Origin of the sequence: Photobacterium minamisatsumaniensis, assembly GCF_050336695.1 — a bacterium.
GTDB classification, from domain to species: Bacteria; Pseudomonadota; Gammaproteobacteria; order Enterobacterales; family Vibrionaceae; genus Photobacterium; species Photobacterium minamisatsumaniensis.
In genome coordinates this window covers 1-57,671 of record NZ_JAKJSI010000042.1, presented here as the reverse complement: position 1 = coordinate 57,671, position 57,671 = coordinate 1, and the positions used below count along the sequence as shown (strand labels likewise).

Annotated in this window: 45 protein-coding genes and 1 pseudogene; 25 read left to right on the top strand and 21 right to left on the bottom strand. The window is 42.9% G+C overall.

Annotated elements, in window-relative coordinates; all coding sequences use genetic code 11:
* Window positions 1-118 precede the first annotated feature (118 nt).
* The 5 genes from L4D78_RS21395 (at window position 119) to L4D78_RS21375 (ending at window position 5,714) form a co-directional block, all read left to right on the top strand.
* Window positions 119-1,162, top strand: coding sequence for a succinylglutamate desuccinylase (locus tag L4D78_RS21395; protein ID WP_428468796.1), 1,044 nt, complete (start codon window positions 119-121; stop codon window positions 1,160-1,162).
* A 136-nt stretch (window positions 1,163-1,298) separates the two neighbouring features.
* Window positions 1,299-1,934 (top strand): sugar O-acetyltransferase, encoded by a 636-nt coding sequence (locus L4D78_RS21390; RefSeq protein ID WP_428468795.1) that lies wholly within the window; start codon window positions 1,299-1,301, stop codon window positions 1,932-1,934.
* A gap of 113 nt (window positions 1,935-2,047) precedes the next feature.
* Window positions 2,048-3,040: a vitamin B12 ABC transporter permease BtuC gene (gene btuC / locus L4D78_RS21385; protein ID WP_428468794.1), complete on the top strand. Its 993-nt coding sequence runs from the start codon at window positions 2,048-2,050 to the stop codon at window positions 3,038-3,040.
* Between the two features lie 13 nt (window positions 3,041-3,053).
* Entirely contained in the window at window positions 3,054-3,842 is a 789-nt protein-coding gene (gene btuD / locus L4D78_RS21380; RefSeq protein WP_428468793.1) for a vitamin B12 ABC transporter ATP-binding protein BtuD, read from the top strand.
* 81 nt (window positions 3,843-3,923) lie between these two features.
* On the top strand, window positions 3,924-5,714 hold the full coding sequence (locus L4D78_RS21375; protein ID WP_428468792.1) for a M3 family oligoendopeptidase: 1,791 nt from the start codon (window positions 3,924-3,926) through the stop codon (window positions 5,712-5,714).
* Window positions 5,715-5,801: 87 nt separating this feature from the next.
* On the opposite strand, the gene L4D78_RS21370 is transcribed toward L4D78_RS21375, so the two are convergent.
* Window positions 5,802-6,476, bottom strand: a complete 675-nt coding sequence (locus tag L4D78_RS21370) for an outer membrane beta-barrel protein (protein ID WP_428468791.1) — start codon at window positions 6,474-6,476, stop codon at window positions 5,802-5,804.
* Window positions 6,477-7,210: 734 nt separating this feature from the next.
* Between L4D78_RS21370 and L4D78_RS21365 the strand changes: the two genes are divergently transcribed.
* The 7 genes from L4D78_RS21365 to L4D78_RS21335 all read left to right on the top strand — a co-directional run bounded on the left by L4D78_RS21365 (window position 7,211) and on the right by L4D78_RS21335 (window position 15,679).
* Complete coding sequence (locus L4D78_RS21365) at window positions 7,211-7,972, top strand: DsbA family protein (protein WP_428468790.1); 762 nt, start codon at window positions 7,211-7,213, stop codon at window positions 7,970-7,972.
* A gap of 298 nt (window positions 7,973-8,270) precedes the next feature.
* Window positions 8,271-8,648: a hypothetical protein gene (locus L4D78_RS21360; RefSeq protein WP_428468789.1), complete on the top strand. Its 378-nt coding sequence runs from the start codon at window positions 8,271-8,273 to the stop codon at window positions 8,646-8,648.
* A 56-nt stretch (window positions 8,649-8,704) separates the two neighbouring features.
* Window positions 8,705-9,478, top strand: coding sequence for a DsbA family protein (locus L4D78_RS21355; protein ID WP_428468788.1), 774 nt, complete (start codon window positions 8,705-8,707; stop codon window positions 9,476-9,478).
* 203 nt (window positions 9,479-9,681) lie between these two features.
* Complete coding sequence (locus tag L4D78_RS21350) at window positions 9,682-11,199, top strand: DUF1800 domain-containing protein (RefSeq protein WP_428468787.1); 1,518 nt, start codon at window positions 9,682-9,684, stop codon at window positions 11,197-11,199.
* A 3-nt stretch (window positions 11,200-11,202) separates the two neighbouring features.
* On the top strand, window positions 11,203-12,519 hold the full coding sequence (locus L4D78_RS21345; protein ID WP_428468786.1) for a DUF1501 domain-containing protein: 1,317 nt from the start codon (window positions 11,203-11,205) through the stop codon (window positions 12,517-12,519).
* 298 nt (window positions 12,520-12,817) lie between these two features.
* Window positions 12,818-14,365: a DUF1800 domain-containing protein gene (locus tag L4D78_RS21340; protein WP_428468785.1), complete on the top strand. Its 1,548-nt coding sequence runs from the start codon at window positions 12,818-12,820 to the stop codon at window positions 14,363-14,365.
* A 3-nt stretch (window positions 14,366-14,368) separates the two neighbouring features.
* On the top strand, window positions 14,369-15,679 hold the full coding sequence (locus L4D78_RS21335) for a DUF1501 domain-containing protein (protein ID WP_428468784.1): 1,311 nt from the start codon (window positions 14,369-14,371) through the stop codon (window positions 15,677-15,679).
* 187 nt (window positions 15,680-15,866) lie between these two features.
* On the opposite strand, the gene L4D78_RS21330 is transcribed toward L4D78_RS21335, so the two are convergent.
* The 4 genes from L4D78_RS21330 to L4D78_RS21315 form a co-directional block, all read right to left on the bottom strand.
* Window positions 15,867-17,273 carry a YfcC family protein gene (locus tag L4D78_RS21330; RefSeq protein WP_428468783.1) on the bottom strand — a complete coding sequence of 469 codons (1,407 nt, stop codon included), beginning with the start codon at window positions 17,271-17,273 and terminating at the stop codon, window positions 15,867-15,869.
* 51 nt (window positions 17,274-17,324) lie between these two features.
* Window positions 17,325-18,434 (bottom strand): NAD/NADP octopine/nopaline dehydrogenase family protein, encoded by a 1,110-nt coding sequence (locus tag L4D78_RS21325; protein WP_428468782.1) that lies wholly within the window; start codon window positions 18,432-18,434, stop codon window positions 17,325-17,327.
* Between the two features lie 202 nt (window positions 18,435-18,636).
* Window positions 18,637-19,560, bottom strand: coding sequence for a LysR family transcriptional regulator (locus L4D78_RS21320; RefSeq protein ID WP_428468781.1), 924 nt, complete (start codon window positions 19,558-19,560; stop codon window positions 18,637-18,639).
* 282 nt (window positions 19,561-19,842) lie between these two features.
* Window positions 19,843-21,165 (bottom strand): amidohydrolase, encoded by a 1,323-nt coding sequence (locus tag L4D78_RS21315; protein WP_428468780.1) that lies wholly within the window; start codon window positions 21,163-21,165, stop codon window positions 19,843-19,845.
* 84 nt (window positions 21,166-21,249) lie between these two features.
* Between L4D78_RS21315 and L4D78_RS21310 the strand changes: the two genes are divergently transcribed.
* A complete protein-coding gene (locus L4D78_RS21310; protein WP_428468779.1) occupies window positions 21,250-22,161 on the top strand; it encodes a LysR family transcriptional regulator in 912 nt (303 codons plus the stop codon).
* A 40-nt stretch (window positions 22,162-22,201) separates the two neighbouring features.
* Here the strand turns inward: L4D78_RS21310 and L4D78_RS21305 are convergent, their stop codons facing one another.
* Window positions 22,202-23,509, bottom strand: coding sequence for a YjiH family protein (locus L4D78_RS21305; protein ID WP_428468778.1), 1,308 nt, complete (start codon window positions 23,507-23,509; stop codon window positions 22,202-22,204).
* 343 nt (window positions 23,510-23,852) lie between these two features.
* On the opposite strand from L4D78_RS21305, the gene L4D78_RS21300 reads away from it, so the two are divergent.
* Window positions 23,853-24,170, top strand: a complete 318-nt coding sequence (locus L4D78_RS21300) for an antibiotic biosynthesis monooxygenase family protein (protein WP_428468777.1) — start codon at window positions 23,853-23,855, stop codon at window positions 24,168-24,170.
* A 95-nt stretch (window positions 24,171-24,265) separates the two neighbouring features.
* On the opposite strand, the gene L4D78_RS21295 is transcribed toward L4D78_RS21300, so the two are convergent.
* From L4D78_RS21295 to L4D78_RS21250, 10 genes are all read right to left on the bottom strand, one after another.
* Window positions 24,266-25,438: a MalY/PatB family protein gene (locus tag L4D78_RS21295; protein ID WP_428468776.1), complete on the bottom strand. Its 1,173-nt coding sequence runs from the start codon at window positions 25,436-25,438 to the stop codon at window positions 24,266-24,268.
* A gap of 9 nt (window positions 25,439-25,447) precedes the next feature.
* On the bottom strand, window positions 25,448-26,926 hold the full coding sequence (gene nhaC / locus L4D78_RS21290; RefSeq protein ID WP_428468775.1) for a Na+/H+ antiporter NhaC: 1,479 nt from the start codon (window positions 26,924-26,926) through the stop codon (window positions 25,448-25,450).
* 134 nt (window positions 26,927-27,060) lie between these two features.
* Window positions 27,061-28,086 carry a LacI family DNA-binding transcriptional regulator gene (locus L4D78_RS21285; RefSeq protein ID WP_428468774.1) on the bottom strand — a complete coding sequence of 342 codons (1,026 nt, stop codon included), beginning with the start codon at window positions 28,084-28,086 and terminating at the stop codon, window positions 27,061-27,063.
* Between the two features lie 135 nt (window positions 28,087-28,221).
* The gene (locus L4D78_RS21280; RefSeq protein WP_428468773.1) at window positions 28,222-28,923 is read right to left on the bottom strand and encodes an SGNH/GDSL hydrolase family protein; all 702 of its coding nucleotides are present in this window, start codon (window positions 28,921-28,923) and stop codon (window positions 28,222-28,224) included.
* Between the two features lie 116 nt (window positions 28,924-29,039).
* Entirely contained in the window at window positions 29,040-29,585 is a 546-nt protein-coding gene (gene copI / locus L4D78_RS21275; protein ID WP_428468772.1) for a copper-resistant cuproprotein CopI, read from the bottom strand.
* Between the two features lie 66 nt (window positions 29,586-29,651).
* Complete coding sequence (locus tag L4D78_RS21270; protein ID WP_428468771.1) at window positions 29,652-32,789, bottom strand: efflux RND transporter permease subunit; 3,138 nt, start codon at window positions 32,787-32,789, stop codon at window positions 29,652-29,654.
* Complete coding sequence (locus L4D78_RS21265) at window positions 32,786-34,513, bottom strand: efflux RND transporter periplasmic adaptor subunit (protein WP_428468770.1); 1,728 nt, start codon at window positions 34,511-34,513, stop codon at window positions 32,786-32,788. The genes L4D78_RS21270 and L4D78_RS21265 overlap by 4 nt, the downstream gene beginning before the upstream one ends.
* 10 nt (window positions 34,514-34,523) lie before the next feature.
* Window positions 34,524-35,900 carry a TolC family protein gene (locus L4D78_RS21260; RefSeq protein ID WP_428468769.1) on the bottom strand — a complete coding sequence of 459 codons (1,377 nt, stop codon included), beginning with the start codon at window positions 35,898-35,900 and terminating at the stop codon, window positions 34,524-34,526.
* 104 nt (window positions 35,901-36,004) lie between these two features.
* Window positions 36,005-36,421, bottom strand: coding sequence for a hypothetical protein (locus tag L4D78_RS21255; protein WP_428468768.1), 417 nt, complete (start codon window positions 36,419-36,421; stop codon window positions 36,005-36,007).
* Window positions 36,422-36,815: 394 nt separating this feature from the next.
* Window positions 36,816-37,241: a septal ring lytic transglycosylase RlpA family protein gene (locus L4D78_RS21250; protein ID WP_428468805.1), complete on the bottom strand. Its 426-nt coding sequence runs from the start codon at window positions 37,239-37,241 to the stop codon at window positions 36,816-36,818.
* A gap of 518 nt (window positions 37,242-37,759) precedes the next feature.
* Here L4D78_RS21250 and L4D78_RS21245 point away from each other — a divergent pair.
* A pseudogene (locus tag L4D78_RS21245) lies at window positions 37,760-37,990 on the top strand (transposase); the annotation flags it as partial.
* Window positions 37,991-38,198: 208 nt separating this feature from the next.
* Here the strand turns inward: L4D78_RS21245 and L4D78_RS21240 are convergent.
* The gene (locus tag L4D78_RS21240; protein WP_428468767.1) at window positions 38,199-39,122 is read right to left on the bottom strand and encodes a sugar-binding transcriptional regulator; all 924 of its coding nucleotides are present in this window, start codon (window positions 39,120-39,122) and stop codon (window positions 38,199-38,201) included.
* 241 nt (window positions 39,123-39,363) lie between these two features.
* On the opposite strand from L4D78_RS21240, the gene dalD reads away from it, so the two are divergent.
* The 6 genes from dalD (at window position 39,364) to L4D78_RS21210 (ending at window position 47,511) form a co-directional block, all read left to right on the top strand.
* A complete protein-coding gene (dalD, locus tag L4D78_RS21235) occupies window positions 39,364-40,731 on the top strand; it encodes a D-arabinitol 4-dehydrogenase (protein ID WP_428468766.1) in 1,368 nt (455 codons plus the stop codon).
* Between the two features lie 9 nt (window positions 40,732-40,740).
* The gene (gene xylB, locus L4D78_RS21230; protein WP_428468765.1) at window positions 40,741-42,204 is read left to right on the top strand and encodes a xylulokinase; all 1,464 of its coding nucleotides are present in this window, start codon (window positions 40,741-40,743) and stop codon (window positions 42,202-42,204) included.
* 76 nt (window positions 42,205-42,280) lie between these two features.
* Entirely contained in the window at window positions 42,281-43,555 is a 1,275-nt protein-coding gene (locus L4D78_RS21225; protein WP_428468764.1) for an MFS transporter, read from the top strand.
* Between the two features lie 63 nt (window positions 43,556-43,618).
* The gene (locus tag L4D78_RS21220) at window positions 43,619-44,281 is read left to right on the top strand and encodes an HAD family hydrolase (RefSeq protein ID WP_428468763.1); all 663 of its coding nucleotides are present in this window, start codon (window positions 43,619-43,621) and stop codon (window positions 44,279-44,281) included.
* An 811-nt stretch (window positions 44,282-45,092) separates the two neighbouring features.
* The gene (locus tag L4D78_RS21215; protein ID WP_428468762.1) at window positions 45,093-45,839 is read left to right on the top strand and encodes a DUF2278 family protein; all 747 of its coding nucleotides are present in this window, start codon (window positions 45,093-45,095) and stop codon (window positions 45,837-45,839) included.
* 34 nt (window positions 45,840-45,873) lie between these two features.
* Window positions 45,874-47,511 (top strand): hypothetical protein, encoded by a 1,638-nt coding sequence (locus tag L4D78_RS21210; RefSeq protein WP_428468761.1) that lies wholly within the window; start codon window positions 45,874-45,876, stop codon window positions 47,509-47,511.
* A gap of 172 nt (window positions 47,512-47,683) precedes the next feature.
* On the opposite strand, the gene L4D78_RS21205 is transcribed toward L4D78_RS21210, so the two are convergent.
* Complete coding sequence (locus L4D78_RS21205; protein ID WP_428468760.1) at window positions 47,684-48,472, bottom strand: RecX family transcriptional regulator; 789 nt, start codon at window positions 48,470-48,472, stop codon at window positions 47,684-47,686.
* Window positions 48,473-49,343: 871 nt separating this feature from the next.
* On the opposite strand from L4D78_RS21205, the gene L4D78_RS21200 reads away from it, so the two are divergent.
* The 4 genes from L4D78_RS21200 to L4D78_RS21185 all read left to right on the top strand — a co-directional run bounded on the left by L4D78_RS21200 (window position 49,344) and on the right by L4D78_RS21185 (window position 53,078).
* Window positions 49,344-50,363 carry a DctP family TRAP transporter solute-binding subunit gene (locus tag L4D78_RS21200; protein WP_428468759.1) on the top strand — a complete coding sequence of 340 codons (1,020 nt, stop codon included), beginning with the start codon at window positions 49,344-49,346 and terminating at the stop codon, window positions 50,361-50,363.
* A gap of 104 nt (window positions 50,364-50,467) precedes the next feature.
* Window positions 50,468-50,941, top strand: coding sequence for a TRAP transporter small permease (locus L4D78_RS21195; protein ID WP_428468758.1), 474 nt, complete (start codon window positions 50,468-50,470; stop codon window positions 50,939-50,941).
* 25 nt (window positions 50,942-50,966) lie between these two features.
* On the top strand, window positions 50,967-52,271 hold the full coding sequence (locus L4D78_RS21190) for a TRAP transporter large permease (RefSeq protein ID WP_428468757.1): 1,305 nt from the start codon (window positions 50,967-50,969) through the stop codon (window positions 52,269-52,271).
* Window positions 52,272-52,919: 648 nt separating this feature from the next.
* A complete protein-coding gene (locus L4D78_RS21185) occupies window positions 52,920-53,078 on the top strand; it encodes a hypothetical protein (RefSeq protein WP_428460825.1) in 159 nt (52 codons plus the stop codon).
* A 99-nt stretch (window positions 53,079-53,177) separates the two neighbouring features.
* Here L4D78_RS21185 and L4D78_RS21180 read toward each other — a convergent pair whose 3' ends face one another.
* The 3 genes from L4D78_RS21180 to L4D78_RS21170 form a co-directional block, all read right to left on the bottom strand.
* Entirely contained in the window at window positions 53,178-53,864 is a 687-nt protein-coding gene (locus L4D78_RS21180) for a TSCPD domain-containing protein (RefSeq protein ID WP_428468756.1), read from the bottom strand.
* A gap of 13 nt (window positions 53,865-53,877) precedes the next feature.
* Entirely contained in the window at window positions 53,878-56,028 is a 2,151-nt protein-coding gene (locus tag L4D78_RS21175; protein WP_428468755.1) for an adenosylcobalamin-dependent ribonucleoside-diphosphate reductase, read from the bottom strand.
* Between the two features lie 407 nt (window positions 56,029-56,435).
* Window positions 56,436-57,479, bottom strand: coding sequence for a porin (locus tag L4D78_RS21170; RefSeq protein WP_428468754.1), 1,044 nt, complete (start codon window positions 57,477-57,479; stop codon window positions 56,436-56,438).
* Between the last annotated feature and the right edge of the window lie 192 nt (window positions 57,480-57,671).

Genomic DNA, 57,671 nt, shown 5'->3' with positions numbered 1-57,671 from the left:
TTATTTAACACTTCATATAACAATTAAGTTACAAATATTTGACTCTACGATATAGTGTTGATGGTGGAATCACCCAATATTTTGCTTTGGTGGTGCTAGATTAACAGGGAGACGTTAAATGAGCATGTTGCAGCAAGTGAAGGCAGGAAACTTTCTAGAAGCTACATTAAATTCAGAAATGGTATTTGAGTCAGGGCAGTGGATTACGGCATCAGGTGCTCAATGTGAATTGCTAGCCAGAGGTGTGTTACAAATAACGCCAGCACAGCCTCTAGAGCATGAAAAAAGTATTGTATTATCTTCGGGTGTACATGGTAATGAAACAAGTCCTATAGAGCTAATACAACGCCTTGCTCGATGTATCTTACAAAGTGACGTAACTCCTCGCCACCGGTTACTGCTGATTATCGCTCACCCTGAAGCAATAATTAATAAAACCCGTTTCATTGATGAAAACATGAATCGCTTATTTCAAACTCGAAATGAAGAACGAAACATTGATTGTATTACTGCCAATCACCTACAGGATGCAGTGGATCATTTCTATTTATCTTCACCAACGAACCGCCGGTGGCATTTAGACCTGCATTGTGCAATTCGAGGTTCAGCACATTACACGTTTGCGGTTAGTCCTTACACCGTTAATCCGACGAGAAATATTGATCTCTTTACCTATTTGCAGGTAGCAAATATAGAGGCTGCATTACTTTCTAATACACCGTCATCAACATTTAGTTGGTTCAGTGCAGAATTTTATAGCGCTCAGGCTTTAACGTTAGAGCTAGGCCGTGTAGCTGATTTTGGTGAAAATGACTTAGAAAAATTAGAAAGCTTCTATCAAGCGACGGTGAAATTGATCACCCAACCATCTGTTATCGATAAATGGACTGATGGCGCTGTAAGTATTTATAAAGTCACCCGAACGCTAATAAAGCATTCAGAGGCATTTAGATTTAACTTCCCTGATAACCAAGCGAACTTTTCTTTTTTTGAGCATGGCAAGCAGTTAGCCAGTGATGATAAAACCGAATACTTTGCACTAGAAGGGGGAGAGTCAGTTGTTTTTCCAAATGTAAATGTAGCTATAGGCCAACGCGCGTGTTTACTTGTCCAAGAAAGCAAGGTCAACGTCGTTGACCAAGTGACAATCATTCCTAATTAGGCTCGGATGTCAGGTAAATCAGAATAAAATATCCATCAATATCACAAAGCCCACACTTTATATGAGTGAACTACTTCTCAATAGACGCATTAGTCATGCATAGTAGCGAACAGCCGTAATAAATGAGAGCCTGAAAATGCCAACTAAAAATGATGAAGCGTCAAAGCAAATACTGTCGACAAAAGAGCGAATGCGAAGTCAAAAAATCTATATGTGTGATGATGAAGACTTGATGGCAGAACAAGAGCAGTGCTTAGAAATACTCTATGACTTTAATCATACCCGTCCGTCAGAAGGTAAAAAGCGTGCCGCGATTTTAAATGACTTGTTGGCTGAAGTTGGTGAAGGTTGTTATATCGAACCGCCTTTACGGGCGAATTGGGGCAAACATACCCATTTAGGTAATCATGTTTATGCCAATTTCAACTTAACCTTAGTGGACGATACCGATATTTATATTGGTGATCATGTCATGATTGCACCAAATGTAACCATTGCCACCGCTGGTCACCCAATAGACCCAGATCTTCGTCGGCAAGTTGCACAATTTAATATTCCTGTTCATATTGGCAATAATGTTTGGATTGGGGCGGGAAGTGTCATACTACCTGGCGTCACTATCGGTGAAAATACAGTAATAGGGGCGGGAAGTGTGGTAACAAAAAATATTCCAGCCAATGTTGTCGCGGTTGGTAACCCATGCCGTGTGTTGCGTGAAATCAATGAGCGAGATAAAGAATACTATTATAAAGACTTGAAAATAGATCTCTAACATCATTAAACAAAAGAAGTTGTTGATAATCAGCCGCATTCTTTGTCCTGCTGACTTTTCATTTGAGCAGTCAGACGGTATGGTAAGGCGTCTATTACTATTGTGCTTTTTCCATGCTGTTAAATGAACTTCTGTCACATCGAAAAGCGAGGTGGCGTATTGGCTTCACCTTTGCCAGCGTCGCTTTACTCATCGCTTGTTTCTTATCTCTATCCGTCGGTGAAATATTCATCTTGCCATGGATGCCTGAAGGTTTATTAGAACAACAGCTATTAGTCCAATTAAGGTTACCTCGCTTACTCGCAGCATTAGCTATTGGTGCGTCGCTCGCTGCTTCTGGAGCCGTATTACAAGTATTGCTGGGTAACCCCCTCGCGGAACCAGGCGTATTGGGCATTTCTGGTGGTGCCAGCTTGGCTTTGGTCATATTAATGTTTGCTCTGCCTTTTGTACCAAGCCCTATGCTAACCATGGCTGCAGCCATGATTGGTGCATTGTGTTTTACTTTGGTGTTGGTTGGGCTCTCGCGCCGTCGGAAAGTATCTACTGCTCGTTTATTACTGATAGGCGTAGCTTTGGGTATTCTTTCTGGTGCCGTAGTAACGTGGGCATTCTATTTTAGTGATGACCTAAGCTTACGCATGTTGATGTACTGGCTGATGGGCAGCGTTGCAGGGGTCAGTTGGGCACAGTTGATTCTATTACTCATTGTCACGCCAGTATTGATATGGCTTTGTTTGCAAGGCAAGAAGCTTGATTTGTTGATGCTAGGCGAGAACCAGGCGAAACAATTAGGGCTTAACGTGTCTTCGTTTCGTTGGCGTTTAATTTTAATCGTATCAGTATTAGTTGGGGCATCTGTTGCTCTCGGTGGCGTTATTGGTTTTATAGGGTTGGTTATCCCTCACTTACTGCGCTTAAGTCTAGGTACAGAAAACCGCTACTTACTACCACTGTCTGCAATGACTGGTGCATTGCTGTTAGCACTGGCCGATACACTTTCTCGAATTTTACTGCCGTCGGCTGAGTTACCTGTTGGGGTTGTTATCACCAGCATTGGGGCACCAGTATTTATTTGGATGCTACTCCGCTCGCATATTGATTAAATGAGGCTGAATAATGACCCAAAGTGAAGAAAGTAAGCCTGTTGTCATTTCGGCAAAAAATTTGTCAATGCCGCCACGTTTACTACCTGTTTCGTTTGAGGTTAAAGAAGGGGAAATTGTTCACCTAATTGGCCCAAACGGTAGCGGTAAAAGTACCGCTATTTCCATGCTGTCTGGGTTAGTTGAACCGGAAGGCGAAGTCATACTCGCAGGTATTCCGCTAAAAGAATACGACTTACAAATGCTGGCGCAATTTCGTTGTTATCTTGCCCAGCAGGATAAGCCTGCATTTTCAGTCGGTGTATATCATTTTTTGTCGTTATCATTATCAGCACTTGGCGAGCTAGATACCGATAAAATACAGCAAGCACTGGATGAGATATGCGGCGCGTTGAAGATATCAGATAAGCTAAACCGAAGCATTCAGCAGCTATCGGGTGGTGAATGGCAGAGAGTTCGGTTAGCGGCAGCGTGTCTGCAGGTTTGGCCAAGTTTAAACCCCCACGCTAAATTATTGTTACTGGATGAACCGGCTGCAGCACTCGATATCGGACAAGAAGCAACCATGTATAAGCTAATTCGGCAGATTGCGAACAAAGGTATTGCGGTTGTCATGGCAAACCATGATCTAAATCGAAGCTTAAAAGAAGCTGATAAAGTCCTATTATTAAATAATGGTTCATGTGTGGTAAAAGGAAAACCTGAAGTTGTAATGACAGTTGAGACATTAGAGAAAGTATTTGCGACCCAAATACAAAGAATTAACCATGATGGTCAAGCCTGTTTATTATTTACGGATTAATCTTCTACTGCCTTCACTAAGTATTTTATCGCTTGAGCAGTATTGTTTATATCAAGCTAGCTCAAGATTTAAGGAGAATAAATGCACATTCCTAGCTGGGATCTTTCAATTGCATATCAGGATCTGGATGATCCAAAAATAGACCTTAATCTAACAAACGTAGCGCAGCGACTTGTGCAGTTTAATAGTCTAACCACTGACTCTATACCAGATCTGGCGAATGCTCTATCATTGGAGCACGATCTCTCAATTATAGTCTCGACAGTTTCTAATTACGCCAATTGCATTCTTTCTGTTGATGCTACGAATGTTCCAGCTAAGCAACTTTCTGGGCGAGTAGATAAGCTTGCTTCTGAGCTTGAGCAAGCTTTCAATCCTTTCCTGCAAGCAGTAATTAATCTCGAGACAACAGCTTACGAAACGCTTTTAGCTGGTGAGGGTTTATCGCCATACCGCTTTCAGCTAGATCGCGAGCGCTTATTGAAAGATCAATTGCTATCAGTCGAAGAAGAGCAATTACTGTCAGCAATGAATATTGATGGCCGAAATGCCTGGGGGCGTTTATACGATAACTTAACAGGAAGCTTAAAAGTTACCTTGGCACTTCCTGATGGGAGTCGTGAAATAGTAGGGCTTTCTCAGGCGGCAAGTTTATTGTATGGGCCAGATTCACTACGTCGCGAACCGGCATGGAAAGCAATTTCTGAGGCGATGACGACACATCAAGAAAGCTTCGCGGCTATTTTGAATGCACTAGCTGGTGGGCGTTTGACTGAATATGAAAAGCGGAGCCATACAGCACCGGTACACTTTTTATCACCAGCGTTACACCAAGGGCGAATCGATAACGCAACGCTCGATGCAATGATGGCGACAGCAAAAGCGAATCGTTCGGTCGGTCAAAAAGCCGCTCTGCAAATGGCTAAGCTCTTTGGTACAAATAAACTGAAACCATGGGATGAAATGGCATCTATGCCTGCACCAAAAGGTACAGAAGGGCATTGTTATAGTTTTGAGCAAGGTATCGAGATTATTCGAGATGCATTCGCGGATGTTGACCCTGAGATGGCTGACTTTGTCGATATGATGGTTGCGAAAAAATTAATAGATGCTGCGCCTCAGCCCAATAAACGGTTAGGGGCATTTTGTACTAAATTTGCCGATAGCCGTACGCCGTTAGTGTTCATGACATGGGGCGGCAGTATGTCTGATGTTTTGACGCTAGCCCATGAATTAGGCCATGCATTCCATAATTGGGTGATGAAGTCGATCCCTCGCCAACAATCGAGCTATCCGATGACACTGGCTGAAACGGCCTCTATTTTTGCCGAGAACGTTGTACGTGACGCGTTAATGGAAAAAGCGCAAAGTGAGCAAGATAAATTACAAATGCTGTGGGAAGAAGCCCAGTCGGCACTTGCTCTATTAATCAATATTCCAGTACGTTATGAGTTTGAGAAAGCATTTTACGAACAGCGTCAGGAAGGGGAGTTGACGCCAGAGCAGCTTAAAGCATTAATGGCTGAAAAATGGCAAGCCTGGTATGGCGATGCGATGGAAGAAACCAATGACATGTTTTGGGCAAGTAAGCTGCATTTCAGCATTGCTGAAATTAGTTTCTACAATTACCCTTATTTGTTTGGATACCTTTTCAGCAAAGGTGTTTATGCCCAGCGAGAAGTTAAAGGTGATTCATTCTATGACGACTATAAAGCATTATTACGTGATACAGGCTCGATGACCGCGGAAGAGGTTGTGGAGAAACACTTAGGAATGGATATTAAGCAGCCTGAATTCTGGCAGCAAAGTATCGACATGGTTGCAAAGCAAATTGATGAATTTGAACAACGGTTAACTCAATTAAAAAACTAGCCTGAAAGTTAATGTTAATTGATGCAATAAAAACGGCCTGACTCATTTTTATAATTGTCAGGCCGTTTTTTATATTAGATTTAGCAATTAGAAGCTGTAACGAGCACCTAGTTGGAAGTTTGTTTCTTTCTCAACCATAGTATCTATACGAGAAGCGTTATTATTGAAATCCATATAAGATAAGTTCGCTTCAATGCTCATGTGCTCAGAGACTTTTACATTGTTGCCAAGGCGAAGCTCATACATTGTGTCGTCATACGCAGCCATACGAACAGCAGGTTCAATCATCCAGCGATCCATTACTTGGTAGCGAGCACCAATTTCAGCCGTCAGGCCTGAGTCATCATGACTCCCACCGATTGTACCTACTGGGGTATTTACGTCTAGGTCGTAGCGGTAGTTTGAGAAACCAGCAAGACCATAAACGGTTAGGTCATCATTGATTGGCATGAAGTAGCCAAGACCCATTAGGCCATTTGAAAAAACCATATCATCGGATGCTGCTGCATCACCACGGAATTCAAAGAAAAAGTTATCGGTAAAGTTCCAGCTACCACGTAGGTATAAACCTGCAGCACCATCAGTCGTGCTACCGCTAAAATTATTAAAATTAGCAGAGGAAACAACGTCATTACTGAACTTACTGATTTGAAGGCCACCAGAGATGTAATCAAAGTTCTGCGTCATGCTTGCTGGTGCTGCTTGTACAGCAAAAGTTGAGGCTAAAATGGTCGCAAGCGGTAGTAACATTAACTTTTTCATTCTATATCCTAATTGTATTTATAATGGTTATGTATGGGGTGTTATTATCACCCTGCTCGATATTGTGGAGCGATGGTACCCCCATTAAAAACACTGTGCAATAGGTAAATGTACAATGTTTTGTATTTTTGAGTTTGAGTGCTCGTTTTTTGAACGGAAGCGAAGTTATGCTTGTGAAGAAGCTGTTTGGTAGGCTAATAATACGAATTGAAAATTATATTCACTTTAATTGAACTTGTGCCTCCTTAAACTGACTAATCTTTGCTAGCAGTATTAATGTGTCCAAATCATGCCAAAACGATCGAACAAAAATAAATCACTATTACAACGTTCTAATTACTGTTTTGTATTAGTACTGTTCATTCTTGTCGCTTGTATTCAAGCGAATAGCAATGTTTCATTAAGCAACCTTGTATTTTCTCCGGTTTCTATAAGTACCGATTATCAACAATCAATTAGTGGTGAAGAACAAGTACAGTCAGGTGAGTGCCGAAGTACGGAGAATCTGGTTCGTATTAATGCCTCGGGTGAATGTGAAAAACCGATTGTCCAGTTTATTGGGATAATTACCCCTTTAGCCGTAGTGACCGGTTCATTATTACTATATATTAATAATCTTCCCTATATTAAATTCGCTATTAGGCGTTTGCACCTTCGGATATGTGTGTTTCTTGAATGAGTTATTGGTTGATTTGCTAAAAAATTAATCTTTATTTATTACAAGGAAATACACTGTGAAAAAATCATTTATTGCAGCGGCTGTTGCCGTCTCTTCACTTGTTGCAACACCAACTGCTTTTGCTTCAAATTTAACGACTCAACAGCAAGACAACCTGAGTCAAATTGAGGCTTTACTAGAGCAAAACCCTCAGATTATTGATGGTTTGCTGACGAGCTTAAATATGTATGTTGATCAGCAAAACAAACAAGGTGACATGCTGTCCCAATATCATGATTGGATATACAAAAACCCAAGCCATTCGACCATGGGTAACGATGATGCGACGCTCACAATCGTCAATGTAACTGACTATAACTGTCCGTTTTGTAAGCGCTTAAACCCAGTACTTGAGCAACTAGTAGAAGAGCAGCCGGATGATATCCGCGTGGTTAATATCTATGTCGATTTCCATGATGAAGATGTCGACGCTTTAGGTGGTACTTCATCTGCAGAGTTCGCTTTGAATGTCTGGGCTGAGCAACCAGAGAATTATGGGAAAGTTCATCAAATGTTATATCGACGACCACAGCAGCATGACTATAGTTCGCTAACACGTATTGCCGAGGCGACAGGGACAAAAGATAGTCTGAAAAGACAAAATGTCACTAATGAAATGGTCGAAAAAAATCATCAAATGTTTACTGATATTGGTATTAGTGGTACTCCTGGTATGATCATCGGTAACGAGGTTATTTCTGGTTATATGCCAATTGAGCAGTTGCGACCGATAGTTGAAGAACTACTTGCGCAGCATCAAAAGGAAAGCATAAATTAATATATGGTGCTTCTAATTACGTCATTATTGATTATCAGATGTAATTAACTCAATGATCTGCCGGTACTTAATTCGGCAGATCATTATTACTTATACCTGCGAAGAAATAGTGAATAATTGATTACGGACAGCCAATATTAAGCCATAACTCGTGGTGATTATTTGGGTTTATTTATTCCTCGTGGTAATGAATTTGGTGGTGCACGGGATAAACTGATGATTATATCGAGAAGTGCAAGGAACTATTTTCTCCAATACTTGACTAATTCTTGCTACTTATTTTTTTGACGTATAATACATGCCAACAATTTTCTATATTAACAAGCATTTAAGGCGAAAAGCGAGTTATTGCTTAGTGCTGGTTCTATGCGTCACAGCTTTATGCAGTCAGGTTAACCGCTCAATCACGTTAGTTGATAATGGACCGATTGCTGGATATCAAGAGGTTGTTAATACACCAGATGATCTCGTTTCTGGTTTATGTACAAGTGCAAAAAAATTACTGCGTTTTCATGTCTCATCTGACAGTGAAACGTCTAACATAGTTCTGTTTATTGGCAGCACGCTAATGTTAGCAGGGCTAGCGAAGTTAATTGTTCGCTTATTACAATTGTCACCATCAATAAGGGTGACAACCAAGCGTCTACACCTTCGGCTATGTGTGTTTCTGGAATGAGTAATCGGTTAGATCTTAATCAAATATAACTATTAATTATTACTAGGAAATACAAAGTGAAAAAAACTTTTATGGCTGCTGCTATTGCGGCCGCATCATTGCTTGCGACAACAGTGTTCACGACGACAACGGTTAATGCTGAATCATTAACGACACAACAGCAGGGTAACCTGAAAAAAATAGAAGCCTTGTTGACCGATAACCCACAGCTGATCGATGGCTTACTAACAAACCTGAACATGTATCTTGACCAGCAAAATCGTCAAGCAGACATAATGGCGAACTATCAGGACTGGATCTTCAGTAATCCAAGCCATACCACAATGGGTAATGATGATGCCACGCTGACAATTGTGAATGTGACGGATTATAACTGCCCTTACTGTAAGCGTCTTGATACTGTTCTCGAGAAACTGACAGAAGAAATGCCGAATGATTTGCGTGTTATTAATATCTACGTACCGTTGAAGCAGCAAAACGTTAAAGGGTTAGGAACAACGTCGGCAGAGTTTGCTCTTAATGTATGGCAAGAGCAACGTGACGCGTATGAGCAAGTACATCAACTGTTAATGCGCAAACCGCAAAAGCATGATAAGAACTCACTTACTCGTATTGCTGACGCAACAGGCACGCAAGTAAGCCTAGAGCGCCAGCAAGAAACCAGACAAATGGTTGATAAGAACTACAAGATGTTTACTGACTTAGGTTTGCGGGGAACACCTGCAATGATCATTGGTGATGAAATTATCGGTGGTTATTTGCCAATTGATCAATTAAGGCCAATGGTTAAAAATCAGATTAAGCAGCTGAAAGCTCAAAAAGAGAGCTAACCAGTAGGTCGAAATACTTCATGTTCTTTTAATGGGCCAGAGAGTGATCTCTGGCCCATTTTTTTTGGAATTAAGCTATCAAAAAATACCCATAAATATAGTGTATATATTTCTCTTCTCCATTATCTATACAAGTTTTTTAGACACTTATGCCTAGTAGGTATTGGTGTGCTAATGAAAATAGAGAAGGAGTTAAGTTGGCTATGTCTATATATGAGCCGGAACAGGCCGCAAAATTTTTATATCGTGCAACCTTTGGTCCTAAAAAAGGGGATGTGGAAGCGTTCCTCGAAATGGGCGTTGAATCTTGGTTGGATGATCAGTTTACCCGTAATCGACGTAAACACCGTCCGCTTGCGGAGTCGTTTGCGAATGCCAGTGGTGATACGATAAACGAAAATGCACGATTAAGTGCTTGGTGGGATCGAAGCCTGAATGCTGGCGATCAATTAAGACAGCGTGTAGCGTTTGCATTAAGCCAAGTATTAGTTGTTTCAAACAGTGGTGGGCCAAATTCCGAAGGTTTAGTTGAATACTATGACTTGCTGTTAAAACATGTTTTTGGAAATTACCGAGATTTGCTTGAAGCGGTAACACTAAGCCCTGCGATGGGGAAATATTTAACGTTGGAAGGTAGCCGCAAGGCCGATCCGGTTAAAAACACTTTCCCTGATGAAAACTATGCCCGCGAAGTGATGCAACTCTTTAGCCTTGGGCTGTGGAAACTGAATAGTAATGGCCAAGCAACCTTAACGCCTGAAGGCGATCGAATTCCGACTTATAGCCAAAAAGATGTCGAAGAGTTGGCAAAAGTACTTACCGGCTGGCGACGTGACACCTATTTAAAGCCAATGTATGCCGATGATAATCGTCATGACTTTAGTGAGAAAACCGTTCTTGGTCAGGTATTCCCTGAAGGCCAAACACCTGAGCAAGATCTATCACAAGCGATTGACTTACTTGCGAACCATAACAATACCGCGGTGTTTATCTCAACACTGCTGATTAAGCGACTTACTGTCAGTAACCCACGACGCAGTTATATTAAACGCGTTGTCGATGTCTTTAAGGATAACGGTCAAGGTGTTCGGGGGGATTTACAAGCCGTGATTACTGCCATCTTGCTTGATGATGATGTCTTGAATGGTAAGGCCATGGCTGATCATCAAAGTAATGGTTCGAATAGCCGCAACTTCGGCAAAGTAAAAGAGCCTTTAGTTGCAATGGCAAACTTATGCCGTGCGCTGAATGTAAAGAGTAATGACGCCGATCGTTGGTGGGATTTTGCCGCAACACAGAGTAATTACGGTCAAGCACCGCTAAGAGCATCGAGTGTTTTTAACTTTTACGAGCCTGACTATTCACCGAAAGGTGAAATTAATGATAAAGGACTTGTTGCACCAGAGTTTGCTATTTTATCGATGGATGTTGTTCGGCGTATTTCTAATCGTATGTGGGTGGCTATTTATTCACATGATTCGACTGATCAAAAGAAATGGTCGTGGAATCGTTCTGAATTTGAAAGAAACATTAATAATCCAGACGCGTACGTAGCCTTACTAAATACCCGTTTATTTGGTGGTTTAATGTCGTCAGAGTTATCTCAATTCTTGTATGAAATGTTACTTGAGCTTACCGCTGAAAATCGTACCGATGATCGAAAAATTGAAAGCACCTTGTTTGCTGTTCAGTGTTCACCAGAATTCCGTTGTCAGGAGTAACCAATGAAAATTACTAGAAGAAACTTTTTGAAATCGACAGCGGCRTTGAGTGCGACATCGGTAGCGCCAGCATTAACAGGGTTGAGTTCAGCACATGCCGCAGAAGGTGATTACAAGGCGTTAGTCTGTATTTTCCTTTTCGGTGGCAATGATGCTTACAACATGGTGATCCCAGATGATGCTACAGCGTATGGCGATTACTTAGCGGCAAGGCCTGGGCTTGCTATTGATAGTGACTCTATTGTCCCTTTGGGGATTGAATCTGATAACGGTATTGCATTGGGCTTGCATCCTGCGATGGAAAGCTTACAAACTATTTTTACCCAAGATAAAGCCGCGACTGTCATCGTAAACTCAGGTCAATTAGTTGAACCCATTATTGGCCGCTCTGCACAAAATCCTAAAGTACCAGACTTTCTCATGGCGCATAACTTACAGCAAACCATGTGGCAATCTGGCGCTGAAGAAATGGACGATAAATTCGGTTGGGCTGGCCGAATGGTTAAGGATATGCACTTATCCGGTCAGTTGTCACCATTAATGTCGTTAAATGGTGAACAGAAGTGGTTACGAAGCACTAATCTTGAGCAGTTGGTTTTAACCAGTGACGGAGCTGGAAGTTACAGTGGCTTGAACCAAGCAGAACGCGTGGGAGCGATGAGCCGTCATTTTGAAGAGAAGTTTGCCAACCTCTATGCTGATAATTACTCGCTGACTATGGCTAACCGTTATCACGAGAACGATTCACTGGAAGAAGCCTTAGCCAATATAGGTGATCTAAATGGCTTCCCTGAAACGTCACTTGGCAAAATGTTGCACACAACGGCTAAATTAATTAAAGCGCGTGATAGTGAAACGATGAAACATGGTCGCCAAGTCTTTTTCTTAGGTTTAGGTGGTTTTGATACTCATAAAGATCAGGCAGATAAACATGCTGCATTATTGGGTGAAGTGAGTGATGCAATCGCTGCGTTTTACACTGAAATGAAGGCGCAAGATTTATCAGAAAATGTCACTACATTCACCATGTCTGATTTTGGTCGTCGTGTAATGGCGAACGATTCAGGTACTGATCATGGTTGGGCTGGACATCAATTGATTGTAGGTGGTGCGGTGAATGGCGGTCGTGCATATGGAAATTGGCCAGATTTGAAGCCAGGTAGTGAGTATGACTATAACAACGGCCGACTAATTCCTGAAATAGCAGCAGACCAAGTTAATGCTACATTGGCATCCTGGTTTGGTTATGACGGGTCATTAACGGGCTTATTTGAGTCACTTGAAAAGTTTGACGATCACAACTTAGGTTTTATGAAATAGGTGAGATAGCCCGTAGTCATTACTTGCTATGTTTTCAGTTTGATTATTTATAAGCCAGTGGATATCTCCGCTGGCTTTTTTATGTGTCATTAACAGTTAAGTTTCAGCGTACAGTTAAATCTTAAATTGAAATATGTAAAAAAGTTTAATTTGCAGAGTTTGTTCCAGCACATTCAACTTAAAACATTAATTGACGTTATGTGAACATTTCTTTTCATTTGTTCTGTAAATTTCTGCTGTCAGCAAGCTCAATAATGTTGGGCTGACATATAAATAATTAGAATGAAGAGGAATAGCAGTGGTAAATACCATTAATGATCCGGTGCAGGCTGCCAAGTTTCTGTATCGCGCTACCTTTGGACCTAAGCAAGGTGATATTGAAGTGCTACTTAATTATGAGGGTGGTATTGATGCTTGGTTTAATGATCAGTTCGAACGTCATAATCGATTACATTTACCACTTGCAGAGCAAGTATCAGCAGCGACGAATGAGCCATTGAATGAAGGTGCTCGGATGAGTGCTTGGTGGGAAAGAACACTAACGTCTGGTGATCAGCTACGCCAACGTGTGGCTTATGCACTTAGCCAAGTCTTAGTGGTTTCAGTTAATGGCGGCCCGGGTGGTGAAGGGCTTGCGTCTTACTATGATGTGCTAGTGAGGAACGCCTTTTCCCGATTTGATGAATTGTTAAAAGCGGTCACTTTGCATCCGGCAATGGGGCAATTTCTGACCCTAGCAGGAAGCCGTGCCCATAATGAGCAGAATAATACTTTCCCAGATGAAAACTATGCCCGCGAAGTCATGCAGTTGTTTTCTATAGGCTTATGGGAACTGAATATAAATGGGCAACCAGCTCTGGATGGCGGGAAACAAAAGCCCGCTTATGCACAGAAAGATGTTGAAGAATTAGCGCGTGTATTAACGGGCTGGCGAAAAGACAAAGACAGCGATGGGAGAGACAGCAATACCAAGCCAATGGTGAATAACAGTGATTGGCACGATGACGGTAGTAAAACAGTATTAAATGTAGAATTCCCTGCAGGTCAATCAGCAGAGAAAGATTTGGACTTGGCAATCAAGGTGTTATTTGAACACCCTAATACACCAGTATTTATCTCACGGCTTTTAATTCAGCGTCTGACTATCAGTAACCCACGCCGTGATTACATAGAGCGGGTAGCTCGCGTCTTTATTGATGATGGCGCAGGCGTTCGTGGAAATATGCAGGCGGTGATTAAAGCCATTCTGTTAGATGAAGACCTTCTTGAAGGCCGTGCAATGGCTGATCACCAGAATTTTGGTTCTAATATTCGGAACTTCGGTAAGGTAAAAGAACCGGTTATTGCTATGACCAATTTTTGTCGTGCATTGAATGTAAAAAGCAATGATTCTCGCCGCTGGTGGGACTTTCCTGGATTGCAACATAACTTCGGTCAAGCCCCGCTTCAGGCCTCAAGTGTATTTAACTTCTATGAACCTGATTATGCACCTAAAGGTGAGATTGCTAATAAGGAGCTAACCGCACCAGAGTTCAATATTCACACTATGGACTCCATGCGCCGAATTTCCAATGCGATGTGGGGGCTTATTCTCAGTCATCGTTACGAAGAAGAAAGGCGTTGGACTTGGGATCGAGGTCCATTAGAGAATCGGGTTGATAAACCTGAAGAGTATATGGAGTGGATCAATGAGAGGATCTTTTTCGGCTTAATGTCAGATGATCTTCATCACTACATCGAAAGCTTATTGATTGATATGACTAACCAAAATATTGGTGCCGATAGAAGAACGTTCGCCACCTTGTTTGCTATTCAATGTTCACCTGATTTCCGTTGCCAGGAGTAAGCCATGAAGATGTCACGTCGCCACTTTTTAAAAAGCTCTACTGCACTTGGCGCATTATCAGCAGTACCGGGTCTATCATTGAGCAAACAAGCTGTTGCTGGTGATGACGGGTTTAAAGCCCTCGTTTGTATTTTTCTGTTTGGTGGCAATGACGCCTATAACATGGTGGTACCTGTTGATGCCGATCCCCATGAAGTTTACAGAAAAGCACGGCCAAGCCTTGCACTTGATAGAAATGATCTAGTTAATATCGATATTAAATCAGAAGCTGGAGATAATAGTTCTGCAGTTAGCCTTGGTTTACACCCTGCAATGGCAAACCTCAAAGATATGTTTGAGGATGGCAATGCAACCGTTATTGTCAACTCAGGGCAATTGGTTGGTCCAATCATCGACCAAGTTAACCCACACCCTGTTCCTGATTTCCTCATGGCACATAACCTACAGCAAACCATGTGGCAGTCAGGCGCACTCAATATGGATGATAAACTAGGCTGGGCTGGGCGTATGGTTGAAAGCGTCTACATGTCTAATGATTTGTCGCCAATGATGTCATTGAATGGTGAACAAAAATGGCTGCGCAATGATGTATACGAGCAAATGGTGATGACTGGCGGTGGAGCTGGTAAATATAACGGGTTGGATCAAGATGAGCGCCGTTTGGCAATGGAATATCACTTTGACCGTCAGTTTAATAACCTTTTCAAAGATAATTATGCTGACGTGATGTCGAGCAGATACTATCAAAATGAGAGGCTCGCTGATTTGCTGGGTGAAGAAGATGATGACACGGTTCGAAGTTCTTTAAGCGAACAGCTGCATACCACAGCTAAGTTAATCGAGAAGCATGCAGAGATGGGGCATCACAGGCAAGTGTACTTTGTTGGATTAGGCGGTTTTGATACTCACCATAACCAGAAAAATGCACATCATGCACTGTTAGAGCAACTTGCTGATGCTATGGCTGATTTCTATCAAGAACTGAAAGATATCAACATGCTGAACAATGTGACTACCTTTACCATGTCAGACTTTGGTCGCCGCCTAATGGCTAATGATACGGGTACTGATCATGGTTGGGCTGGTCATCAGTTGGTGATGGGTGGTGCGGTTAATGGTGGTAAAGCTTATGGCGAGTGGCCGGATTTAACTCCGGGTAGTAAGTTTGATTACAATAATGGCCGCCTTATTCCGGGGATTGCTGCCGACCAGGTCAATGCGACACTGGCTAAGTGGTTCGATGATTACCTTGATGTAGAAAAGCTGTTCCCATCTTTGGAGCCTTTCCCACAAAAGACCATTCCATTCCTTTAATTCAATGAAATCAATCAGCCGAGGACTTTCTCGGCTGATTTGTTATTTCGCGGTTAAAGTCAGCCACGTGCCTAACTATTTGTCTCTATATCACTAGAGTGAAAACGAGCAAGCACAGTGTTATGTAATTGCTCACTTTCTATTGTTTCAGTATGGCTGCAAGACGTTTGGATAGATTATCTGAGTGTTAGGCGATAATCACACCGATACTGAGCAAGGCCATAATCATTAGTGTCAGGATACCAATTAGCGGGCCAATAAAACGGAGCCAAGATGAGTAGGCAACGCGCCCGATGGCAAGGCCACCCATCACAACGCCAGATGTTGGTGTAACAAGGTTAGGAAGCCCTGATGCAGATTGGAAAGCGGTGACGACTAACTCTCGGCTGACCCCTGCAAAATCAGCCAAAGGGGCCAATACAGGCATTGAAAGTACAGCCAGACCTGATGATGAAGGGACAACAAGGCAAAGTACTGCCTCAACCCAGTAGATTGCATTGATAAACGCGACTTCGTTTAATCCGCCCAGTAGGCCTTCCGCGTAGTTCAGGATTGTGTGCGTGATATTACCGTTATCCATGACAACGACTAAGCCGCGGGCAATGGCAATGATAAGGGCAACACCAAGTAGATCTCTGGCGCCATTGACAAAACTGTCGGTGATTTCCGCTTCAGATAAACGGCCAACAAAACCGACTAAGATACTTGAGCCAATAAACAGAGCGGAAAGTTCTGCCATCCACCAACCTGCTGCGGACACACCCCACATCATAACGACAAATGTCAGGGCGAAAATGGCTAACACCGCTTTACGGGTATTGGATAGCTCGGGCGTCTCTTTCTGTTTGCCATGAAGGAAATGGTTCAGGTTTTCGTCATGCTGGTGGGCAACAATAGATCGTGAGGGATCTTTCTTAACGCGTTCGGCGTATCGCATGACATAAAAGACACAGAGCAGCCAACCAAGGATCAGGATCACGGCCCGAAGCGCAAACCCTTCCATAAAGTTGATTTCGGCAGCATTGGAAGCGATAACAGTGGCAAAAGGGTTAATGGTCGAGCCTAGGCAACCGATGCCTGCGCCCACCATAATAATGGCGACACCAACGATGCTGTCATAGCCTGCTGCAATCATTACTGGAATTAGCAAGGCATAGAAGGGAATTGTTTCTTCGGCCATACCATAAACAGTACCGCCCAGAGCGAAAAGCCCCATGAGGATTGGGATCATCCATTTTTCCCGACCAGCAAGACGCTTCATTGTTCCTGCGATACCCGCATCAATGGCGCCGGTTTCGGTTACGACCGCCAGAAAGCCACCGATAACTAATACGAATATGGCGACATCAACGGCCCGGGCAACATAGTCTGATGGATCGTAAAAACCTTGAATAGGGGCCATCAAAATATCAATGATACCTTGAGGGTTCGCCTCGACAGTTTGGTACGAGCCAACAACCGGAACCAGCTTACCCAGTGTCTCGTTGAGCTCCATCTGGTATTGACCTGCTGGGATCATCCAAGTGAGCAGTGCCATGAGCACCGTAAGCAGCATTAAGATTGTATAGGCAGAAGGAAATTTTAATTTACTCATTGTTTCGTCCTTTATGGGGCCTAGGCCCCATATTTGTCAATTGCGCTTGGCTTACGCTACAAAGTCCATGATTTCGTGGGCTGAAAGGTTATCAAGTCCCATTTTTTTCAATGTTCTACCTGTGGTGAAATAGTCCGTGTCGTTATAGGCGTTATCAATGTGCAGGCATGCTGTGATCATTGGTGTATCGATCCCGGTAAGTTGGCCAAGTTCAAAGCAAGGCACCAACAAGTAAGCAGCATCTTCGGTGATATAACGATTACTCGCTGAATTTGGTGCGCTATTAAGTTTGCCGTGCGTTTCAGAAGTTCGGTTGGCTTCATAAACGGTTTTACAATCCATGCTGTAAAGCGCATTCATTGCATCCAGCTCCGGTTTTAACAACAGGTTTAGTTGTTTGCCGATAGCTAGGCGTTCATTTTCCATTACCGCCGCGGCTTTGGCAGTTGAAACAGAGCAGCAGTCCTTGTAGTAGTTGAATTGGCCATCAAAGTTTTCCAGTAGACCCATATTCAGTGTTGTGAGCAGCGGGTGGCCACCGAAGTTAATGTTCTCCAATCCAGCTTCAATGACGTTACTGAGTGCGGTAAGGGGAAGTGGCATTACAGCTTGAAGGGCATCGATAGCCATTTGTGTGTGCTTGGCTGGGAAGGCTGCAACGGGCAGGAACTCTTTCATACCCAATATCGCCAACTGGGCAGGCCCGACAATACGGGTAGCCCAAGGGATTGAGATAGCATCGACAAAAGTAATATCAAGTTCGCCATAACCTTTTTCGTGCTTGATTTTATTGAGTACCAACGAGCCGTAATTCCCTGGCATCAGCATGACGATTTGACCATCACGAAGATGAGGTAGCATTTCGATAAACAAAGGCTCTTGGGCAAACGAGGGAACCGGAAGCACCACAATATTGGAATAAGCAAGGGTTTCTTTCAGGTCTCGGCTGATCTTGTCGATAGGATGAAAACCGGAGAAAGTGAGCGCTACATCATTGAAGTGGCTAAGGGCTTCGATACCACCGCGCTGTTCAATATCTTTCAGTGGTTGATCAAAGCCCGGGCTGCCATAAAGGCAGACATCAGCCCCTTGTTTGGTAAAGTGATAAGCTGCTGTTAATCCGGCATTTCCCGAGCCAATGATAGAGACACGATTTGTCATGATTATTCCTTTTAATGTGTGTCGTTGTTTTGGCTACAGTAAGGAATTATCGTGTTTTATCGCCAATGCCAAAGGAACAAACAGCCATGCAAAAAAGTAATGCTATAAAAACCGGCTGATATTATCGTTATGATTTTTAAAGATTAAAAATCATCATTTCCCGAGGAAACACATTCAAGCTAAGTGTGATGTGATCCCATTGTTACCCATCGAGATCTCTCATCGGTCCTATTTTCAACTGCACATCTAGATCGTCGGCCAATAGCATAAATTGTTCGATGAAGTGCTCGGCATGGCGGTGGATGGGTTTGAGCGCTGGGTAAAGAATGTCAAATTCAAACGATAGGTTAAAGACGAGCGGTCGCATGACAACGTGCGGGTGCTCGCTTTCAATCACTGCGGTAAACGGGTCGGTGATCGCAATACCAACCCCTTCTTTAACGAGAGCGGCTGCAGTGCTGGCGAGTGACACTTCGATATGCTCGATAGTCGATAGGTTGTAGCGTCTCAGTAACGCATCTATTTGGCGTTGGGTGGCGTCTTTTTCATGGCGGATTAATACTTGGTCTGCAATGTCATAGATGTCGATGGCTTTGCGTTTTGCTAGTGGTGAGTTGGCCGGAACTAGGCAAACACACTCACATTCGACACGCTGGGCTTTCACCCCAGCCACGATGTCATCAACAAAGGCAAACCCGATATCGGCAGTTTGGCTTTGTACCCGACGTACGACGTCTTCTGAGCGATAGGTTTTGAATCCCAGTTTTAGTTTTGGCGTTTGGTTTAGGAAGGTTGCTACGACACGTGGTAAAAAAGCATTGGATAGTAGGGGCATGGCTGCAATATTCAGGCTACCAAAGTGACTTGAACGAATAGAATGAGCCACTTGATCTAAACCGGCGACGGCATCGAATACTTTGGCGACCTCAAGATAAAATGCTTGTCCCTCGTTGCTGAGTTCTAGGCGGTTGCCTTTGCGAATAAACAATTTAAACCCTAGCCGCGACTCTAAGCTGGATAATAAGCGGCTTACAGCGGGCTGGCTGAGATGAAGTCGCTCGGCAGCAGCGGTAACAGTTTGGCATTCAATGACGGCTTTAAAAGCATTTAGTTGGCTGAGTTTCATGATAATGCAGGATAGTTCGAGTTTGGGCTACGCTAGCAAAATCATGAGGCTATTTCTTTGAACTAGCGTTGAAAATCAGGGGAACACAAAGCAGTTGCTGAAAATGACAGCAGCACCATAAAGTTATTCATCGTAGGCGGTTTTTCCTTGCATTGTGCGAATGAATGCTGCTTGCATAATTTTATGACCGTGCTTTTAGGAGCTGTTTGCGTCCCTGCAAACAGTTGTTTCATATGGAAATGGGAGCGGATAGTTGTTTAATACTATTTTGTTGTCTAAGAACTATTTTTGGTTCAGAAATTCTAGGATTACTGAGCTTAATGCCACCGTACCTGCAGGCACAGAGCCTGGATCCATGACAATGTTCGGGTTATGATTTAGATATTTAGGCAACTGGCCATTTTCGACAAAATTGCTCCACGTCTCGTTACTTGCTGCTCCAATCTCAACAAATACAACAGGGACTTCTGGGTATGGGCTAGTAAGCATGTGGAAATCTTCCGACCCCATAACGGGAGGGAATCCGTTATATACATTGTCATCACCTAGCGCTGCAACAAGGGCTTGTTTGGCCTGTTCAGTTTGCGCTAGCGGATTGATAACCGGTGTCGAATAACCATTCATCTGATAGCGAGGCATGCGATCTTCGGGGACACCGTACATCTTAGCGATGTTATCTGTAACATCTTTGATCCCCTCGATCATCGCGGTACGTTCAGCTTCACGATACCAACGTAAATTGACTTTTAACTCGGCTGAATCAGGAATGATGTTGGCTTCATCACCCGAATTGAGCGCACCGACAGTCAGTACTGCAGGCTCAATTTGGTCAAGTTTACGCGAGACGATGGTTTGATAGCCCATCACAGCCATCGAAGACATTACAATGGGGTCAATAGCGCCATGTGGCATTGAACCGTGCCCGCCCACACCGTAGATCGTGACATCAATTTGGTCTGTACCTGCCATACGACGACCATCAGAAATGGCAGCCGAGCCGGCTGGTAAAACCGGGTGGGTGTGGCCCGCAATCAAAATGTCGGGCTTTGGAATGAGTTCATACAGGCCATCTTGCACCATCGCTGTTGCACCTTGAATGAGTTCTTCCGCAGGTTGAGCGACAAGAACAAGGGTGCCTTGCCAGTCATCTTTTCGCTCGGCCAGCTGTTTTGCAATTCCAATCAACCAGGTTGTGTGTACGTCATGGCCACAAGCATGCATAGCCCACACATCGTTTCCAAAACGATCTTTGGATGGCTTTGTTGGTTTATATGAAAGGGTTGTTTCTTCCTTTATTGGCAATGCATCCATATCCGCACGAAACATGACGGTTGGCCCTTCACCATTTTTCAGCACGGCCGCAATACCTGTGCGGGCGATTCCGTCATGGACTTCGAAACCAAGTTTTTGCAGCTCATCTGCCACAATCTTAGCCGTTTCAAATTCCATAAATCCAATTTCTGGATTGGCATGAATGTGCTCAAAGATAGAGATTAGACGCTCTTTATCTGCGCCAACGGTATCGAGTAGGGTCTCTTGAGTTGCGTTAGCAATCGGTGAAATTGAACTAAAGCAGATTGCTAGAGTGAGTAGTGTTTTTTTCATTGCCTTCTCCACGTTTCTTTTTCCGATAATCATGTATGATTTTTATCAGGCAATAAAATCGATAACCGGGGACTCAATCCACGTATGAATTTTAGCTTTCAGCAAATTGCGGCATTTGTTTGCGTTGCACAAACAGGGAATTTTAGTCGAGCGGCAAGACAGCTAAACAAAGATCGCTCAACGGTCAGTCAGATAATACGAAACCTTGAAATTGATTTGGGTTATGAGCTATTCGATCGCACAGGAAAATTTCCAGTGCTAACGGAAAAGGGGAAGAATCTGTTACCTTATGCACATCGGCTTGTTCTCGAATCCAATTCATTTGCTAGCATAGCCACCACGCAATACGATGACTCTGAAACAGAAATTAATGTTGGCCTGTCTCAGCTAATTCCTGCTGATATCATTTCTTATGCGATGCAGCAATTCAGTCTCGCTTACCCCCACACGGTGGTTCATTGGCATTCATGTACTAGGAGTGAAGTGAAAACAGGCTTGCTCGACAAGCGACTCGATCTCGGATTAGTTTTGGTTCCTGATGGCAGTAGTCATAGCTCAATTTACCCGATACATTTTATGAACATGCCTATGTCAGCTGTTTGCTCTGTTTCGGCCAACATCCCAGCATCAATATCGGTGAAAGATCTCGTCAATTACCGCCAATTAGCCATCACTGATCTCACCCAGCCAGTATTACGTGAACTGTATTGTGTTGGTCGGCATATTGACCAAATGTCCAATATCCACTTGCTAATTAGCCTGTTACAAAGCTTTGATTGCTGGAGCATGCTTCCACAGAGCACCGTGCAGCCGCTAGTTGAACAAAACATCTTAAGGCACATTACGATCGAAGAGAGCTGCGATACATTGGCGATTCCAGTATCCCTGTGGTCTATGCCGCACGTCACTGAGACGCCTGCAAGGCAATATTTAATAGAACAACTCATACAGGCTGATCCTGAATCGGCGATAAGCATGGAACAGCAAGACGCATAAACAGATAGATGATGCGTCTTGCTTATTCAATGTAAGCCAATTATCCAAATAGCAGTAATGCGGTAGGAATCGCCAGCATTAAGCTTAGGAAGGTTCGTACAAACCATATAAGGACAAGCTGTAACACACTCAGCGGGATTTTAGTTGCTAGAATGCAAGGAATGGACGCAGAGAAAAACAGAATAGATGACACACAAACCACACCAGCGGAGAATCGTGCCACAATATCTGCATCTTTCATCAGCAGGGCTGGCAAAAACATTTCCGCTAACCCTGCAGCACTTGCTCTAGCAAGCTGCATCCCTTCTTCTAACCCCCATAGCATTGTGACGGGGTAGAACAGGTACCCGAGCCAATCAAATATTGGGGTATATTTTGCTGCCAACAAACCTATCACACCTACGGACATAATAGATGGCAAGATGCTGATGGTCATGACTAATCCATCTTTGAAGTTATCCAATATATTTCTGCCGATAGGCGGTGCTTTTTCTGCTACCGAAAGGCCATTTTCAATCGCCACTTTCAGCCGGCTTCCTTTTATTGCCGTTGGCTCTCTGTGTTGAGCTTCATTATTCATACGTGATAACGGAGGAAGCCGAACCGTGATTGCTGTGACAATAAAAGTGATAAGAAGGGTCAGCCAGAAATATTGGTTCCAGACTGGCATCAGATCTAAGGTTTTGGCAACAATGATCATAAAGGTTGCTGAAACTGTAGAAAAACCTGTCGCGATGATGGCAGCTTCACGTGCACTATAGTGGCCAGCAACGTATACACGATTTGTTATCAAAAGACCGATGGAATAGCTACCTACAAATGAAGCAACGGCATCGATGGCACTTCTTCCCGGTGTTTTCCATACCGGTTGCATCAGCTTCTGCAATAAAATCCCGATTGTTTCTAATAAGCCATAACTGACTAAGAAAGCGAGAAATACTGAACCAACAGGGACAATTAAACCGACAGATATGACGAGCTTGTTGAATAAAAAGGGTAACATATCTGGTTCTTGCAAAATTGCCGGGCCCGATTTAGTCACTGCAAATATAGAAGCAATAACACCCAGCCATTTAAGCAATAAAAATACTTTTTCCGTCGTGTTGTTCCGCCACTTTCCCGTCACTATAGGATAGATTGCCCCTGCAACTATCATAGCGACTGCATACCATGCCGCGCCACTGCCGAGGCTCGTTTTGAGGTAGGTAACAATGTGGTCTAGTGGGATACTTTGTTTATCGTTAAAGGTGATTGGTATAAAAAAGATAAAGATCCCGATACTACTTAACCCCAATAGCCTAAGCCAAAGGTGGGCATCAGAGGGGGTAGATTCACTAATTTGATTCATAGCACTCTCCTTGTGTAATTGACAATAATGTATATACAAAAGAGGGCTGCAGTAAGTTAAAGTATGGTCTAAATGTGATCACAGTGTTAACTGTGTTATCAAAGTGAGATCTTTAGCCTATTTATTAACCATGAATTAGGTGGCTAGATATATACAATTACAGGAAGGACTCGTGCTATTCGCTATGAACCCCGGCTTCCTTATCGAATATGTTGCTTATATAATTCATCGTAAGATTTTACTTGAAACAATACGAAGCTGAAGAGCATTTCAGGCTTTAAATTACCTACATTGGTTATTCCACAAGAAAGACATATTTATTTCCCAACAGAGAACACAAACAATGATCGCTGTAATTTTTGAAGTCCATGTATTCGAGGACAAAAAGGATGACTATATTGACATCGCCGCTTCAATTAAGCCTATGCTGGAACAAATCGATGGGTTTATATCTGTCGAGCGGTTCAAAAGCCTCAGTGATGAGTCCAAGATACTCTCATTATCATTCTGGCGTGATGAAGAGTCAGTAGCACGCTGGCGCAACCTCGCAGAACATAAAGAAGCACAACGCCAAGGTAAGGAGGCATTTTTTGACAAGTTCAGAATCCGTGTCGCCAGTGTTGTGCGTGATTATGATTTTCAAGCCAATCAAGAAAGTTAACTATTCTATCTGCCATAAAAAAGGATCTGACTTGGTCAGATCCTTTGTCGGTTTTGCTGCTGATGAAAGCTAAACGCTGTTGGCTGCGAAGAAACTTATTCGGCCAAAGCCGCTTTCAATCGCTGGCAAGCCTCAAGCAAGGTTTCTCGCGGGCATCCTAAGTTTAATCGGATAAACCCAGTACCTTCAGTGCCAAATGCAATACCCATACTCGGAACGATCCCCGCATCGATAAGGCGTTTTTCCAGCGTCGCATCATCGATGCCAAGCTGGCGGCAGTCTAACCACGCTAAGTAACCTGCTTGCGGTGACAAGAACTTAAGCATTGGCAATTCTTGCTCAATAAAAGTCGATAGGGTATCGACATTGCCCTGTAAGTAAAGTTTCAGCGCATTAAGCCAATCGCTTGAAGTCTGATAAGCGGTCGTCGCCGCGCACATTGCCAAGCTGTTATACACATCCATACCATGGGCATCGAGCCTGCGGACAAACGCGGATTTTACATCGGCATTGGGGATCATGAAGTTGGAGATGCGTAGCGACGACAGGCCAAATGTCTTACTCGCTGCAGTCGCAACGATAAGTCGTTGCTGCAAATGCTCAGGTAGCGAGAGTGCCGAGTGGTATTGATGGCCCGGCATTGCCAAGTCACCCCAGATCTCGTCACTCAATAACCATACCTGATAGCGTTCGCACAGTTCAGCAAGTGCCAATATTTCACTTTGCGACCACGCCTTACCCACTGGGTTATGCGGATTACAGAAGATCATTACCTTACAGCCTTGCTCAAAGCATTGCTCAAGGTGGGCAAGATCCATCCGGTATTCGCCGTTATCATTAACCAGCGGGTTAGCGACAATTTCACGATCGTTCAGCTCGGTGATTTTACGGAAAGAGCCATAACCTGGAGTTTGCATCACTACCTGCTCGCCAGACTTGGTTAGCATTTGGATCAACATCGATAGGCCCGGCAGTACACCGTGTACTGTGGTGATCCAATCTTGATCTATATTGATCCCGTGTTGCTTCTGGTACCAATTGATGATCGCTTGGTAGTACTCATTGTTACGCTCGGCATAACCAAAAATACCATGCTCAATACGTTGGTTTAGGGCTTCCAGTACCGCTGGTGGGGCTTGGAAATCATAATCCGATACCCACATTGGAAGGCGCTCTTCGGAATCGAGCCCTAGTTTTTCGGTCATGAAATCCCATTTTAGAGAGCCGGTAGAACGGCGATCATGAACGTGGTCGAAAGTTATTGTCATGGTGTTACCTTATTTCGCTTCAGCAATGGCTGATTGATTTTCTGCTTGTTGTTCTTTATTTGCATGCACTTCATTAACAGGTGCTTTGGCAATACCAAAACCCGTAAAGCCGTAAATGATGGCAAAGATAACGCCTGTGTAACATTGGATTGCCCAAGGTAAGTAATCGAGCGTAGAGACACCCAGTGTACCTGCCATGTAAACACCTGCCGCAGTCCAAGGGACTAGAGGCTCAATAATGGTGCCGGCATCTTCAATTGTTCGAGAAAGGTTTTTAGTATCTAGCCCCATTTTGCGATAAGCATCTTGGAATAGTTCACCGGGGATAAGCAGCGCTAGCTTGCCATCTGACGTTGTGAATACCACAGTAAGGGTTGCGATTACGGTAGAAAGGATCAGCTGGCCAGTGCTTTTTATTAGGTGAAGGAAGTGGCCGAGAACAACATTCAGTGCACCTGTTAGGCTAAGAATACCCGCGAAAGCAAAAGCACACAGTACAAGAAGAATGGTGCTCATCATCGAGAACAGTCCACCACGATTTAGAAGCTTCGCGATATCGGGCACTAGGCCATCGACAAGGTGACCGTTGTCGCTAAACATGCTGATATTAAAGCCGTCAACATAGGCTTGGAAACCTTGTTGTAGCGTAAAACCTTGCAAAATCATCCCTAAACCCAGTGCAATAGCAGATGCAGTTAGCATTAGAGGGATCACTGGCTTCTTAGTGACTGCACCCCAAAGGATCATTGCTGGTGGAAGTATTAGGAAGATATTGAGCGTATATAGGCTTTCAAGCCCAGCTAAAATTTCGACAACCTTCTGAGGTTCAGCAACACTGGCAACATCACTGTTTTGGCCCGCGAAATAGAATACAACTGACGCAATCACAAAACCTGGAAGCGTAGTGTAGAGCATGTGCTGAATATGCTCATACAATGTAGTGCCTGAGACAACAGGCGCAAAATTAGTAGAGTCTGAAAGTGGCGAAATTTTATCACCGAAATATGCGCCAGATACAACCGCACCAGCCGCCGCTGCGAGAGATACATCAAGACCTGCTGCAACCCCCATTAAAGCAACACCAACTGTACCAGCAGACCCCCAAGAGGTACCCGTACAGACAGAAACAACACTGGTCACAAAGAAAGCAGCAATAAGAATATATTCAGGGCTAATAACCTTAAGGCCCCAATACACCATGTAGGGAATCGTGCCACTAATCATCCAACTGGCAATCAAGCCGCCAACTGAAACTAAAATTAGAATAACAGGCATAGCTTTAGCTAGTTTTTCAACAATCGCTGACATGATGTCATCCCAGCTATAACCCATCCTTGTTGCAATAAAGCCAGTGAAAGCGGCAGATACAAGGAGTAATGGCTCGATGCGTAATCCCATTACGCCGTAGCCGATTGCCAATAAACCAAACATGACGGCGATAGGTGCTATCGCCAGCGTCAATGATGGTAGAGGCTTTGTATTTGTCATTGTGTTGTCCTCTTCTTGTAGATGTACAGGTTTGTTTCAATAGCATCATGGTAAGAGGTGTTGATGCTTGGAAATGCGACATACCTATCCGTTTCATGTAAGCGCTTACATGAGGAAGGTACATGTGTTGTGCATCACGTTTTTAGTGCTTTTTTACTCATATTAAGGTTTGAAACTGTTTGACGACACACCAGAGTGGCATCAAAACGGTGTTGTGCCGGTGGGGTATATCCAGTCTTTTTTAGCTGTAAGGCTAACTTTGCTGCATGTGTAGACATGTCGGCGATAGGGTTATGCATGGTCGTTAGGCGTGGATAAAGATAGCGGGCAAGTAATACATCATCAAAGCCGATAATAGAGATATCGTTGGGTACACTCACACCGTGTTCTTGCAGGTTGGCCATTAATCCCGCTGCCATTACATCGTTAAAGGTGACAACAGCGGTCACTTCTGGGCATTGGTCTAAGAGTTGTTGCCCTGCGAGTTCTCCACCTTGTTCACTGAAGCTTTGATTAATAACCCAGCCGGACTCAATGGGTAAATTTGCATTTGCCATAGCATCACGATAGCCGTTTAGGCGATCGGCACGGTCTTCAATCGGTAAGTCGCTACTGATACACGCTATTTTTCGGTGGCCTTGAGAAATTAGGTATTTGACAGATTCAGCAGCACCACTGCGGTTATCAACCCATACCGATCGGTTAGCAATTTGAGGTATGGTTCGATTGAGTAAAACCATGGCGGGGAGTTGGGCGCTATAACGTAATAGCGTTGCATCATCCAGCATCTTTGAATGTATAACCATGGTTTCACAACCTTGGCTAATTAAAAAATCGAGGCCTTCTTTTTCTCGCTGGGCATTATGGCCACCACTCACAACAACTAATTGGCAATTGTATTCACGAGCCACTTGTTCGACATGTTTTGCAATGAGCGCAAAGAAGGGATCAGCGAGGTTTCCGGTTAATAAACCAAGTGTATTATTCGATCGACTCGCTAACGCGGAAGCTCGAGCGTCTCTCTGATAGTTCAGCGCCTTTATCGCTTTTTGAACCCGTTCTAAGGTAACAGGTTCGACATACGCTGATTGGTTGATCACACGGGATACAGTGGCTGTAGATACACCAGCATGGGTTGCGACGTCTTTAATTGTTGCCATGATGTATTGCAAAAATTCGCTCAGGGAATAAGTGGCGCGGAGTGTAACGAGTTTTGTGTGCGAATAATGTTAGCCCTGTCAAAACTTAACAGTACCGAATAGCGTGCTATTTTGTCACAAGTGGCAAGGCGATATTCACCAACGAGACTTTATCACGTCGGCTACCGTGCTCCCCCAGACGTCATAAATAGCAGGGCCAGGATGGAAACCATCACTCGCCATATGTTGAGGACCCAAATCGTGTTCAATATGAATTAACTCGCAATCATTCTGTGTGGCAACCCAATGTTCTAGTTTTCTGTTGAAGGTTTTCGCCTTACTGCCTAAATACCAACGTAGAGGGTGGGGGAGCGCAGGAAACTTTTCCATAGGGGGGATTTTTGTGAGAATGATCTGTTGGCTTGAAAAGCTCTGTCGTATCAATTCAATAAGCTCTTTTTGCTGCTTTATCCATTCCGTTGAACTTAGCGGCTTTGTAACATCATTTACGCCTAAAGAAACAATAACAATGTCGAAATCCTGTTTCGATTGCTGGGCAATTTTTTTACAGGTTTGCTTGGTAGTAACACCTGTTTTCGCAATTAGCTGCCAATCTAATTGGAACGAGTCACTTAACGCATTAACAACTCTTCCCGCCAGTGCTTGAGATTGGTGCTCTGCGCCAACACCGGCAGCAGCAGAGTCGCCAATGAGTAATAGACGTAAATTTTTTCCGCTGCCCGCGACCCCATTTCTTGAGCCTGCCGCTTCCTTTAATCGAGGAGTCGATTTTCTTACATATAGTGCTTGGGGTAACAATACCGGAGCCATGAGTAACAGCACTATTTGATGGATCATACTTATCTCCTTTGCTACTGGTCTGATCAAGAATAGACTTAATTTAGAAACGTAACATAAAGGGGAAAAACCTCACCCAGATAAATTGCCGGGTAAGGTTTGATCATAACGGACTGTTACTGCAGCGTTACTTTTTTAACCATACCAGCCTCTGCATGTCCCGGAATGTTACAAGCAAGCTCAACGTTATTATCACCATGGAAGTGCCATAGTAACTGCTTAGCTTTACCTGGTTTTACCGTTACAGTGCTACCTGAATCATGAGCGTGGCTACCCATTGTCTTCATCATTTCACGGTGCTCTAGTTGCTCTTTCACAGAGCCAATAGAAAATTCGTGATCGATCTTACCTGTGTTCATCACTACAAATTGAACGACATCGTTTGGTTCAATGTTGACTTCTTTCTTAAAGGTTATTTTCATGTCATCACTTAATAGCACATGGATGACTTTATCTGGTTTCGCCCCTTTTGCTGGCATGCCAACATCAGACATACCTTCCATATTCATCATGTTGGAATGATCCATTTTGCTGTGATCCATTTCACTGTGGTTCATTTGGCCGTGATCCATCTCACCGTGGTTCATTTTACCATGATCCATCTCGGCGTAAGTTGTTGCGGTCATCAGTGTTAGAGTGAGAGTTAGTAGTATCTTTTTCATGATTTTTCCTTAATTAAATTGGTCAATGGCCCTTACTACAGGTGCAGTAAGGGCGGAAGATCGTTATTAATTCGTTCTTGAAGGTTTGGTAAATTCACGCTGTTTCCACAGCTTAAAAATTGCGGGTAAAACCAATAGTGTGAGCAGTAGAGCTGAAGCCATACCGCCAATCATCGGGGCGGCAATGCGCTGCATAACCTCTGAACCAGCCCCTTCGCCATACATAATGGGAATTAAGCCAATGATAACGGTGAGTACGGTCATCATAACGGGCCGAACGCGTAAACCAGCTCCTTCGCGAATCGCTTCTGTTAAATCCATACTCTGAAGTGTCTGCTGACTTTCTTCTGCTTCAAGCTTTTTGTAATGCCATGCCTGATTGAGGTAAACCAACATGATGACACCAATTTCAACGGCAACACCGGCTAATGCAATAAAGCCAACCCCCACGGCAATTGAGAAGTTATAACCAAGAATGTGCATCAGCCATAAACCGCCCACCATAGCGAGTGGTAGAGTCAGCATGATAATCATTACCTCACCAACCCGGCGGAAGCTGAAGTAAAGCAGTAACATGATAATGGCGATAGTGATTGGCACAACAATGCTCAAACGTTCTTTGGCGCGTTCCATGTATTCATATTGCCCAGACCATGCAATGGAGTAACCAGCAGGTAGTTGTAATTGTTCTGCAACCACTTGTTGAGCATCAATTACATAAGAACCTAAGTCACGCTCATCAATATCGACGAATACCCAGCCGTTAGGACGGGCGTTTTCGGTTTTGATCATAGGAGGACCGTCTTCGTAGCGAATATCTGCGACATCTGCCAACGCAATACGAGCACCATTGGGTGTGACAAGCGGTAAATTTTGCAGTTTTACGACAGAATCACGGTAATCTTGTGGGTAACGAACATTGATTGGGTAGCGTTCTAAGCCTTCGACGGTTTCGCCTACGTTCATTCCTCCAACAGCTGTTGAGATAACTTGCTGTACATCTTTAATGTTTAAACCATAGCGGGCAGCGGCACGACGCTTAATATCGATTGTTACATATCGTCCGCCAGCAACCCGTTCTGCATAAACAGATGCTGTTCCCTCTACACCATTCAAAATAGGTTCGAGCTGAGTACCAATTTGCTCTATCACTTTTAGATCAGGCCCAGCAATTTTGATCCCTATTGGGGTTTTTATACCAGTGGCGAGCATATCAATCCGCGTTTTGATTGGCATGACCCATGCATTGGTTATACCCGGAAACTGAATCAGATCATCAAACTCTTTACGCAGTGACTCCGTTGTTACGCCATCACGCCATTCTTCACGTGGTTTGAATTGGATAACAGTTTCAATCATGGTGAGCGGTGCTGGGTCGGTTGCCGTTTCAGCGCGGCCAATTTTGCCCCATACCGTCTCAACTTCAGGTACGGTTTTGATGAGCTTATTGGTTTGCTGAAGAAGTTCACGTGCTTTACCTACCGATATACCGGGGTACGTCGTTGGCATGTACATCAAATCACCTTCATCCAAAGGCGGAATGAACTCGCTACCTAATTTACTCGTAGGGTAAATAGCCGACGCCATTAAGCCTAGCGCCAGTACGATCATTACTTTAGGGTATTTAAGGCTGACGTTTAGCAAGGGCCTATAAAGCGCGACTAAGCCACGATTCACGGGGTTTTTATGCTCTGGTAATACGTTGCCTCGGATAAAGTACCCCATAAGGACGGGGACTAATGTAATCGCTAAACCAGCAGCGGCTGCCATGGCATAGGTTTTGGTAAAGGCAAGAGGGGAGAACATTTTGCCTTCTTGACCTTCTAAGGCAAAAACAGGAACAAAGCTCAGCGTGATTATTAGTAGTGAGAAGAACAGTGGCGTACCTACTTCTTCTGCGGCCTTACCAATCACTTGCCAGCGGTTTTTGTCCGTTAGTGGCGTTCGTTCAATGTGTTTGTGTACGTTCTCGATCATGACGATAGCGCCATCAACCATTGCCCCTATCGCAATCGCAATGCCGCCTAACGACATGATATTGGCGTTAATGCCTTGCCAATGCATCACGATAAATGCCCCCAGAATACCCACGGGCAAACTCAGCGCAATAACCAGTGATGAACGAATGTGGAATAGGAATAGCGCACACACTACCGCAACCACGATGAACTCTTCTGCTAGCTTTTTCCAAAGGTTTTCAACTGCAGCATCAATTAATGTTGAACGGTCATAAGTGGCGACAATTTCGACACCATCAGGCAGGCTACGCTGTAACTCTGACAACTTGTCTTTTGTTCTTGCGATTACCTCACTCGCATTTTCACCAAAGCGCATAACAATGACGCCACCCACGGCTTCGCCTTCGCCATTGAGCTCAGAGATACCACGGCGCATTTGAGGACCAAGGTTTATATCAGCAATGTCACCAAGTAGTAGCGGTGTACCCTTATCGGTTACTTTTAATGGTAATGATTGAATATCTTCAATACTGGTGAGATACCCGGTTGTGCGTACCATGTGCTCGGCTTCAGCGACCTCAATAACCGATGCACCGATCTCTTGGTTACCGTTTTGGATAGCCATATTGACTTGTTGTAACGTTAAGTCATATGCGCGCAATTTAGCAGGATCGATCTGTACCTGATACTGCTTCACCATACCACCTACCGTCGCGACTTCTGATATACCGTCCACGGTTTGCAGTTCGTACTTTAAGAACCAATCTTGTAGGCTGCGTAGCTCTGCTAAGTCATGCTGTCCTGATTTATCTTGCAACACGTAGCTGTATACCCAGCCCACACCCGTGGCGTCAGGACCTAACGTTGGTTTTGCGCTAGGGGGTAGCTTAGGGGCGACTTGGCTCAGGTATTCCAATACGCGTGAGCGTGCCCAGTACATGTCTGTATCATCATTAAAAATGATATAGACATATGAGTCACCAAAGAAAGAGTAGCCTCGAACCGTTTCCGCACCCGGCACGGCCAACATTGCCGTCGTTAAAGGGTAAGTTACTTGATCTTCAACGACCTGTGGCGCTTGACCAGGGTAGCTGGTCTTGATGATCACCTGAACATCAGATAAGTCGGGTATCGCATCGACGGGTGTGTTTTTAACGCTATATAGGCCACCAATCACAATCGCAAGCGTGGCAATAAGTACCAAAATGCGATTATGAATAGACCACCGAATAATTGCATTGATCATAGTGAGACCTCTGCGGCTTCAAGCTGCTTGAGAAGGTAGTCAGAGCCTTGTCTCTCAACAAGAAATCGTACTTTTTGGCCTTCATTAAAACCTGATAAGTCAGCTTCATCACTCACTGAAAAATTCATTTCACCCGCATTCCAGTTCCACTCTGCTACAGGTAAGTGTTTGAGGGTTATCATGCCAAAATCGGGCATGAGCATAGAAATATCACCCGTTAACCACAGTTCTGCTGCGGTAAGATTATCCTCAGCTTTATAAGCAACGATCTCATATTGACCCGATTCCGTTTTTTGCATCTCGAATTCAATTGCCTGACCTTTGGTAAGCGACGCCATCTCGACACCTTGTGCAAAGGTAAAATTCATTACCATACCTGGCCAGTTCCATTCAGGTACGGGTTGGTGATTAATCGTTAGCATGCGGTGGCCTTCCATTACATCCGTTATTTCACCCTTGGCCCAAACGGTTTCTGCTGGTGGTGCTACACCGTTGATTCTGGATAGATCAGCAGATTGGCTAGATTCAGAATCCAACATGAAATGAGCCGAGGTCACGACGTACTCACCTTGTTTAAGCCCTTGTAATATTTCAATCTTGTCGCCAGCCTCTCTACCGACTTCAACACGTGCTGAACGATATTTACCTTCGCCTTCCGCCAAGACAACGCGAGTCATACCGCCAGAGCGAATAACGGATGCTCTTGGAATGGTTAACACCGCGTCTTCGCTAATGGGGTTCAATGTGATATTGGCGAACATATTCGGCTTTAATTTACCATCGGGGTTAGGGAATTTAAGCCGTACACGAAGGGTACGCGTTTTGGGATCTAGGATTGGATAGACATAATCCACTTCACCTTGCCATGCTTTGCCTGGAATCGCATCCAACGTCATGGCAGCATTACTACCAGAGGTGATCCAGTGCGCCTGACGTTCGAATACTTCTGCATCTACCCATACATGCTCTAGAGGACCTGCACTGATCACCGCTTGTGCTGGCGAAAGGTAGCCACCTTCACGGATATTCAGGCTTGCAATTACGCCATCGGCAGGGGCTTTTATTTCAATAGTCTGAGAGGCTTTCCCTCGGCGCGTTATCGATTTAATTTGCGCTTTATCTACCCCTAAAGTGATTAATCGTTCTGTTGCACCTTTAACCATGCCTTTTCGGCCAGTTTTGTAGGCGCTGATCAACTCCTCTTGGGCTTTTACAAGATCAGGGGAATAGAGTGAAAACAGTACATCGCCTTTTTGTACTTTCTCACCGACGGCGTTGATATAGAGTTTTTCTACCCAGCCAGCGACACGGACGTTGGTCTGCCACAGATTACTTTCATCAAATGCGACGTAGCCGACCGTCTCGATCCGTGGAGAAAGTGCTTCAAGAGCAACAGAGGTTGTTTTCACCCCTAAATTATTCTCGACAGCTGGGTCAATTTTTACAGTGCCAGGTTGGTCCTTATCGCCTTCTACGTCATCAGCGTATACAGGAATTAAATCCATACCCATTGGAGACTGGCCTGGTTTGTCGCGTTTATAATTTGGATCCATAGGCGCCACCCAATACAGTGGCTCACTTGAGCTAGTACTCGCAGAACTAGTATTTGCAGAGCTAGTCATCGATCCCATATCGTGGGAGGAATTCGATAGAAAATGATTGATACCAAACCCTAAAGCACCGCCGACCAATAATGCGATGGTTGCAACTTTTATTGAACTCATTATTTATTCCTTATTTATTTTTATAATCAGAGAGTTCAGGCATATCAACCTGATAATCAAAACCACTTAGGAGAGAGGCGAGATTGCTGTTTACGATGTTTAAATCTGCAAGTAAGCGTTGTTGCTCCAATTGCAAAGCGAGTTCATCGGTTGTAGCCGATATCACATCATTAAACTGCGCAGTGTTATTCTGATAACCTCGCTCTACTGCACGAATACGAGCTGTAGTTTGAGGTAATAAGGTGGTTTGGTAGCGATCTATACGCTGCTTTAAATTGGCACGATCAACCAATAGGGTGTTCACTTTTGCATTCATCTGAGCAAGTAAAGAGTCTCTTTGCGATCTTGCTGCACCTACTTGATATTGCGCAGCCGATAAGTTTTTATCTTGTCGGTTACCGGTGAACAATGGAATGTCCACGGTTAGATAGGCGCTCAATAAATCGGATGCGGGTTCTCCCATCATATTGTTAGCCTGACGATAGGCATACATCACTTCAACGCCGAATTGAGGCGTATAAGCTTGTTCTGCAAGCTCAACCTGAGTTTGATTACTTGAAATACTGACATCTGCCATCTTCACCATAGGGTGCTGGTTAAGCAGTTGGTAATGCTTCGTTGGATCACCACTCGCTGAGAGTTTCTGTTCAAGGTGTTGCCAGTTGAGCTGGTTTGTTGCTTCTAATATTTCAGTGGAAGCTAACCAGTTTGAACCTAGCCACTCAGAAAGTTGAGAAATAAGGCGGTGCTGCATCTGTGCGTTTGCCTGTAATTTTTCATCAAGCTTGCTTACTTGAAGTTGCGCGTTGAGCAGATCTTGCGCTTCACTCTTACCTATCGAATAGTTGGTTTGAACGAAGTTTTCCATTTCTTTCATTAAGCGACGGTTTGCTAGAATTATTTGTTCAGCCGCCTGCTGATAGCCAAGCTCTAGCCATAACTGTGTCATGCTATTTGCGACGTCTAGTTCTCGGGCCCGCACTTGTAAAGCTAAGCCGTCGGCTTGTTGTTCGGCTTTTTTCTGCTGCAGATCGAGTGTTGCCCCTCGCTCAAATTGCTGCATTAAACCCACCGATATATTACTCATCGGGTCTTCATCAAATTTAAAGCTGTCGACCGGGAGGCCACCAAATCCGACTTTCAATTTAGGGTCCATGAGCGTAGCACTTGCGATACCCGTTTCCCGCATCGCTTGCGACTGAGCAAAGTACTGTTTTCTACTGTTATCTTGAGTAAGCGCAGCTTGAATTAACCGATTGAGTTGGTTTGATTTTTCTTGCAATTCAGCCGTCGGGTTCATCTCTGTCGCCGTTGCGAGAGTGATAGATGGAAATAACGCCAAGCTGGCGCAAACTGAAAGCGCAACTAACCTTGGTTCAATATTCACAATAATTGTCCATATTTGGCGTCTAACGACGCATAGGTTTACTTCTAAGCCAATAGCACTTAATGGCAAATAGGCTCAGGGATATTTTGTTGTGAGATAGAGAACTAAGCGGAGGGGGGGCGAAGTAAGGTTTGGGTACGTGCTACTTTGTCACCAATCGTAAACGACTGATACAGTGCCAACGAGTAGGATAATTCACTAAGTGCTTGGGGTAATTGCATCGGATAGAAGACACTGAAACACACCGTGGAACAGCAGTTATGAACCATGTCTGATGAATCGGTACAAGTGTCACTGTTTGATATTAATGCAATATCAGAAGAGGTATGACTATGTTGACTTGTCATCTCAGTCATTGAGTGACAATCGGCCATGTCGCTACTACAGTGATGGGTCATAGATTCCTGACCAAAGCACAGCATTTTTGTTACCATTGACGGTGCGCTAGAGACATAGCTAGACATCAGCATTGCAATAATGCTGAACACAATAATCCAAGTTGTTCGGAGTGTGTATGTCATAGCGTACCTTCAAGATTATGCATGCAGTATAAAGTATCCCCTTAGGGTAACGTCAACGTAAAAAACGGTTAAATGTCGATTTTTCTTGGGATTAATATTGATTACGAAGTGTCGTTAGTGGGTGAATAAATCATTTCCTTGCACTTTCTACTGGTGCAGTTGTCACCATTCCTATCTTGTTCGTCAGTTTTGTTTTATTGCTTTGATTGTGGGTCTCATGTTTGCTGGGGTAGTTTTAAGGTACAGACGGTTAAAAACTCAACAGAGTAGTTCAGTTCTTTTCGTATCATTGGCAATATTAATTACTTAAAGAAAACGACTTAGCATGTACATGTAATTTGATTGTGCAGCAGCCTGCTGCACAAGTCAGTCCAAGGGACATTTGAATAGGGGATTAGTGCTTATACCTAAAGGTATTACTATCATCAAGAATTTCAATTTTGATCGGCGCTAAGCCTTTATTGATGTTACCTATTTGTTCAAATGACTTATGAGAAAGGTCAATGACTCGGCCTTTCACAAAAGGACCTCGATCATTGATTTTGACATCTACCGTTTTGTTATTGGCTGTATTTGTAACCCTCACGATAGCCCCAAAAGGTAAGGTTTTATGAGCCGCTGTATAGGCTCTCATGTTATACCGCTCACCACTTGCCGTGAGCCTTCCGTGGTATTTTTTACCATACCACGAAGCTTGACCCACAAGCTCATGTGAACGGGCATAACCTCTTGTTTTTTCATCATCGGTTGCCGCAGTTGACGAACAGCCAGCAAGCAAAGTAAGGATGAGAGCCGTAAAAACGAGGTTTAATCTTTTCATTCTATTTGGATACTCTATTTTCTTCATGTCATGTTTGTCTTTTTTAACTTATTGCTGGTTTAAAAATATTACCTAGAGTGTCAGGGCTTCAAGCAGTCTTATTGATAATGGTGTGAAATATACGCTTCAGCATGTTGCATCAATACATACAAAGCCACCACAGTTGCAATAAAACGGGTTAAAAACGCGAATGAGGCAAAAATGATCATCCGATTTGACTCTTCGATTTTGCCATGAACTATTTTTCGTTTGGTCATGGTTAAGAAAGATTTTTGGAAGTGAAAATATTAAGTTAGCAACGTTTGAGGTCTGCGCCAGATTATTTATGTCTCCAACAGCCTATGCGGACAAACGGTATGACAGAAAACAGTCGAAGCCAAAACGGGTTCACACCATCTCACGGACTAGAAGACATAAGTTATGTTGCTTAACTGTAGTAATCGATGCGTTACTAATAACTGAAGAACCCAAACTTATTTATTTCTAGATGTGAGCTGGCTGCCATGGTTAGCTCACATCTGCCCTATTTAAAATGGGTGCACACAATGATTAGTAATGTAAAAAACTCAATACCCGGAACTTATCATTCAATCACCAAGAAGCACTTGCCGCGCCATCTTGCAGAATTCTGTTTTAAGTTTAATCGGCGATTTAATCTAGAAAAAATACTTGATCAGCTAATATATTCAAGTATTCAAACTGCACCGATGCCTCAACGTCTTCTTAAACAAGTTGAGGTTCGGTGGTAATCAAATACTTTTATGAGCTATGTGGGTGATGCCTATAGCTTTGATTTGTTTGGTTTTATTCTCGAGTTGAGAATGCATGATAAACTACTTTTATAGTTGATTGTTGTACATTTTATTAAGTTCATACCCACATAATTTCTTCCTTGGTGCGAACTTTAGCCCCTTCGAGTAATAACAATCGAAAATGCTGAACTAGCGCAGCTGAAACTTATTTGGTTAGAAGCCATCTCGCTGTAAGTTCATCTGTAACGAGTCCATTGATCCATTTACCTTTTAGTGCAGCTAGGATAGCTTCTCTTTTATCTATCCCGCCAGCAACAGCTATACGCGGACAAGGGTTGTTTCGAATATCATAGCTCGTAATTAACTCATTAATCTTACAGTTAACGACATCACCTTTAGAATCTATAAATCTGCCAAGTATTTCACCAACAGAGCCTTGCTTAGCTAGTTCATCATCCTGTTCATGGGTAATGAAACCATCTTTAACTATTGGACTATCTTTACCTAGAGAGCCTATACCAATAAAAATAATATTTGCTCTGTCAGCCATTGAAAGGACATTATTAAATAATTCGTTTCCGCACCACATCTGGTGTTCGCTTGGGGTACGAGCATATCTTGGTGTGGGCCACTGGTAGTAATTTGCTTTGATACGACTGGCAAGAATCAGAGGGACGTCATCGTAATAATTACATTGACCATCAGATGACATTGCACTGATTAACGCCACGCATTTACTATCTGAACTGGTAAAATCGATTCGGTTAATTGCTTTTTTCAGTGTTATCCCAGATCCAATCCCTATAATTTGTCCTGGTTGATCCTTGATGAATTTGGACATTATCTGAAAACAGCCAAACGACATACTATTGATAAGTGATTCATCTGAATCGTTAGGTACAATGTTACACTCTATCAGCTGATACTTTTCTTTAATCAGCTCTGCGTAATCAAGACAACTAGCGATGGGGTGATGTAGGCCAATAGACACGATGCCTTCATCCTTAGCAGCAGCAATCAGTCGCTGAACAACGGGTCTAGATGTACCTAATTGAGAGGCAATCTCGCTTTGGCTTTTGCCCAAAACATAATACATCCAGGCTGCACGGACCATTTGATCAGATTTCATACTACCTTCTTTCACGGCTACCTCTTCGTTCGTTCCACCCACTCTGTGGGCATTCATTGTGCGGAAATACTTACTTGTATTCTCTCCTTACACTCTGCAATTGGCAATTAGTAAGTGCATTTTTTTAATTTAGATCTTGTGACCAGTAATTGGTCATTTGTTCATTTGTGATCTATAGCTCTTTTATTGGTCTTTTATTTGTTTAGGATAGTGCTAAATCAAATCTAAATAGGAAAATAAAATGGAAAACCAATACACGTGGCTACACATCGGCTTAGGTTCTTTCCACCGCGCTCACCAGGCTTGGTATTTACATAAGCTGATCGAATCAGGAAACAAAACTTGGAGTATTGCAGCAGGTAACATTCGTAATGATGCCGAAGATGTTGCTAGTGCTATTGCAGCACAAGGTGGTAAATATGTACTGGAAACTATCAGCCCTAAAGGCGAGTGTAAGTACGAACAAATTACATCTATCAGCAAGATCCTACCTTGGCAGGCAGACCTACAGCCTCTAATTGAAGAAGGCGCACAGTCAACAACTAAGGTTATTGCGTTTACTGTTACAGAAGGCGGCTACTTCCTTGATACTAGCTATAAGCTTGACGTAGACAACACAGCAATCGTTGCTGATCTAGCTGGTGACAACCAAACTATCTACGGAACTATCACCAAAATCCTAGCTCAACGCATGGCTAGCGATAGCGGTTCTGTAACTCTACTTAACTGTGACAACGTGCGTCATAACGGCGAACGTTTCCACAACGGTCTAGTTGAGTTCATCACTCTTATTGGCAAGCCAGAGCTCCTGACATGGGTACAGTCAAACGTTGAATGTCCGAACACAATGGTTGACCGAATCACTCCGCGTCCTGCTGCTGACCTACCAGATCGCATCAAAGAGAAGACCGGAATTGATGACCAAGCACCAGTAATGGGGGAAACATTTATCCAGTGGGTTGTCGAAGATAACTTTATTGATGTTCGCCCTGATTTAGAAGCTGTAGGCGTTGAATTGGTTGAATCTGTTATCCCTTATGAAGAAGCTAAGATCCGCATTCTAAACTCATCGCACAGCTGCATCGCATGGGCAGGCACACTCGTTGGTCAGCAGTTCATTCACGAAAGTACACTGACTGATTACATCTACGAAATTGCTCATAACTACGTAACTCAGGACGTTATCCCTTGTCTGGGCAACGATGGTATCAACCTAGAGACATATCGTGATGTTGTTCTTGAGCGCTTCACTAACCCATATATTGAAGACACCAACCAACGCGTAGCAGCAGACGGTTTCTCTAAGATCCCTGCCATGATTACACCGACAATGATTGAGTGCTACCAGCGTGGTGTTGCTCCTAATGCAACAGCGATGCTACCAGCACTGTTCTTCGTATTTATGGAGCAGTGGCATAAAGATAGCCTTCCATACAAATATCAAGACGGCATCCTTAAAGAGCAAGCGGTACATGACATGTTTAATCATAAAGATCCTATTCATGTTTACGCTACTGATAAAGCTTTGTTTGGCGAGCTAGCTGATAAGCCTGAGTTCGAACAATTACTGCGCGAAAAAATCTCAGCAGTGTACCCAATGATTCGATAGGAAACGAAGATGTATTTAGGAATCGATTTAGGCACGTCAGAAGTTAAGGCCCTGATTATAGACGAGAATGGTAACACTGTGACAACTCACAGTGTGCCCTTAACCATTCAACGACCTCACCCTCACTGGTCAGAGCAATCTCCTGAGGAATGGTGGAATGCAACAAATTATCTAATTGGCGCATTGCAAGAAAAATGTGGTGATAACTGGCATGCAATTAAAGCGATTGGCCTATCTGGCCAAATGCACGGTGCGGTGCTGTTAGGTGAGCAAGGTAATGTTTTGCGCTCAGCTATATTGTGGAATGACACTCGTTGTGCCCAAGAATGTATAGAGCTTGAAGCTGCTGCTCCACAGCTACACAGCATTACCGGTAACTTGGCAATGCCTGGGTTCACTGCTCCAAAACTGCTATGGGTAAAAAAGCACGAACCGAAGATTTTTTCCGAACTTAAAACAATATTGCTGCCAAAAGACTATCTTCGCTTCAAAATGACAAATCGCAAGATTTCGGATATGTCTGACTCAGCAGGTACGCTGTGGTTGGATGTAGACAAGCGAGACTGGTCAGATCTATTGCTTTCTAAGTGTGGTCTAGATCGCAGCTATATGCCAGAGCTAAGGGAAGGTAGCGATGCATCAGCCACCCTATCAGAAGAAATTGCGAGAGCTTGGGGGTTAAATTCATCAGTCGTTGTGGCTGGTGGCGGCGGCGACAATGCAGTTAGTGCTATTGGTGTAGGTGCCGTAAACCCAGGTGATGCGTTTATTTCATTAGGTACATCAGGTGTACTTTTTGTTGTAAATGAAAAATACAGTCCCGCTCCGGAGTCTGCTGTACACGCATTCTGTCACGCACTACCAGACCGTTGGCATCAAATGAGTGTAATGCTAAGCGCTGCGAGCTGCCTACAGTGGTATTGTCGAATTATTGGAGTTACTGAGGCTGAGTTGTTGACAGAAATAGAGCAATTGAGCGTTGAGCAAAAAGCCAATGCGCCTCTATTCCTGCCGTATCTATCAGGTGAAAGAACGCCGCATAATGACCCAGTCGCTACTGGTATCTTTCACGGTATGAACCACAATTCTAACCGTGCTGTGCTTGGTTACTCTGTTATCGAAGGTGTGAGCTTCGGCATCGCGGATGGACTAAGAGTTCTACAGAACACAGGTACTAATATCCGCCAATGCTCTTTAGTTGGTGGTGGTGCTCGTAGTCAGTTCTGGGCGCAGCTACTATCAGATGTACTAGATATGCCAATCGTAACCCACAAAGGCGGTGAAACAGGCGGTGCATTGGGCGCTGCGCGTCTAGGCTGCCTAGCTGTCGGAAAAGATGAAGCTGAGGTTTGTAAGAAGCCTGAGATACATAAGGTATTCGAAACAAGCAGCGAACGTTGGGTGTACTTGATGACACGATACGAGCGATTCCAAAGGCTTTATCTTAACGATTTAAAATTCCGAAACGCATAATCAAATAGAAATCTTAGCGCTTTGATCTTTGTCAATACGCTAATTTCTATTTTACTCCAAAAATAATGAGGAAATTATGGGGAATACAAGTAAACAATGGCTAGGACTGCCGCTTAATCTCGTATGGGGTTATGTTGCAATAGCTATTTTTATGGCAGGTGATGGGTTTGAATTGGCATTTTTATCCCGCTATATAACCGAACTAGGATTTACGCCTGCTCAGTCTTCTATTGCATTTACCGTCTATGGTTTTTCTGCCGCACTTGCTGCATGGATTTCAGGGGTAGTTGCTGAAATCTATACGCCACAAAAGACGATGCGAGTCGGCTTTATCATGTGGTGTTTGTTTCATGTGCTCTTTTTGGTCTTCGGTCTAGGTGARTCCAATTATGCAATGATCCTCTTATTTTATGGTATCCGTGGGTTTGCCTATCCACTATTCTTATACTCATTTATTGTTGTTATTATTCATAATGTTAGAAGTGACGGTGTAAGCTCTGCTCTAGGCTGGTTCTGGACGGTATATTCTATTGGTATTGGTGTTGCAGGTAGTTACATTCCAAGCGTCACTATCCCTATGATTGGAGAAATGGGTACGTTGTGGCTAGCTCTAGCGTTCACTAGTGTCGGCGGTATTATAGCAATGATTTCTTTGCGCAAAGTTAATACACCAACGCACATGCAATCTTTGTCGAACAAAGAAAAACTTACCGAGTTGAGTCGAGCTATCACGTTGCTTTACACCAACAAAAACGTCCTTGTGTCCAGCTTTGTTCGCATCGTCAACACTTTGTCTTTGTTTGGCTTCGCGATAATTATGCCGATGATGTTTGTGGACGAACTTGGCTTTACAACGTCTGAGTGGCTGCAAGTGTGGGCAGTATTCTTTTTCACCACTATTTTTTCCAATGTATTCTGGGGCATTATGGGTGAAAAGCTAGGTTGGATGAAAGTAGTTCGTTGGTTCGGGTGTCTCGGCATGGCGCTATCAAGCCTTGCGTTCTACTACATCCCTCAACACTACGGCAATAATTTCTATATGGCGTTAATTCCAGCCATTTCTTTAGGTATTTTTGTCGCAGCATTTGTTCCAATGGCAGCGGTATTCCCAGCTCTTGAGCCAAAGCATAAAGGAGCAGCGATTTCTGTATATAACTTATCTGCAGGTCTATCTAACTTCTTTGCACCTGCGATTGCAGTTATTTTGCTACCACACTTTAGCACTATAGGCGTGGTTATTGCCTATGCTGCTTTGTACGTAGCTGCCTTCTTCTTAACTTACTTGATTAAAGTTGATCAGCCGGGTTTTGAAAAAGAAAATCTGGCTGTTGAAAAAGCCATTACAGCTTAAATATATTTTAAACTTAGCATGGCTGTATCGGTCATGCTAATTCTTAATAAGGAACAGAAAACAATGAGAAAAAAAACAATTATTTTTGATATGGATGGCGTCATTATCGACTCCGAACCACTTTGGCAACAAGCTCAGGATGAATCGTTGTCTGTCTATGGAATTCATGTAACTCCCGAAGAATGTGAACGATATACAATGGGAAAGCGTGTCGACGCTATTGCTAATACTTGGTGTGAATTGTATCAACTTAAAATTAATTCTGAAGTTTTGGAAGAAAGTATTTTAAGAAATCTATATGGCTTAATTTTAAGGGAGGGAAAGGCGAATCCTGGCTTGTATGAACTATTGGATTTTTTAGAGGGGAGGGGATATCAGATTGGATTAGCAACTTCATCAAATCGTATAGTGATAGAAGCAGTATTCGATAAACTTAGGTTATGGGATTATTTTAAAGTAATATGTAGCGCTGAAGATGAGAAACTGGGTAAACCTAGTCCTGATGTTTACATTACAGCTGCAAAAAAACTAGGTGTTGAACCGAATAAATGTTTAGTTATCGAAGATAGTTTAAATGGTTTAATTGCAGCTAAAGCTGCTTTGATGGAAACTTATCTTGTTTCACCTCAATGTGAAAACCAAAAATTTAATATGGCTGATAAAAACTTTACAAATCTTTATGGAGTGTTTGGAGAGCTGTCTTGTATTGATTACGAAATCGTCTAATTTGAGCTTCATATATTTTAGAACTGAGGGTAATACCGCTTATTTTGATATACTTTTTATGGCAAGGTTGATCATTAGGTCAAAAAATCTAACTTATTTTTGTCCCGATGTGAGTTACGATACCAACCTATAGTCAATATGGCTTAGCTGGTAGTAATCACAGGGCTGTCTTAGCCGCGTTCGGGCGATTTTTTGGAACAAAGCACACATATACTTAAAGCAAAGAGATGCAAGTTTGTCAGTTGATGTTTATGTGTCTACGCTTTTAAAAGTAACAGCAAATTAAAATACATATTCAGTTTTCTTCAAATTTAATTTATGAAAAATGAAACTGATATGATTCCTGCGACTGAAAATCATTAATAGCTCTTAAGGTAGGTGTGATCTTATATTTTTTGAATGCCAGGTATAGGATAGTTGAGGYGTGACTATTTATTTAGGATCAAGTTTTTGTATTTAATTTTAAATGAATGAAATTCCAACTCAGGAATTAAGTTGTATTAATTGAATGACTAATGTTTCATTGTTGGGTTAGGTGTGTTTATTAAACTGATCTTTGTTTTTATATTTCTGATAAATAACACTTGTTTAAACTTTGCATAGGGGGATATTTTGTGTCTGTGAGGGTTTATTTTATCCAAGATTAAAGAAACCCTCTCTGTAGATATAAGTGAATTTATACTATTCTCCTTATAAAAGATTGGCCTGAATACTTTAATTTTGCCTGAAGTTATTTTAATTGCTAGGAGAGTGAGTTTTATTACCTTAGTGAAGCGTTATATAGCCACTAAAGTATAAGAGGGAGAGGATTATGTCTTTTTCAGGCAATAAAATTTATGGCGTTTTAAAAGCATTTATCAAAATCGATGAAGGTGAATTTACTTCAAAAAAATCAGGTATGAGTCACTATAACTTTATCAGTGCAGTACCTAACGAAGATAGCAAGGAGTATCAGGTTAATATCGATATTCAGAGTCAGGTTGCTTCTAATGTACGTATGCTATCTAAAAAGAACTTTGATGTCGCTAGCCATTTACCAGCAAGTTTTATAGATATTAAACAGGGCTTTACCAAGCTAGAAACTCAGCCCGGCGGATTGGCGATAGATCTGATTCATCAGCCTCTTTTTTCGGTCGATGAGTTAAAGAATGCCGACCTTCAGTCAGCTGAGCAGATTAGCGATATTCTTAATGGCTATCTATCCGCAGGTACTGAAGTCTTGGTGTTTGGCACTATGTATGACGATAGCGATAATAAGTACCATGAAGCCTATCGTAACGATAACGAGAGTTACCGTGATCACCACATGTATGGTGCACGTCGTCACCGAGAACAACAAATGCCACCGCGTGGTGTCGATGATGTGCATTTGAACCAGGGGACGCCATCAAGCCAATATCAGTCTAAAGACAATGGTACTTATCAGGATGGTGCTTTGTTTGTGGTGAATCAAGATGGTCGCTATGACGCTATTTTCTTTGCGTTTGCTGGTCAGTGTTTTGACACAAATGAAAAAGGTAATTGCGTTAATGATGAATCCAACCAAACCGTAAAATAGGCCGAGTTGGCTTAGACTCTATAGGAAACAGACTATGAAAACCGTCAAATCCCTAGCTCTGTCTATTGTTGGATTATTGATTACCACCACCTATGCAATAGCTAAGACAGAGCCATACCAGATGGAAAATACCTGTACTGGCACTTGGCCATCTTATTGGCAGGATGTGAATCCAAAGTTTAAAGATATGTGGGAGGGGCAGTCGATCACTAATGCGCCAACGGCTGCCTGGGATGATCCAGTATTCCAGCTTTCAGATAAGTACCCAACTAAACCTGTTGATGACAGAAAAGCGCAAAAATGGCGTGATAAAAAATTTGATGCCTTATTCGATAGCAGTACTGATCAGAAGGAAAAGAAAAAATTAGCGGAAGAATATGCATGGCATGTAATGAGGTATGCGCAAGCGGGTAATATCAACCAACCAGGCCAACTAGATTTTAGTGTCTGTGAAAACCCTGTACGAGCTTGGTACCATATACCTTTCCAGACTTACGATGCCATGAGTGGCCGTGAGTTTACCCATGGCTTAACTCGTGAGGCGCCTGTGACCTTCTCTACAAAAGATGGCACGGGGACCGACCAATCAACTATGTGGGCGGTAGCCATTTATAATTCCACTGCCGCTTATACTCTTGGTCAAATTTGGCAATCTGATGGTACGGTGAACATTCCTACTGATGACATTACTTTCTTCGAAGGTGCGGTGATCGCTAAACCGCTGTTCAATACTTCTACTGTTGCCCAGTTACCGGTATTGAAGAATATGCCAGCGTGGAACGCCAATATCTCAGAGCCAGAGTTCTGTAGTTGTAAGCCTGAGAGTGGCTCGGAATGTACCTTAGTGGAAGAAAGTCAGCAATGTCCGCGCAGCTATGCTCAGTGGGGAGACGTCCGTCTTCTGCAATTTGACATTGCAGTAAAAGATAGCCGTGCACCGGAAACCAACTGGGTATATGGCACCTTCGTAGCAGATGGCATTGATAAAGCTGATGTAAGCGAGCCTTGGGGACGGATCAGCCTATTAGGCTTGATGTGGGGTAATGATACGCCACCGGAAGGTGAACTAGCTTATAGCTACCCTAATAATCCACGTGAAAATGGTTTTGCTGAAGAAGTGATTATATGGGAAACCGTTGATAGCCTGAATTCTTATGGGGGGAGTGCCGATATGCGCCAGATGGGGCACTTAGGCTGTAATCAACGATTGAATGGTCCCGCTGACAATGCTAATTCTTCTTGCATGTCTTGCCATGGAACCGCTTCTGTACCTGACAAGAACCAAGCGACTCCACCTTTAATTTCACAATTCTCAGGTCAAACGAAGCAGTGCGTCGCGCCAGTTATTAATAGCTCAACGGCAGGTATGGATCGTAGTGGTGATCCGGCAACGGTTAACGATGGAATAAGCTTCGCTGATATCGACAGCCTTTACTTCGCTAATACAGGTGCCGGTGTGCCTTTCAATATGACAGTACAAACTCCCGATGGACCTAAAAATGTCATGGCCAACGATGCACCTATTTATGCCGATGGCAGAAAAAAATGGATCTCACTGGATTACTCGTTGCAAAGCTCTATTGCATTGAAGCAGTGGATGCAGTGGCAGGCGAACAAGCCACAACATGCCGATAAGCGTATTACGGATAAGGAGTTACGTCGTAACTTGTGAGTGATTGGTAAAGCTAAATGGAAGGCTGAATAGGAATCCGGAGTTAGTTGAAATTCACCTATCCAGCCTTGCTGCCCCATATCGTTTGAGTTCATGGCGACTCTTGGGGTCGCCTATACATGACTATATAGTGGATATCTGTATACCATTGAACTCAGAGTGCTGGGACGTTTTATTGTTCTTCTAAATGATGCTCAATCGCATAGTTAGCTTCAGAAAAGCTAAAGCCTTTTCGGACTAAGAATGCTGTTGCTTTCTTCTTTTCTGCGAAGTCATTTAATGGTGTTTTATATTTTTTGTTTAACTGCTCGAGTGCTTTTTGTTGGTCGTCTTCAATGACTTGATCTTCAGGCTCATCACTAAAAATATCATCGAGAGTATCTTGGCTGATCCCCTCACTACGCAACTTCTGAATTAAGCCACTACGACCCATTTTTTTTGCGTGCTTAGTGATTAATCGCTCCGCTAATTGCTTTTCATGATCATCGTCGACAGTATTCGCCATTATAGACTGTATTCTTGATTCGCTAACCCCTTCCTGTCTTAGGCGCATGGTAATGTCTCTTAGACTCTTTTTACCCGCATATTTAGCGATAACTCGGGTGATCAGCACATCTTGTTCAGATTCATCAAGCGTCGTTAGTGCGTCATCAATATCAGCTTGGCTTACACCTTGTAGCTTTAACTTTTGTGCTAATACTTTTGGCCCGTACGAACGGCACCGTGATTGAACGAATGTCTCGGCATAGCGTTTATCAGATAAATAACCAAGTTCAAGCAAGCGATTAACGGTATGAGTGATCCACTCACTATTATCTGTTTTACGGGTAAGTTTTTCTTGGAGTTTCTTAACGGAGTAACCACGCTGGTTCAGCCACCATATGGCGTACTCGAAAACGTCTTCAACTTTTGTCGCGGGCTTAGGGCCGACTTGCCGCTTTTGGGGTCTTTCAGATGTCATCATTCACCAGAGTAATCTTGTACTAATATCCCTTGTTAGATTTATCGTAAGCAAGGATGAGAGAGCTTTATAACAAATATAAAGGGGCTACGATACCATGAAAAGTTGAGATAAATACCCCAAAGGTTTTCAAATGTAAATTCTGAAGAGTTAAGCTCCAGATACCGATGAGAGTATGTCTAATGGCTGGCTCATTCGTTCAAAAATCATATCCCTAAATGCAATCACTCGAGCTGAAATTGTCGGTTTAGTGACATCATTGACCTCGGTTGATACAACAACGACATCATAAATTTGTTTGGAGTGCAGAGATGAACTGGCCTAATAAGGCTTGCAATTGAAGCTTGGTACTCACTTCGGCAGCGGCAGAATAACTAAGGATCAGGATTCTGAGTAGCTTTTTATTTTGAATACATTTTTTATGTCGATCTATTATATGGTTATTGTGACCTTGGAAAGGTCCTTTCACTTCTCTGGTACACGGAATATCATTATGTACTAATGTTCGAATCAATTAATTAATATTTCATGCGGAAAAGTTGGATTTATCAGTAATAAAGAAAAATGTACAGAATTTTAAGGTGCTGTAACTAGGCTCCTGGCTTTTATACTTTATCTAATCATTATCTTGTAATTATTAACGGTAAACTTGCTAATTTTGCAGATTAATAAACTAAATTTTTATTTTAAGGTTTTATATTTAACCATTTCGACTGCTTGTGTTAATTATTAATTCCAATTTTAAGGTTCATTGCTAATTAATAATTTATTCAATTAGCATTCCAAGTTGTGATGTAACGCGTTGACATTGCAGCAACAAAATAACGAGAATGAGTTTTATATTTTAAAATGTCATGGACGAAGAAAATTTATGAATAATATACTGAGTATGGTTAAGGGTAAGTGTTCAGCCAAGCTGGTTTCTATTACGTTAATAGCCATTTGTATGAGTTTATCGGCACAAGCTAAAACTTATCGCTTGTCACATAACGTGTCTAATACAACGACTTGGCAGCAAGGTGCGGAAAAATTCAACCAGTTATTGCAACAAGGAAGTAATGACAGGCTGAAAGTAAGAATATTCCCAAACTCAGTGCTAACGGGTGGTGATCAGATTAAACAAGCCGAAATGTTAAGTGTAAGCAAAATTGATTTCATTTTGACTTCAGCAATTAATGTGACACCACTAATTCCAGAAATGGCAGTGTTTTCTCTGCCTTATCTTTTCAATGACTATCAAGCTGTAGATAAAGCTATTCAAGGTGAAGGTGGTAAAGTCATTGAGCAGATTGCTTTAGAAAAAAACATCATTATTTTAGCGTGGGGGGAGAATGGTTTTCGTGAGCTAACAAACAGCACCAAACCGGTTTATTCACCCGATGATTTAAAAGGTATGTCTGTACGTGTTGCTGGCCCTATGTATATTGATGTGTTTAAAGACCTTGGCGCAAATCCACAGCAAATTCAATGGGCTGAAACTTTTTCGGCATTGCAGCAAGGGGTAGTCGATGGTCAAGAGAACCCAGTCGGTGCTATTATTGTTCCGCAACGACTGTATGAGATCCAAAAGAATATCACCCTTTGGCACTATTCCTACGATCCAATTTTCCTCGCGGTCAGCCGTAAAGTTTGGGACAGTTTGGATAACGACACTCAGAACATGGTGGCTAATGCTGCCAATGAAGCTATGGAATATCAGATAGAAATATCACGTAAGATGACAGCGGATGGCGTGCAAATTCTTAAGGATGAAGGAATGACTGTTGTTGAATTGGACGCTGAGCAGATTGACGAGTTTAGACAAAAAACTTTACCGTCATTTAATAAATGGAAAGATCTTGTTGGTGATGACATTGTGAAAATATTTGAAGATGCCATTGCTGCAAATTAATTAAAAATAGAAAATGAAATTTAAATGAGCCCACATCTGTGGGCTTAGTCTTCATTTTTATCTGACTATAGTTGCATCGGCCATAAACAGTTTTGGAAAAATAAATGGGTAATAACGTTAGAATTATATGGGATAGTTTAGAAGAAGTTATTTGCTTCATCACATTTGTAGTGATGCTAGTTTTAGGTTTTTCAAATGTCGTTGTACGTAGCCTTACGAATTTCTCTCTTGCGTCTACACAAGAAGTTGTTATTAACGGTATGGTGGTATTAACTCTGTTCGGTGCAGCTATTGCTATTAAACGAGGTCAACTACTTGCAGTTGGTTTCTTGATCGATAATTTAAGCGAGCGATATCGAAGATGGCTGCAAGTCGGAATTTCTGTTGCTGTCGTTTTTACCTTGTTAGTTATGTTCTATTTTATGCTCGATCTACTGAGTAACCAATACGAGTCACAAATAACTTCAAGTGCCATGCAAGTGAAGGTTTGGTATTACACGGCTTTGTTACCATTAGGCTTCGTTTTGATGATTGTCCGCCAAATAGAGTGGCTTTCAATTCAGTTGCGTTGTAAATAATACTAATAATATCAAGGAAGTATTTATGGATATCTCAACCGGAAGCCAGATGATAATGTTGTTTTTCATCTTTATTATCTGTGGTATTCCTGTTGCATTTTGTTTAGCTCTATCGGCGTTGTTTGCCATGTGGCAAATGGATTTTGGGCTTGATATGGTTGCAGATTTGCTTATTGCTGGTAGCTCAAAATACACCTTATTGGCCATACCGTTTTTTATTCTGGCAGGAAATATTATGGGGATCAGCGGAATAGCCGAACGCATGATCCAATTTTTCCGGGTTTTAGTTGAAAAGTTACCGGGTAATATGGGGTTGGTTGGCACTGTAGTATGCTTGTTTTGGGGATCTGTGAGCGGTTCGGGACCAGCTTCAGTTGCAGCAATCGGACCATTGATTATTAAGGGGATGGTAGAAGACGGTTACAGTAAACCCTTCGCCGCTGGGTTGGTCTGTACCGGTGCGGCACTCTCCTTAATCATTCCACCATCTATTGGGTTGGTGATATATGGTGTGATAGCAGAGACATCGATAAGTAACCTTTTTCTTGCAACGATAGTTCCAGGTATATTACTAGGTTCATTAATGCTGTTGATGTTGCCATTGTCTAGTTTCTATGCGGATGGTAGTCAGTCCGGAGCTTCGGTTTCTCTGCAAAGCACTGACTCTCATCAACCATACTTTATGCGCTTATATCGGGCTTTTAGTCATGCTTTTTGGGGGTTATTTACACCAGTACTTATTCTCGGAGGAATATATGGTGGAATCTTCACGCCGACTGAAGCTGCGATAGTCGCTTCAGTATACGCAATTGTGGTGGGGGGGCTAATTTATCGCTCTATCAACTTGAAGCAACTCTATCATTCATTTGTTGATTCGGCATGTTCCTCGGCAGTTGTGATGCTGGTGGTCGCTTTTGCTGGGCTTTTTGGTTGGGTAATCGAGATAGATGGTTTAGTAGGAGACTATTCTGAAGTATTGATTACCATGAGCCAGCACCCTCAGATTATTTTGTTCGTTATTTTGGCGATACTACTGGTAGCCGGTATGTTTATGGATGCGGTTACTATTATGTATATTACTTTGCCGATTTTTTTGCCGGTGGTCCGTTCGTTGAATATTGATCTTACCTGGTTTGGTGTACTGCTAATGACAGCACTATCGATTGGGCTTATCACTCCACCTGTCGGTATCAACCTCTTTGTGGCGGCCAATATTACACATTGTTCTCTGGGTTCAATTGCGAGAGGCGTGATGCCGTTTCTTCTGGTTTCAATGTTCGGACTGTGTTTGTTGGTATGGTTTCCACAGATCTCACTATTTTTACTCTAAGACTCTAAGACTCTAAGACTCTAAGACTTAAAGATTTTAATTATTTAAATAGAATCTGAATGTTTAATTTCTCCCTCTCTGAGAATGAGAGGGGGGCTTTATTAGAGTAGAGAAATCAGTGCTACAGGTGGTGTTCAAGTGCATAGTTAGCATCAGCAAAACTCTTATCAAGAAAGCCGTTACTTTCTTCTTATCGGGGAAATTGTTGAGAGATGGCTTATTTTTTTGTTACTATAATACAAAGTCTTACGTTAAATTTCACTCATGCCTCCTTCTTCGACTTCATTGATTTATACACTCTTGACTGATTCCTTCACTGCGCAGTTTTGAATCAGGCCTGTTCTCCCATTTTATTTTCGTGTTTATTTATTAGGTTTTCTGCCAGCTTGTTTTTGTAGGGCTTTCAGAGGTCATTATTAACCTGCGCAATCTTATACGAATAATCCTTGTTAGCATTACCTTAAACAAGGATGAGAGAGCTTTATAACAAATATGGTTCGGTTCCGATACAGTGATAGGTTGGTATAGACATCACGAAGTACTTTTTTTCCCGTAGCGTGTAACTAAGTATGTTAAATCAGTGTTTAAAACTTGTTGCATACTAAAGGGGTTGTGATACCTTCTACGTATACACAAAAGGAGATGCACATGGATAGTGTTGTTTTACTTGATAATGGAACTATTGGCGTCGTTGAAGACTGCAATGAAGAACTACTGAATTCGAATGTAGATGTATTTGAATATGATGATAATGGCAACCGTCATTCCCGCTCAGGGATGGTTGTTGAAATTTTAAGTCATTATTAAATAGGCCGTTTCTTTGTAATGGCTCTAATAAAAAAGGATCTGATGTAATCAGATCCTTTTTTGTATGCGTAATTTTTATCTGGTTATCTTAGCTGAAGATTAGCCGCATTTAGAGTCGCCGCAGTTTAGGCAAGTCTGGCAACCATCTTTCACAATCACAGACTTATTGTGGCACTTGTAACATAGCGTTGCACTTGGTGGAAAACTGCTGTTTTGAGCCTCGTCATCTTCTTTTTTCTCTGCTAGCTCAGCTTTTTTAGCTTCAAGAAACGCTTGTTGATGCTCATCGACTTCTGGTTTACCCAGCATGCCAATTTCGGTTAAATGAATCTCAATAATGTTACCAATTTCAGCAATCAGTGACGGTACGTATTTTCCTTTGTTCCAGTAACCACCGCGAGGGTCGAAAACGGAGCGTAGTTCTTCAACGAGGAATGTACAGTCACCACCTTTACGGAAAACAGCAGACATAATACGCGTAAGCGCGACAATCCATTGATAATGCTCAAGGCTTTTTGAGTTGATAAACACCTCAAAAGGGCGACGAACTTCGTGCTCTGTGCCGTCATTGAGCACGACATCATTGATCGTAATGAATAAAGAGTGCTCAGAGATATGCTCAGGTGTTTTTAGTTTATACGTTGAGCCAAGTAACTTTTCTGGGCGTGGCATACCTTCGTGCATATACTGCACTTCTACTTCGGGTGTTGCTTTAATCGTTGGGACTTCCTGCTCTTGGCTTTTTACCTTGAAACCTACGATTTTGCTGTCGATCTTTTTTACCATGAGAATAGAACCCTTAAAATTTACCGTAATAGCCTTCTTTCAAGGCGTCGTATAGGTTGGCTGCGGTGTGAGTTTCACCATCGTATTCAATTTCTTCGTTACCTTTAGCTTCAAAGGTGGAGCCATCTTCTAGGTTAAACACATAAGTCGTGTTTTCTAGATCCTGCTCTTTAACCAATACGCCTTGGAATACTTCTGGATTAAAGCGGAACGTTGTACAACCTTTCAGCCCTTGATCGAAGGCATCCATATAGATGTCTTTAAAGTCTTCAAACGGAAAGTCGGTTGGTACGTTAGCGGTTTTAGAAATTGAAGAGTCGATCCAACGCTGAGCAGCCGCTTGTACTTCAACGTGCTGACTTGGTGTAATGTCATCTGCTGTGATGAAGTATTCTGGCAGCATGGTTTCTTCATCGGTGGAATATGGCATTGCTTTTTCATTGATAAGCTGGCGATAAGCTAAAAGTTCGAAGCTGTAAACATCCACGCTTTCTTTCGATTTCTTACCCGGAACAATGACATTTCGCGTGTAATGATGGGCGAAACTTGGCTCAATACCGTTGCTGGCATTGTTTGCCAATGACAGTGAAATCGTGCCAGTTGGTGCAATAGAACTATGGTGGGTAAAACGTGCGCCATGTTCAGCAAGCGCTTTAACCAATTCTGGTTCAACCTCGGCGACTTGTTGCATGTAGCGGCTATATTTAGCGTGAAGAATTTTGCCTTTCACCTTGTCACCAATTTTGATGCCATCGTTAGCCATTTCTGGACGAAGACGCATCATTTTTGGTGTGATTTCAAACTCTTCATCCATAACAGGCGCGACGCCTTTCTCTTTCGCAAGGCTTAATGCTTCTTTCCAGCCCGTAATCGCCATTTCTTGCGCGACTTGCTCGGTGAAAGCGACAGATGCAGCACTGCCATATTTGTGCTGCAGCATCGTGGTTGTAGACCCAAGGCCAAGGAACCCCATACCATGGCGACGTTTATGCATGATTTCATGACGTTGTTTTTCGAGTGGCAGCTGATTAATTTCCACCACGTTATCAAGCATACGAGTGAAGATTGCAATAACGCGACGGTATGCATCCCAATCGAATTTGGCGTCTGCAGTAAATGGGTTATGAACAAATTTCGTTAGGTTCACCGAACCAAGCAAGCATGCACCATATGGCGGTAGTGGCTGCTCACCGCAAGGGTTAGTCGCACGAATGTCTTCACAGAACCAGTTATTGTTCATCTGGTTCACTTTGTCTATCAAAATAAAGCCTGGTTCTGCATAGTCGTAAGTAGACGTCATAATGACGTTCCACAAATTACGAGCAGGCATGGTGCGATAGACTTTACACGCTACATGGCCTTTATCATCTTCAACCAAGTTCTCTTTGGTTGGCCAGTCAGCCCAAACAATGGTGTCATCATTGTTCAGATCAAGACCATCTTGTTTGGCTTCTTTCGCCGTGATAGGGAAGATTAACTGCCAAGATTTATCGTTCTTAACGGCTTCGATGAACTCTTCGGTAATGAGTAGAGATAAATTAAACTGACGTAAGCGACCGTCTTCTCGCTTTGCGCGAATGAAATCAATGACATCAGGGTGGCGAATATCCATAGTACCCATTTGGGCACCACGGCGTCCACCAGCCGAAGAGACGGTAAAACACATCTTGTCATAGATATCCATGAACGAAAGAGGGCCAGATGTGTATGCGCCGGCACCCGAGACAAAGGCACCACGAGGGCGTAACGTCGAGAAGTCGTAACCAATGCCACAGCCTGCTTTTAGGGTTAAGCCAGCTTCATGTACTTTTCCTAGGATATCATCCATAGAATCTTCAACAGTGCCAGAAACGGTACAGTTAATTGTTGAAGTCGCAGGTTTGTGTTCGAAAGCACCAGCATTCGATGTAATACGCCCCGCAGGGATAGCGCCATTACGTAGAGCCCAAAGAAATTCGTTGTACCAGTGTTCTTTGACTTTATCTTTTTCCAGATCAGCTAATGCACGGGCGACACGTTTAAACGTGTCATCAAGCGTGAAATCAATGGCATCTCCATGCTTTGACTTCAATCGATATTTGCTGTCCCAAATCTCCATCGAGGTGGATTGGTACTCAATATCAATTGCTTGAAAGTTTTCCGAAGCTGTCGGGGTTTTCGCCATTATGAATACACCTTAAAGTTTGTTGTTGTCCGGCACGATTGATATAGATTGTTAATAGCTATCTATGTCAGTGGCATTCCGCTGAGCATGGGAATGCGATCGTTTGGCAAGGCGCAGATCAAACCATTTACCCCGATGATCTTCAAGTCTTGACAGACAGATAATCGGTTAATGTAACTAAACGATAAAACGAAAAGGGTACTTAGACTTTTTTATTTTAAGAGGAGGTTAAAAAATGTGACGGTATATGAGGAAATAAGAAAAAGGGGGCAATTAGCAGCCCCCCTCCAAACAATAAGGAAAATATAATAAGAATCGACAATGTTTACATAGGCCTAGATAAGTGAAACGGCTTACCTAGACCTGAATCACTAAGTGCATAATAAAATGCACTTAGCAAATGCTGCTTAGAAGTTGTAACGTACTAGAAGTGCTAGCTCGTCATCTAAATCTGCATTTGAACCATTTGCATTTTTGCTGCTTGCATCAATTTTGTATTCAGCGGCAAGAATAACTGGGCCTGTGAAGTAAGCAACGCCAAGGGTTGCATAGGCAAATTTAGCTGAAGAGTTATCGTCTTCTAAGTGGTTATAGCCACCAAGGATTTGGAATTGGTTAATATCGTAAGAAGCGAAGAATTCCATACCCGTTGCTTCACGAACCATATTATCAGCTGACACGCCGCCGCCAGAGAATACACGGCTGTAGTCCGAAGCATTTTGGTGGTTTCTGAATTGGCCGTAGTTAGCGGCTAGATAAAGTTCATTGTTTTCGTAGCTAACCACGGCATTAGCAACTTTTGCATCTGCACGGTCTTTAAACTGCGTTTCACCGTAAACAGCACTTAAGCCGAGACCAAAGTCAAAGTCGTAACCCGCCATTGCTTGGTAGCCATAATCGCGGTGGTATTCATCGTTTTTATCTTCGAACTGATATTGTAGACCTAGTTGTAGGCCTTGAATGTTTGTGCGGTATTGAACAACGTCATCAGCACGGCCTGTACCATGCACACCACCATCGCCAGAAATGCCGTCGTAGTTACCTGCAGTATCACCGCCGTAAACCCAGAATAGGTCAGTTTTACCCGTTACGTCGTAGTGGATTGACCATGCTTTACCAACCGTGAATTGGCCAATGCCTTCTTTATCCGCCGTAATGTTTCCTAGACGGTTTGAGATATGAGAGTCTTCGTTACTATTCGCAAGTGCATCGTAGCCCCATTCTGCTTTAGCACCGATATCCCAGCCACTTTGTAATGCATGAGTGAAACCAAAGTTGATACGAGAAGACTGGTTGTTCAGGCTTGAGTCACCATCGCTGAACTTAGCACTTGCTGCTAAACGGCCACCAACAGAGAAAGTATTTGTGTCGTCATTGTAAACTTCAAGTGCGCTTACTGAAGTAGAAGCCGCTGCTGCTGCCACTGCTAGGGCAATGATCTTTTTGTTCATTTTAATGTGTCCTACATTGAATGTTTATGAGCATTCTCATCCGAAATGCTTGGTTATTATTATTAAAAGTTAGTTCCATGTAGCACCAGTAAAACGTTATAAAAGCTAGCGGAATTAAGCTTTTTTAAGTGCTATCTAATTGTTTTTATTGGCACTTGTTTTTCTGTTTTATGTTTTTAGAACGTATTTTTC

What these genes read in the sequence shown, in the direction of transcription:
- L4D78_RS21390 (WP_428468795.1), top strand. Translation starts at nt 1,299, where the DNA reads ATGCCAACTAAAAATGATGAAGCGTCAAAGCAAATACTGTCGACAAAA.
- L4D78_RS21185 (WP_428460825.1), top strand. Translation starts at nt 52,920, where the DNA reads ATGGATAGTGTTGTTTTACTTGATAATGGAACTATTGGCGTCGTTGAA.
- L4D78_RS21175 (WP_428468755.1), bottom strand. Translation starts at nt 56,028, where the DNA reads ATGGCGAAAACCCCGACAGCTTCGGAAAACTTTCAAGCAATTGATATT.
- L4D78_RS21370 (WP_428468791.1), bottom strand. Translation starts at nt 6,476, where the DNA reads ATGAAAAAGTTAATGTTACTACCGCTTGCGACCATTTTAGCCTCAACT.
- L4D78_RS21180 (WP_428468756.1), bottom strand. Translation starts at nt 53,864, where the DNA reads ATGGTAAAAAAGATCGACAGCAAAATCGTAGGTTTCAAGGTAAAAAGC.
- L4D78_RS21350 (WP_428468787.1), top strand. Translation starts at nt 9,682, where the DNA reads ATGTCTATATATGAGCCGGAACAGGCCGCAAAATTTTTATATCGTGCA.
- L4D78_RS21285 (WP_428468774.1), bottom strand. Translation starts at nt 28,086, where the DNA reads ATGGCAACAATTAAAGACGTCGCAACCCATGCTGGTGTATCTACAGCC.
- L4D78_RS21315 (WP_428468780.1), bottom strand. Translation starts at nt 21,165, where the DNA reads ATGAAAAAAACACTACTCACTCTAGCAATCTGCTTTAGTTCAATTTCA.
- nhaC (WP_428468775.1), bottom strand. Translation starts at nt 26,926, where the DNA reads ATGACAAATACAAAGCCTCTACCATCATTGACGCTGGCGATAGCACCT.
- L4D78_RS21375 (WP_428468792.1), top strand. Translation starts at nt 3,924, where the DNA reads ATGCACATTCCTAGCTGGGATCTTTCAATTGCATATCAGGATCTGGAT.
- L4D78_RS21300 (WP_428468777.1), top strand. Translation starts at nt 23,853, where the DNA reads ATGATCGCTGTAATTTTTGAAGTCCATGTATTCGAGGACAAAAAGGAT.
- L4D78_RS21250 (WP_428468805.1), bottom strand. Translation starts at nt 37,241, where the DNA reads ATGAAAAGATTAAACCTCGTTTTTACGGCTCTCATCCTTACTTTGCTT.
- L4D78_RS21215 (WP_428468762.1), top strand. Translation starts at nt 45,093, where the DNA reads ATGTCTTTTTCAGGCAATAAAATTTATGGCGTTTTAAAAGCATTTATC.
- L4D78_RS21270 (WP_428468771.1), bottom strand. Translation starts at nt 32,789, where the DNA reads ATGATCAATGCAATTATTCGGTGGTCTATTCATAATCGCATTTTGGTA.
- L4D78_RS21265 (WP_428468770.1), bottom strand. Translation starts at nt 34,513, where the DNA reads ATGAGTTCAATAAAAGTTGCAACCATCGCATTATTGGTCGGCGGTGCT.
- L4D78_RS21255 (WP_428468768.1), bottom strand. Translation starts at nt 36,421, where the DNA reads ATGACATACACACTCCGAACAACTTGGATTATTGTGTTCAGCATTATT.
- L4D78_RS21200 (WP_428468759.1), top strand. Translation starts at nt 49,344, where the DNA reads ATGAATAATATACTGAGTATGGTTAAGGGTAAGTGTTCAGCCAAGCTG.
- L4D78_RS21295 (WP_428468776.1), bottom strand. Translation starts at nt 25,438, where the DNA reads ATGACAATAACTTTCGACCACGTTCATGATCGCCGTTCTACCGGCTCT.
- L4D78_RS21395 (WP_428468796.1), top strand. Translation starts at nt 119, where the DNA reads ATGAGCATGTTGCAGCAAGTGAAGGCAGGAAACTTTCTAGAAGCTACA.
- L4D78_RS21325 (WP_428468782.1), bottom strand. Translation starts at nt 18,434, where the DNA reads ATGACAAATCGTGTCTCTATCATTGGCTCGGGAAATGCCGGATTAACA.
- L4D78_RS21170 (WP_428468754.1), bottom strand. Translation starts at nt 57,479, where the DNA reads ATGAACAAAAAGATCATTGCCCTAGCAGTGGCAGCAGCAGCGGCTTCT.
- btuD (WP_428468793.1), top strand. Translation starts at nt 3,054, where the DNA reads ATGACCCAAAGTGAAGAAAGTAAGCCTGTTGTCATTTCGGCAAAAAAT.
- L4D78_RS21205 (WP_428468760.1), bottom strand. Translation starts at nt 48,472, where the DNA reads ATGACATCTGAAAGACCCCAAAAGCGGCAAGTCGGCCCTAAGCCCGCG.
- L4D78_RS21210 (WP_428468761.1), top strand. Translation starts at nt 45,874, where the DNA reads ATGAAAACCGTCAAATCCCTAGCTCTGTCTATTGTTGGATTATTGATT.
- L4D78_RS21320 (WP_428468781.1), bottom strand. Translation starts at nt 19,560, where the DNA reads ATGAAACTCAGCCAACTAAATGCTTTTAAAGCCGTCATTGAATGCCAA.
- copI (WP_428468772.1), bottom strand. Translation starts at nt 29,585, where the DNA reads ATGAAAAAGATACTACTAACTCTCACTCTAACACTGATGACCGCAACA.
- L4D78_RS21330 (WP_428468783.1), bottom strand. Translation starts at nt 17,273, where the DNA reads ATGAGTAAATTAAAATTTCCTTCTGCCTATACAATCTTAATGCTGCTT.
- L4D78_RS21240 (WP_428468767.1), bottom strand. Translation starts at nt 39,122, where the DNA reads ATGAAATCTGATCAAATGGTCCGTGCAGCCTGGATGTATTATGTTTTG.
- L4D78_RS21220 (WP_428468763.1), top strand. Translation starts at nt 43,619, where the DNA reads ATGAGAAAAAAAACAATTATTTTTGATATGGATGGCGTCATTATCGAC.
- btuC (WP_428468794.1), top strand. Translation starts at nt 2,048, where the DNA reads ATGCTGTTAAATGAACTTCTGTCACATCGAAAAGCGAGGTGGCGTATT.
- xylB (WP_428468765.1), top strand. Translation starts at nt 40,741, where the DNA reads ATGTATTTAGGAATCGATTTAGGCACGTCAGAAGTTAAGGCCCTGATT.
- dalD (WP_428468766.1), top strand. Translation starts at nt 39,364, where the DNA reads ATGGAAAACCAATACACGTGGCTACACATCGGCTTAGGTTCTTTCCAC.
- L4D78_RS21305 (WP_428468778.1), bottom strand. Translation starts at nt 23,509, where the DNA reads ATGAATCAAATTAGTGAATCTACCCCCTCTGATGCCCACCTTTGGCTT.
- L4D78_RS21280 (WP_428468773.1), bottom strand. Translation starts at nt 28,923, where the DNA reads ATGATCCATCAAATAGTGCTGTTACTCATGGCTCCGGTATTGTTACCC.
- L4D78_RS21335 (WP_428468784.1), top strand. Translation starts at nt 14,369, where the DNA reads ATGAAGATGTCACGTCGCCACTTTTTAAAAAGCTCTACTGCACTTGGC.
- L4D78_RS21360 (WP_428468789.1), top strand. Translation starts at nt 8,271, where the DNA reads ATGCCAACAATTTTCTATATTAACAAGCATTTAAGGCGAAAAGCGAGT.
- L4D78_RS21310 (WP_428468779.1), top strand. Translation starts at nt 21,250, where the DNA reads ATGAATTTTAGCTTTCAGCAAATTGCGGCATTTGTTTGCGTTGCACAA.
- L4D78_RS21195 (WP_428468758.1), top strand. Translation starts at nt 50,468, where the DNA reads ATGGGTAATAACGTTAGAATTATATGGGATAGTTTAGAAGAAGTTATT.
- L4D78_RS21190 (WP_428468757.1), top strand. Translation starts at nt 50,967, where the DNA reads ATGGATATCTCAACCGGAAGCCAGATGATAATGTTGTTTTTCATCTTT.